This window comes from Pseudomonas sp. BF-B-15 (genome assembly GCF_019946675.1).
Lineage (GTDB): Bacteria > Pseudomonadota > Gammaproteobacteria > Pseudomonadales > Pseudomonadaceae > Aquipseudomonas > Aquipseudomonas migulae.
In genome coordinates this window covers 1-55461 of the sequence record NZ_JAGYFZ010000031.1, presented here as the reverse complement: position 1 = coordinate 55461, position 55461 = coordinate 1, and the positions used below count along the sequence as shown (strand labels likewise).

General features: G+C 60.1%; 56 protein-coding genes, 2 tRNA genes and 1 pseudogene (1 of these 59 only partly in view). 24 read left to right on the top strand and 35 right to left on the bottom strand.

The features are described 5' to 3' along the window. The 3 genes in view from mksF to mksB are tightly spaced (each overlapping or abutting the next) and all read right to left on the bottom strand, a layout consistent with a single transcriptional unit that may run on beyond the window. On the bottom strand, positions 1–2018 hold the 5' portion of the coding sequence (mksF, locus tag KGA97_RS12720; RefSeq protein WP_008037179.1) for an Mks condensin complex protein MksF. The gene continues 823 nt to the left of window position 1, outside the view; 2018 of the gene's 2841 nt are visible here — the first part of the coding sequence; its start codon is at positions 2016–2018; its stop codon lies beyond the left edge, outside the window. Further along, positions 2015–2716 (bottom strand): Mks condensin complex protein MksE, encoded by a 702-nt coding sequence (gene mksE, locus KGA97_RS12715; protein ID WP_008025812.1) that lies wholly within the window; start codon positions 2714–2716, stop codon positions 2015–2017. Before mksE ends, mksF begins: the two co-directional genes overlap by 4 nt. Next, a complete protein-coding gene (gene mksB, locus KGA97_RS12710) occupies positions 2706–3983 on the bottom strand; it encodes an Mks condensin complex protein MksB (protein ID WP_192419130.1) in 1278 nt (425 codons plus the stop codon). The genes mksE and mksB overlap by 11 nt, the downstream gene beginning before the upstream one ends. A 219-nt stretch (positions 3984–4202) precedes the next feature. Here mksB and KGA97_RS12705 point away from each other — a divergent pair, with 219 nt between their 5' ends. Together KGA97_RS12705 and rimI are read left to right on the top strand one after the other, a co-directional pair. Beyond that, a complete protein-coding gene (locus KGA97_RS12705) occupies positions 4203–4943 on the top strand; it encodes an energy transducer TonB (protein ID WP_223480880.1) in 741 nt (246 codons plus the stop codon). Next, complete coding sequence (rimI, locus tag KGA97_RS12700) at positions 4936–5388, top strand: ribosomal protein S18-alanine N-acetyltransferase (protein ID WP_008025817.1); 453 nt, start codon at positions 4936–4938, stop codon at positions 5386–5388. Before KGA97_RS12705 ends, rimI begins: the two co-directional genes overlap by 8 nt. Before the next feature lie 136 nt (positions 5389–5524). Here the strand turns inward: rimI and KGA97_RS12695 are convergent, their stop codons facing one another. Then, positions 5525–5929, bottom strand: a complete 405-nt coding sequence (locus KGA97_RS12695; RefSeq protein WP_223480877.1) for a serine kinase/phosphatase — start codon at positions 5927–5929, stop codon at positions 5525–5527. Between the two features lie 168 nt (positions 5930–6097). Between KGA97_RS12695 and can the strand changes: the two genes are divergently transcribed. After that, the gene (gene can / locus KGA97_RS12690; RefSeq protein WP_008025819.1) at positions 6098–6742 is read left to right on the top strand and encodes a carbonate dehydratase; all 645 of its coding nucleotides are present in this window, start codon (positions 6098–6100) and stop codon (positions 6740–6742) included. A 12-nt stretch (positions 6743–6754) separates the two neighbouring features. Here can and KGA97_RS12685 read toward each other — a convergent pair whose 3' ends face one another. From KGA97_RS12685 to KGA97_RS12675, 3 genes are all read right to left on the bottom strand, one after another. Beyond that, on the bottom strand, positions 6755–7267 hold the full coding sequence (locus KGA97_RS12685; protein ID WP_032832343.1) for an SET domain-containing protein-lysine N-methyltransferase: 513 nt from the start codon (positions 7265–7267) through the stop codon (positions 6755–6757). Between the two features lie 181 nt (positions 7268–7448). Further along, positions 7449–8621 carry a hypothetical protein gene (locus KGA97_RS12680; protein ID WP_032832344.1) on the bottom strand — a complete coding sequence of 391 codons (1173 nt, stop codon included), beginning with the start codon at positions 8619–8621 and terminating at the stop codon, positions 7449–7451. Positions 8622–8731: 110 nt separating this feature from the next. Further along, positions 8732–10150 (bottom strand): short-chain fatty acid transporter, encoded by a 1419-nt coding sequence (locus KGA97_RS12675; protein ID WP_008037184.1) that lies wholly within the window; start codon positions 10148–10150, stop codon positions 8732–8734. Positions 10151–10494: 344 nt separating this feature from the next. Here KGA97_RS12675 and KGA97_RS12670 point away from each other — a divergent pair, with 344 nt between their 5' ends. From KGA97_RS12670 to KGA97_RS12660, 4 genes and pseudogenes are all read left to right on the top strand, one after another. Beyond that, complete coding sequence (locus tag KGA97_RS12670) at positions 10495–11808, top strand: MFS transporter (RefSeq protein WP_008037185.1); 1314 nt, start codon at positions 10495–10497, stop codon at positions 11806–11808. Between the two features lie 93 nt (positions 11809–11901). Continuing rightward, positions 11902–12660, top strand: a pseudogene (locus KGA97_RS29590) (PAS domain-containing protein); the annotation flags it as partial. Next, positions 12646–13254 carry a methyl-accepting chemotaxis protein gene (locus KGA97_RS29585; RefSeq protein ID WP_411738522.1) on the top strand — a complete coding sequence of 203 codons (609 nt, stop codon included), beginning with the start codon at positions 12646–12648 and terminating at the stop codon, positions 13252–13254. The pseudogene KGA97_RS29590 and the gene KGA97_RS29585, both read left to right, overlap by 15 nt. A 57-nt stretch (positions 13255–13311) precedes the next feature. Next, the gene (locus KGA97_RS12660) at positions 13312–13911 is read left to right on the top strand and encodes a flavin reductase family protein (RefSeq protein WP_008025833.1); all 600 of its coding nucleotides are present in this window, start codon (positions 13312–13314) and stop codon (positions 13909–13911) included. A gap of 4 nt (positions 13912–13915) precedes the next feature. Here the strand turns inward: KGA97_RS12660 and KGA97_RS12655 are convergent, their stop codons facing one another. After that, a complete protein-coding gene (locus tag KGA97_RS12655) occupies positions 13916–14284 on the bottom strand; it encodes a cupin domain-containing protein (protein WP_207286082.1) in 369 nt (122 codons plus the stop codon). A 76-nt stretch (positions 14285–14360) separates the two neighbouring features. Further along, positions 14361–15170, bottom strand: a complete 810-nt coding sequence (locus tag KGA97_RS12650) for an AraC family transcriptional regulator (protein ID WP_032832348.1) — start codon at positions 15168–15170, stop codon at positions 14361–14363. A gap of 154 nt (positions 15171–15324) precedes the next feature. Here KGA97_RS12650 and KGA97_RS12645 point away from each other — a divergent pair, with 154 nt between their 5' ends. The 3 genes from KGA97_RS12645 to KGA97_RS12635 are packed head-to-tail and all read left to right on the top strand — an operon-like array spanning position 15325 to position 17530. Next, positions 15325–15966: a LysE family translocator gene (locus KGA97_RS12645; RefSeq protein WP_223480875.1), complete on the top strand. Its 642-nt coding sequence runs from the start codon at positions 15325–15327 to the stop codon at positions 15964–15966. Between the two features lie 10 nt (positions 15967–15976). Further along, on the top strand, positions 15977–17071 hold the full coding sequence (gene ddlA, locus KGA97_RS12640) for a D-alanine--D-alanine ligase (RefSeq protein WP_223480874.1): 1095 nt from the start codon (positions 15977–15979) through the stop codon (positions 17069–17071). Between the two features lie 30 nt (positions 17072–17101). Then, entirely contained in the window at positions 17102–17530 is a 429-nt protein-coding gene (locus KGA97_RS12635; RefSeq protein ID WP_223436728.1) for a molybdopterin-binding protein, read from the top strand. A gap of 7 nt (positions 17531–17537) precedes the next feature. Here KGA97_RS12635 and KGA97_RS12630 read toward each other — a convergent pair whose 3' ends face one another. Both KGA97_RS12630 and ggt read right to left on the bottom strand, forming a co-directional pair. Further along, positions 17538–18692 (bottom strand): Fic family protein, encoded by a 1155-nt coding sequence (locus KGA97_RS12630; protein WP_223480873.1) that lies wholly within the window; start codon positions 18690–18692, stop codon positions 17538–17540. Between the two features lie 189 nt (positions 18693–18881). Beyond that, the gene (ggt, locus tag KGA97_RS12625) at positions 18882–20714 is read right to left on the bottom strand and encodes a gamma-glutamyltransferase (RefSeq protein ID WP_223480872.1); all 1833 of its coding nucleotides are present in this window, start codon (positions 20712–20714) and stop codon (positions 18882–18884) included. A 152-nt stretch (positions 20715–20866) separates the two neighbouring features. Between ggt and KGA97_RS12620 the strand changes: the two genes are divergently transcribed. Next, positions 20867–21976 carry a DUF2817 domain-containing protein gene (locus KGA97_RS12620; protein WP_223480871.1) on the top strand — a complete coding sequence of 370 codons (1110 nt, stop codon included), beginning with the start codon at positions 20867–20869 and terminating at the stop codon, positions 21974–21976. Positions 21977–22257: 281 nt separating this feature from the next. Here KGA97_RS12620 and KGA97_RS12615 read toward each other — a convergent pair. Together KGA97_RS12615 and KGA97_RS12610 are read right to left on the bottom strand one after the other, a co-directional pair. Further along, positions 22258–22334 (bottom strand) — tRNA-Met (locus KGA97_RS12615). 116 nt (positions 22335–22450) lie between these two features. Continuing rightward, positions 22451–24508: a methyl-accepting chemotaxis protein gene (locus KGA97_RS12610; RefSeq protein WP_223480870.1), complete on the bottom strand. Its 2058-nt coding sequence runs from the start codon at positions 24506–24508 to the stop codon at positions 22451–22453. 323 nt (positions 24509–24831) lie between these two features. Between KGA97_RS12610 and KGA97_RS12605 the strand changes: the two genes are divergently transcribed. Beyond that, a complete protein-coding gene (locus KGA97_RS12605; RefSeq protein WP_008037203.1) occupies positions 24832–26049 on the top strand; it encodes an MFS transporter in 1218 nt (405 codons plus the stop codon). Between the two features lie 189 nt (positions 26050–26238). Here the strand turns inward: KGA97_RS12605 and ychF are convergent, their stop codons facing one another. The 8 genes from ychF to KGA97_RS12565 all read right to left on the bottom strand — a co-directional run bounded on the left by ychF (position 26239) and on the right by KGA97_RS12565 (position 33157). After that, complete coding sequence (ychF, locus tag KGA97_RS12600) at positions 26239–27339, bottom strand: redox-regulated ATPase YchF (RefSeq protein ID WP_207286086.1); 1101 nt, start codon at positions 27337–27339, stop codon at positions 26239–26241. Positions 27340–27362: 23 nt separating this feature from the next. Continuing rightward, the gene (gene pth, locus KGA97_RS12595; RefSeq protein ID WP_008037207.1) at positions 27363–27947 is read right to left on the bottom strand and encodes an aminoacyl-tRNA hydrolase; all 585 of its coding nucleotides are present in this window, start codon (positions 27945–27947) and stop codon (positions 27363–27365) included. Positions 27948–28117: 170 nt separating this feature from the next. Next, positions 28118–28717, bottom strand: a complete 600-nt coding sequence (locus KGA97_RS12590) for a 50S ribosomal protein L25/general stress protein Ctc (RefSeq protein WP_008025849.1) — start codon at positions 28715–28717, stop codon at positions 28118–28120. A gap of 141 nt (positions 28718–28858) precedes the next feature. Next, positions 28859–29800, bottom strand: coding sequence for a ribose-phosphate pyrophosphokinase (locus tag KGA97_RS12585; protein WP_003208392.1), 942 nt, complete (start codon positions 29798–29800; stop codon positions 28859–28861). 45 nt (positions 29801–29845) lie between these two features. Then, positions 29846–29920: transfer RNA gene (locus tag KGA97_RS12580), tRNA-Gln, on the bottom strand. 36 nt (positions 29921–29956) lie between these two features. Beyond that, positions 29957–30808, bottom strand: a complete 852-nt coding sequence (gene ispE, locus KGA97_RS12575; protein WP_032828609.1) for a 4-(cytidine 5'-diphospho)-2-C-methyl-D-erythritol kinase — start codon at positions 30806–30808, stop codon at positions 29957–29959. A 2-nt stretch (positions 30809–30810) separates the two neighbouring features. Beyond that, entirely contained in the window at positions 30811–31428 is a 618-nt protein-coding gene (gene lolB, locus KGA97_RS12570; protein WP_008025852.1) for a lipoprotein insertase outer membrane protein LolB, read from the bottom strand. A 4-nt stretch (positions 31429–31432) separates the two neighbouring features. After that, the gene (locus tag KGA97_RS12565) at positions 31433–33157 is read right to left on the bottom strand and encodes a tetratricopeptide repeat protein (RefSeq protein WP_008025853.1); all 1725 of its coding nucleotides are present in this window, start codon (positions 33155–33157) and stop codon (positions 31433–31435) included. A 360-nt stretch (positions 33158–33517) separates the two neighbouring features. Here KGA97_RS12565 and hemA point away from each other — a divergent pair, with 360 nt between their 5' ends. The 6 genes from hemA (at position 33518) to KGA97_RS12535 (ending at position 38873) form a co-directional block, all read left to right on the top strand. Beyond that, on the top strand, positions 33518–34807 hold the full coding sequence (gene hemA, locus KGA97_RS12560; protein ID WP_008025854.1) for a glutamyl-tRNA reductase: 1290 nt from the start codon (positions 33518–33520) through the stop codon (positions 34805–34807). Continuing rightward, positions 34804–35886 (top strand): peptide chain release factor 1, encoded by a 1083-nt coding sequence (gene prfA, locus KGA97_RS12555; RefSeq protein ID WP_223480869.1) that lies wholly within the window; start codon positions 34804–34806, stop codon positions 35884–35886. Before hemA ends, prfA begins: the two co-directional genes overlap by 4 nt. After that, on the top strand, positions 35887–36717 hold the full coding sequence (gene prmC, locus KGA97_RS12550) for a peptide chain release factor N(5)-glutamine methyltransferase (protein WP_223480868.1): 831 nt from the start codon (positions 35887–35889) through the stop codon (positions 36715–36717). Next, positions 36711–37466 (top strand): molybdopterin-synthase adenylyltransferase MoeB, encoded by a 756-nt coding sequence (locus tag KGA97_RS12545; protein WP_008025859.1) that lies wholly within the window; start codon positions 36711–36713, stop codon positions 37464–37466. The genes prmC and KGA97_RS12545 overlap by 7 nt, the downstream gene beginning before the upstream one ends. Next, positions 37459–38250, top strand: coding sequence for a glutamate racemase (gene murI / locus KGA97_RS12540; RefSeq protein WP_008037212.1), 792 nt, complete (start codon positions 37459–37461; stop codon positions 38248–38250). The genes KGA97_RS12545 and murI overlap by 8 nt, the downstream gene beginning before the upstream one ends. Before the next feature lie 104 nt (positions 38251–38354). Further along, positions 38355–38873, top strand: coding sequence for an acyloxyacyl hydrolase (locus KGA97_RS12535; protein ID WP_223480867.1), 519 nt, complete (start codon positions 38355–38357; stop codon positions 38871–38873). Positions 38874–39003: 130 nt separating this feature from the next. Here KGA97_RS12535 and KGA97_RS12530 read toward each other — a convergent pair whose 3' ends face one another. The 12 genes from KGA97_RS12530 to KGA97_RS12475 form a co-directional block, all read right to left on the bottom strand. Further along, positions 39004–39309 (bottom strand): YkgJ family cysteine cluster protein, encoded by a 306-nt coding sequence (locus KGA97_RS12530; RefSeq protein ID WP_008025864.1) that lies wholly within the window; start codon positions 39307–39309, stop codon positions 39004–39006. A gap of 53 nt (positions 39310–39362) precedes the next feature. Then, entirely contained in the window at positions 39363–39869 is a 507-nt protein-coding gene (locus tag KGA97_RS12525; RefSeq protein ID WP_223480866.1) for a DUF2878 domain-containing protein, read from the bottom strand. After that, complete coding sequence (locus tag KGA97_RS12520; RefSeq protein WP_223480865.1) at positions 39862–41133, bottom strand: SAM-dependent methyltransferase; 1272 nt, start codon at positions 41131–41133, stop codon at positions 39862–39864. Before KGA97_RS12520 ends, KGA97_RS12525 begins: the two co-directional genes overlap by 8 nt. Next, on the bottom strand, positions 41120–41935 hold the full coding sequence (locus KGA97_RS12515; protein ID WP_192228945.1) for a DUF1365 domain-containing protein: 816 nt from the start codon (positions 41933–41935) through the stop codon (positions 41120–41122). The genes KGA97_RS12520 and KGA97_RS12515 overlap by 14 nt, the downstream gene beginning before the upstream one ends. After that, the gene (locus KGA97_RS12510; protein ID WP_223480864.1) at positions 41932–43179 is read right to left on the bottom strand and encodes an NAD(P)/FAD-dependent oxidoreductase; all 1248 of its coding nucleotides are present in this window, start codon (positions 43177–43179) and stop codon (positions 41932–41934) included. Before KGA97_RS12510 ends, KGA97_RS12515 begins: the two co-directional genes overlap by 4 nt. Further along, positions 43176–43958 (bottom strand): SDR family NAD(P)-dependent oxidoreductase, encoded by a 783-nt coding sequence (locus tag KGA97_RS12505; RefSeq protein ID WP_008037218.1) that lies wholly within the window; start codon positions 43956–43958, stop codon positions 43176–43178. The genes KGA97_RS12510 and KGA97_RS12505 overlap by 4 nt, the downstream gene beginning before the upstream one ends. After that, positions 43955–44377 (bottom strand): nuclear transport factor 2 family protein, encoded by a 423-nt coding sequence (locus tag KGA97_RS12500; RefSeq protein ID WP_223480863.1) that lies wholly within the window; start codon positions 44375–44377, stop codon positions 43955–43957. The genes KGA97_RS12505 and KGA97_RS12500 overlap by 4 nt, the downstream gene beginning before the upstream one ends. Then, positions 44370–45815 (bottom strand): deoxyribodipyrimidine photo-lyase, encoded by a 1446-nt coding sequence (phrB, locus tag KGA97_RS12495; RefSeq protein WP_223480862.1) that lies wholly within the window; start codon positions 45813–45815, stop codon positions 44370–44372. Before phrB ends, KGA97_RS12500 begins: the two co-directional genes overlap by 8 nt. A 21-nt stretch (positions 45816–45836) precedes the next feature. After that, positions 45837–46778, bottom strand: a complete 942-nt coding sequence (locus KGA97_RS12490; protein ID WP_223480861.1) for a MerR family transcriptional regulator — start codon at positions 46776–46778, stop codon at positions 45837–45839. Continuing rightward, on the bottom strand, positions 46778–47737 hold the full coding sequence (locus KGA97_RS12485) for a YbgA family protein (RefSeq protein ID WP_223480860.1): 960 nt from the start codon (positions 47735–47737) through the stop codon (positions 46778–46780). The genes KGA97_RS12490 and KGA97_RS12485 overlap by 1 nt, the downstream gene beginning before the upstream one ends. A gap of 204 nt (positions 47738–47941) precedes the next feature. Further along, positions 47942–48157, bottom strand: coding sequence for a TIGR02450 family Trp-rich protein (locus tag KGA97_RS12480; RefSeq protein WP_192228951.1), 216 nt, complete (start codon positions 48155–48157; stop codon positions 47942–47944). Further along, positions 48154–49140 carry an NAD(P)/FAD-dependent oxidoreductase gene (locus KGA97_RS12475; RefSeq protein WP_008037229.1) on the bottom strand — a complete coding sequence of 329 codons (987 nt, stop codon included), beginning with the start codon at positions 49138–49140 and terminating at the stop codon, positions 48154–48156. Before KGA97_RS12475 ends, KGA97_RS12480 begins: the two co-directional genes overlap by 4 nt. Positions 49141–49336: 196 nt before the next feature. Here KGA97_RS12475 and KGA97_RS12470 point away from each other — a divergent pair, with 196 nt between their 5' ends. Together KGA97_RS12470 and hemH are read left to right on the top strand one after the other, a co-directional pair. Then, positions 49337–50239, top strand: a complete 903-nt coding sequence (locus KGA97_RS12470) for a TIGR01777 family oxidoreductase (RefSeq protein WP_223480859.1) — start codon at positions 49337–49339, stop codon at positions 50237–50239. 13 nt (positions 50240–50252) lie between these two features. Beyond that, positions 50253–51242 carry a ferrochelatase gene (hemH, locus tag KGA97_RS12465; RefSeq protein WP_223450263.1) on the top strand — a complete coding sequence of 330 codons (990 nt, stop codon included), beginning with the start codon at positions 50253–50255 and terminating at the stop codon, positions 51240–51242. An 8-nt stretch (positions 51243–51250) separates the two neighbouring features. Here the strand turns inward: hemH and KGA97_RS12460 are convergent, their stop codons facing one another. Together KGA97_RS12460 and upp are read right to left on the bottom strand one after the other, a co-directional pair. After that, complete coding sequence (locus KGA97_RS12460; RefSeq protein WP_008025891.1) at positions 51251–52525, bottom strand: uracil-xanthine permease family protein; 1275 nt, start codon at positions 52523–52525, stop codon at positions 51251–51253. A 2-nt stretch (positions 52526–52527) separates the two neighbouring features. Then, positions 52528–53166 carry a uracil phosphoribosyltransferase gene (upp, locus tag KGA97_RS12455; protein ID WP_008025893.1) on the bottom strand — a complete coding sequence of 213 codons (639 nt, stop codon included), beginning with the start codon at positions 53164–53166 and terminating at the stop codon, positions 52528–52530. Positions 53167–53329: 163 nt separating this feature from the next. Between upp and KGA97_RS12450 the strand changes: the two genes are divergently transcribed. The 4 genes from KGA97_RS12450 (at position 53330) to KGA97_RS12435 (ending at position 55361) form a co-directional block, all read left to right on the top strand. Next, positions 53330–53887 (top strand): hypoxanthine-guanine phosphoribosyltransferase, encoded by a 558-nt coding sequence (locus KGA97_RS12450; RefSeq protein ID WP_008025895.1) that lies wholly within the window; start codon positions 53330–53332, stop codon positions 53885–53887. Between the two features lie 4 nt (positions 53888–53891). Next, on the top strand, positions 53892–54365 hold the full coding sequence (locus KGA97_RS12445) for a WbuC family cupin fold metalloprotein (RefSeq protein WP_008037236.1): 474 nt from the start codon (positions 53892–53894) through the stop codon (positions 54363–54365). Positions 54366–54524: 159 nt separating this feature from the next. Next, positions 54525–55010 (top strand): hypothetical protein, encoded by a 486-nt coding sequence (locus tag KGA97_RS12440; protein WP_008025899.1) that lies wholly within the window; start codon positions 54525–54527, stop codon positions 55008–55010. A gap of 63 nt (positions 55011–55073) precedes the next feature. Then, complete coding sequence (locus tag KGA97_RS12435) at positions 55074–55361, top strand: PA4642 family protein (RefSeq protein ID WP_008037237.1); 288 nt, start codon at positions 55074–55076, stop codon at positions 55359–55361. Positions 55362–55461: the final 100 nt, after the last annotated feature.

The following is a 55461-nucleotide window of genomic DNA, read 5'->3' as shown; positions in this document are numbered from 1 at the left end:
TGCAGGCGACGCTCCATATCGTCTTCGCTGTCGAACTTGGCCACGCCTTTGAGGCGCACCTGAGCGTACAACGCGTCGATCTGGCCATCGCTGCGCAGCAAGCCCTGCCAGCTGTCCTGATAGTCGTTGAGCAGCGGCAACAGGTTGTCCATCGAATCGTCGATCGGGTCCATGAACGGCGTGCCGAACGGCAGGTCTGCCGGCAACAACTGACGGCGGCGCAGGGCGTCGTCGAGGGTGCGTTGCTTGGCTTCCATGTCGCCGATCTGCCGGCCGACCAGTTGCAGCTTGGCCGACAGTTGCTGGACGCGTTCGGTGAAGGCGTCGCTGGAACGCTTCAGTTCTTCCTGCGCCGCTTCCATCTGCGCCAGTTGCTCAAGCTTGTCGTCTTCCTCGGCGCTCAGGGTTTGCGCGCGACGGAAATCTTCCAGAGCTTTCTGCGCGTCCAGCACTTGCTGGTACAGCGCTTCGGTCTGGGTCTTGCTCGCTGCGCGGTCGGCGACCACGGCAGCCTGGGTTTTCAGTTGCTTGAGTTCTTTTTCCAGGCGGTCTTTCTGATCGCGCAACGCGGCGCGGTCCGCCAGGGCCTGCAACGCCGGAGGCTCAATGTGCGAGATGTCGATGGACAGGCCAGGCACTTCGAAGCGCTCGCCTTTGAAGCCGTCGAGGATCAGCTCCATGGATTTGACCCACTGACCGTCCTCGTCCAGCGTAATGCCATGCTCGCCCAACGGCAGGCTGAACAACGCGCTGTTGAACAAGCGCATCAGACGCTCGACATCCTGTTGCGAAAACTCTTCGCGCAGACGAGCGTAGCTGTTGTTGTCGGCGTGATCGAGTTGCTGTTTCACCGATTTCAGGCGTTTTTCCAGATCGCGCAGACGCTCTTCCAGGTCTTCGGCAGAGAACTGCCGCGACTGCGCCAGCGCACCGGCCAATTCATCGTGCGCGTCCTTGGCCGCGAGCAATTGCTGCTCCAGGACCTTGACGTCAGTCACCAACGCGAAGCGATGCTTGAGCACCGACAACTCGCCGAGCCAGCGCTGGATACCGGTGATTTCCCGCTCCAGACGCATCAGCTCCTGCGTGCCGCCGCGCTGATCGTTTTGCAGCGCGTCCTGTTCGTTGCGGTAGTGCTCGGCCTGAATCGTCAGTTCTTCCTTGCGCGCACTGGCATAGTCCGACCAGGTGCCGAGCAACGAGTCGAGCAGCGGCGAGATCCGGTGCAGCTTGCCGCGCAGAATATTGCGCTGGGCAACGCCTGCGGCCAGCGCTTCAACCAGCGGGCCGGCGGTGACCAGCGAGTTGTAGTCCTGCTCCATGCGTCGTACATCGCGGAAGGCTTCTTCGCACGCAGCGATGTAATCGACGCTGCCGGAACGCAGGCTGTGTTCGAAAGCATCGAGGAACAATTGCTTGAGCTTGGCCGCGGTGATTTCGCGCATGTGCAGCAGGTTGATGAACAGCGCGCGGAAGGTCTTCAGGCTCTGCTCGCTGGTGGAGCGCAGCGGAATCAGGGTCAGGTCCAGCGGAATCGAGGTGTGGCCGCCGACCAGCAAACGACGCAGTTCATCCGGCTTGAGTTCGTAGGCTTTCAGGCCTTCGCGCTCAAGGTTGGTGAACAGCTCTTTCTGACGCAGGCAGGTGTCGTTTTTCTGGTAGTGGGCCAGGTCGAGTTTGCCGGCGTAGGCAAAGAACTGGTGACCGAAACCACCGCCCGGGCCGCGACCGACCACGCCGATCACGTGCGGACCGTGGGGCAGCGAGACTTCCACCAGGATGTAACTGGTGTCCGAGGCGAAGTAGAAACGCCGGGATTGTTCCAGGCTGTACTTGCCGAAACTCATGTCCGACATGCGCGCCAGAATCGGGAACTGCAACGCGTTGATCGAGGCGGATTTACCGAGGTTGTTCGCGCCGTAGACCGACAACGGTTCTTCCAGCGGAAACAGGCCGAGGCTGTAACCGGCGGTGTTCAAAAGGGCAAAGCGGCGAATGCCGTAGCGTTCCTTGCTCATGCGTCGGTCTCCTGTTCTTCGGCAATGGCGCGGGCCAGGGCGTCTTCTTCGCTTTCTTCAGCGAAGTCACTGAGGTCCAGCGGATCATCGGTTTGCAGCAGTTTTTCGTCGCTGTCGTCGTCGATCAGTACCGGAACCGGCAGCGGCAGCACGCTGTGCAGGCTGGCGGCCAGGTCACGGTCCTGCTGAACCGACAGGCACACGTCGAGGAAACGGTGCATCGGCGGCAGGAAACGGTAGACGCCGTTTTCTTCGCCGGCGAACCCAAGCTGCGTCATGCGGCGCATGATTTTTTCTTCGAGTTCTTCGACGGTCTGCACTTCGGCCTGGATGAACAGGTCGCGGTACTTTTCCAGCAGCGACGGCAGTTCATCGCGACCGAGGCTGCCGCCGTCGAGCACGGCAATCGGGTCACGGCCCTGATCGGCCAGATGCTCGACGAGGATAAAGGTGAACAGCGCCAGACGCTGCGCGGTCTTGTTCACCGCCGCAGCGGCGAGGTCCGGCACAAAGTAGTAGAAACCGCGGGTGTCGCAAACGAGTTCAAAACCCAGTGCCTTGAACAGCGTGCGGTACTGGTCCTGGAAGTTCGACAGTTGCGCGTACAGCTCCGGATCGCGGCGGCTGACGTGGTAGCCCTTGAACAGCTCGCGAAAGATCGGCGCCAGCTGGGACAGTTCGGATAGATCAAGATGCATGTGGAGTGCTCGCAGAATTCTCGATGGCATCTGGGCCGGCCGAGAGCAGGGCGAAGGAGCGCAGGCTGACCTGGTGCTCGTGAGTGTGGTAATCGCGGCGTTCCAGACGCTCGCGTTTGAAGCGTTTTTCCCGCGACAGGCGCGAGAACCAGTACAGCAATTCGTCGGTGGCGCCGTTCGGTTCCTGCTCCAGCAGCCAGGTCATCAGGTCTGGCATTGGCAGCGCGTCTTCACAACGTTCAAGCATTTCGCGAACGGTACGTGGTGCGCGTGGCGCTTCGCCTTTCTGGGTCTTGTGGGCCTTGGGGAAACGCGCCGGTTTCGGCTCGAAACGGGCCAGCGCGTAGACGTAGGCTTCGACCTGACTGGCGCTGCCGAGGAAGGTGCTTTGCGGCCGGGTGAACATCGGCATCGCCGCTTGTGGCACCGCATCGATGCCTTTGCGACGGATGGCCGACAAGGCCAGCGCTGCGCCACGGGTTACGGCGTTGTGCCGACGGGCTTCTTCACGCAGCGGCAGCAGCAGTTCGCGAGCATGACGCAGCGTCAATTGAGCGCTGGTCTGCATTTCAAGGATGCGCGCGTGGGTGCGCAGCAGCATGTCGTCGTCGACCAGGTGGCCGAGGCGTTGCTGCTCGGTGAGCATCTTCAACAGGACATTTTCGACCTTGCGCACGCCTTGTTCGAAGGCGCCGTCGGCGTTCACCAACTGAATCATCGGCTCGACGTATTCGTCCCAGGTCGCCAGTACTTCGGCGTAACGCTGACGCAGCGGAATCTGTCGGTCGCTGGTCTTGGCGCGTTCGGCGACGGCCACCAGGGCCTGTTCGTCGTTGGCGAGTTTCTTCAGTACATCGCGCACACGCATGTCGAGCAGGCGCAATTGGCGCGCCAGGTCGTGGCCGTCGCGGATGTCGAAGGCGTCCTGAATGTAACCGGCCAGGCGTTCGAGGTGGCGCAAATAGGCTTCGATTTCCAGGCACAGGCCCAGACGGTGCTCACGGCGCAGGTAAGCGAGGAAGTCGTGGATCTGTGCGTTGAGCTCGAAACGGTTCGGGCTTTTCGCCACGGGAACCAGAATGTCGAGGCGGATCCACACGTCCAGCAGGCTGGTGATGTCCTGCGGCGTACTGTCGAGTTGCTGGGCGGCCAGTTGCGTGCGCAGTTCGTTGAGGCTCAGTGTGCCTTGGTCGAAGTGCTCGCACAGTGGCTCCAGAAGTGCCCAGTGTTCAGCGAGGGCGCGCAAGACGCGCTTGGGTTCGATCATCGGAATGGCCGGCTGGTTGGCGATTAAAAGCCGCGATTGTACTGCATCGGGACCGATGCGATTCACTCTCGGGACGGGCTGTAGCTGTTTCTAAGGGAAAGAGTATCGATCAAGCGCGGGCGATCTTGAGCGAAGGGCGGTAGAATCAGCGCACTTTAGTTATCCACAAGTGGCCGACCTTTGCTAATCGAGTCCCGTCGCCGCGCTTATTTGACCGCCATGCAGGTGGTCAACTGGCTGCCGCGCACCGAATTGCCCTTTGCCGCGCCTTCACGGCCCGAGCTACTGGAGATGCCCGAGCCGTTGGTCGTCGCCCCGGTGGCGCCGTTGCCCGTGGCCGATGCACCTGCGGAACCTGTGGTCAAAGCGGCCGAACGGGTAAAAATCGAGGTGCCGCGGCCATCGTTGGCCAGCACGCGCACCAACGCCAAGGTCGAAGAAGAAGAGGCACCGGTCGCGGTCAAGGCGCCGATCGTGCCTCCTCCGCGTTTCGCCCTGCAATTGCTGCGCGCCGGTCGTTGCCTGCTGCTGGTGGAGTTACCCACAGGCGAAACCTTCCAGACCCGCGATCCCGCCTATCTGCTGCTCAAGGACATGCTGCGTGCCGCCGGTCTGCCGGACAGCCCGCAAATTGTCGGCGAACCGGTGCGCTGGCCATTGTTGGTTCGCGGCACCATGGATCAAGGTCCGGAAGCGGCTCGTGACTTCGTACAAGGTTTTCTCTCGGCCCGGCTGGAAGACGCACCGTGCGTCTGCGTGTGGCTGATCGGCCTGCCGGCGGTGCGTTTTGCCGGCGAGGCCAACGCCGAATCCTTCAATCGTGAACTTCAGGTCGAAGGCCTGGGCGCGGTCTGGGCCCTGCCGGGCCTGGAATTATTAATGGAAGAGCCACAGCGTAAGGCTGATGTCTGGCAAGCCATGCGTCGGCTGATGGCGCGCTGGAAAGAATCGAATGAGTGACGCTGTATCGTTTCGCCCGATGACCGAGGCGGACCTGGACGCTGTCCTGAAAATTGAATTCGCGGCGTACAGCCATCCCTGGACCCGCGGGATTTTTCTCGATGGGCTGGGCAAGTACCAGATCTGGCTGATGTTCGAAGGTTCACAGCAGGTCGGGCACGGAGTGGTGCAGATCATTCTGGATGAAGCGCACCTGCTGAACATTACCGTCAAACCGGAAAATCAGGGCCGCGGCCTGGGTTTGACGCTGCTGGAGCACCTGATGTCGATTGCCTACAAGGCTGAGGCGCGGGAATGTTTTCTGGAAGTGCGCGACAGCAATCGCTCGGCGTTCCGGTTGTATGAGCGGTATGGGTTTAACGAGATTGGCCGGCGTCGGGATTATTATCCGGCGGTGGGTGGGCGCGAAGATGCGGTGGTCATGGCCTGCACCCTGGTGGATTGAGCCTTAAAAGCTTCGCGGGCAAGCCTCGCTCCTACAGGGGGCGGCGTTCACAAATGCAAGAACGCCACAAATCCTGTAGGAGCGAGCGGGCGGCGATCCGACTTGCCCGCGAAGGCGTTCTCATTGACACCCACGATCACCGATTCCCATCCAGCGGATCCAGCCGCGCCAGTTCTTCTTCATCCAACCCATTACCCCCACCGATGTCATCTTCATCGACGATGCTCAAATCCCAATCGGCCCGGTAATCGTCACCGGCCTCATGCGCATCCCGCGCACCGTCTTCACGGATCAACGTTTCCGGGCTCATGTCATCATCGGTGGGTTCATGATCAGCGGTCGAGGCGCCGGTCATGCCGGCTTCACGCACGCGCGCGTGCGGTATCAGTCGCTCGCGTTCCGTTTGCGTCAGTTCGTCGCCGATTTTCGCGCTGGGTTCTTCCTCCTCGAAATCCAGCTCCTGCAGCGAACCCATGCGGTCTTCGTTGTCGTCGATGGGCTCGGGTTGCGCCGCATCGTACGGACGTCGTGAATCATTCATGGTAATTCCTCATACTGTGAGCCTTACTACGGTAGACCCACTGGGCTGCCCGGAATTCCGCCGGCAGGGAACACCGGTAATATGCCTCATCGGCAATCTGCATCTTGCGCGTGACCCCGACGGACGGTTGTCTGTCAAAGCAGCGCATCATTCTCGAGGCTTCATTGCATGAACGACTTACAAGATCTGATTGATAACAACGAGCGCTGGGCTGACGCGATCACCAAAGAAGATCCTGATTTCTTCGCCAAACTGGCGCGTCAGCAAACGCCGGAATTCCTCTGGATCGGCTGCTCCGACGCCCGCGTACCGGCGAACGAGATTGTCGGCATGCTGCCCGGTGACCTGTTCGTCCACCGCAACGTGGCCAACGTGGTGCTGCACACTGACCTCAACTGCCTGTCGGTGATTCAGTACGCGGTGGACGTGCTCAAGGTCAAACACATCCTCGTTACCGGCCACTATGGCTGCGGCGGTGTGCGTGCTTCGATGCAGGATCGCCAGTTCGGCTTGATCGATGGCTGGCTGCGGTCGATTCGTGACCTTTACTACGAAAAGCGCGAAGAACTCTCCAAACTGCCAACCGAAGAAGAGCGGGTCGACCGCCTCTGCGAACTCAACGTGATCCAGCAAGTGGCCAACGTCGGGCACACCAGCATTGTGCAAAACGCCTGGCACCGCGGGCAGAAACTGTCGATTCACGGCTGCATCTACGGCATCAAGGACGGTCGGTGGAAGAGCCTGAATGCCACCATCAGTGGTTTCGAGCAGTTGCCGCCGCAGTACCGCCTGCGTCCATTCGAGCCGCTGTAAAAGCCCCCGGCGTCATCGGCGCCAATTCTGGAAGAACAACTGGCCATCGGCATTCGGCGATTCGTCGTAGCCGGTGATCCAGCCACGGCAGCAAGTACAACCACAGCGGCAGGCAAACTGCCGCTGCAGCCTGTCTTCCGTCGTGGCGAAATCCATCGTCAGCCGATCACCTTTTCTGATGTCCTTCAGCGCCCATAACCACAGTTCACTCATGTCGAGAAAGGCGTTGGGGTCGCAGGCGTGGTTAAGCAATCCGCAGAAGCGCGGGTCATAGACATGAATGCCCGGCGCCATTTGCCGAGTGCGTCGGCAGCGATAGGGCAGCAAATGCCCGGAAATACGGCAGATTCGGCTGAGCCGAGGGAATTCGCGCAAAGCGGCGACAGCGATCGGCTCTCCCTGAGCATTGTTGATGATTTGAAAGTCTTCCGTGGTAGGGAATCCCAGTCGAGGGGGCAATTCCATAAACGGATAGATGCCATTGAATGGCGGTGAGGTGATTCCTTGCTCAGCGTGGGGTTTCATCACAATCCTTGTCGGCGGGGCGCTGCGACCTCCGTCAGCTGACATCCTGTCAGCCCTGCAGCACATGGGTACGCCTCAAGACTCTCGCAAAAAAAACCACCGGTCTACTGTCATAACTGACAGAGGAAAAGCGCGCGTTCCCACGTCAGCCAAGGCTCACGCAGGAACGCCGTTCAGTTTTTTACAGATGCGTAGCAGGCACTGCGGTCGCAGGCGTGGGGACCTTGAGCTGTTTGAGTTGAGCCTTGATCGGCGTCGTCGCGCATTTGGCCGTGGCTTGCCCAGGTGTCAGGTTGCGGATCGAGGTGTAGAACAGTTCGCAGGTTTTAACTGCCTGGGCCACTTGCCAGGTCTGGGTGCAACTTCTCAGCTCAATGTCTGGATTGCTGTCGAGGTCGCGGCCCATGGCGGCCTGCCAGCATGCGGCACTCAAGTCCTGGCCCATGACTTTCAGGCCCGCCGCGTCGGCCTGGGCCTGGGCATCTTTACCGGTGTAGCTGTCCGGGTCGGCGGCGTACCAGATGTAGCTCGGGTGGTTGGAACCCAGCACCGGCACTTTCACCCCTTCTTTCGGACTGATGGTTGCCAGGCCCAGCACGTTTACGGTCGGCCCGTATTGCTGCTTGATCCAGTTACGCACCGGCGCACCGAACGCGACCATCGGCAACGCGGCACCGCTGGCGTTCTGGCTGACTTCCTTGACCATGGTGGTCTGGTAGTCCTTGAAGTAGTCGTAGACGCCTTCCAGATCCTTGCCGGCGTTGGACGGCGCGGCGATCGGCGCGATGTCGATGATGGTCTGGAAAGCCGGTGTCTGATCGGCAGGGATGCCGTTGATCGTCAGCAGCGTGGCCCAGCGATCGGTGGTCTTGGACTCCAGATAGTCCTGGGCCTGAGTCAGCGAGTAATCCGGCGGGAAGTGCAGCAGCTCGACACTTCTGCGGTTCTCCAGGGCCATGCCCAGCGGCAGGAACAAGTACCAGCTGTAAGCCCACTTGCCGTCGGCATTCAGCTTGCTGGCGCCGGTATAAGCCAGATCGCCGGCATCGAGCAGCGCTGCCAACGGCTTTTCATAGCCTTTGGGCACACCGGTGATTGCGGCATAGAGCTGATTGTTATCGGTTTTGACCTGCACCTTCGCATCGCTGTAACCATCACGCTGCACGCTCTGCGTCAGGTAATGCTCGACGGTTTGCTCCAGCGTCCAGTTGCGAAAGCAGATCACGTTGCAATTGTTGGGGTAAGCGAACAGCCGGGTGACGCGCTCGGTGCTGCCCAGCTTCAGATCGGCATCCGCCTGGGCGGCGGTGCTCAGGGTCAGGGCGGCAAGGGTGAGTGCTGCGAGTTTGAACATGCTCAGATCCTTTTCAGCGTGTGGGCCCTCGAGAACGGGCGAAGACATACTGAAACAGAAGAGGCCGAACGAGAAGTAGGGGCCGATAGAAATATCGGCCCCTTTTTGCATTACGGCATCACCGGCGCCGTATACGTCAGCGTCGTCCCCAGCGCCCACAGCAGAAACAGCACCAGCGGCGTGTGCACCAGCAGTTGCACGAACGAAAACCCGATCAAGTCCCGCGCCTTCAAACCCAGCACGCCCAGCAGCGGCAGCATGTAGAACGGGTTGATCAGGTTCGGCAGGGCTTCGGCGGCGTTGTAGATCTGCACGGCCCAGCCCAGGTGGTAGTTCAGGTCGGTGGCCACTTGCATCACGTACGGCGCTTCGATGATCCACTTGCCGCCGCCCGACGGGATGAAGAAGCCGAGGATCGCCGAGTACACGCCCATCAGCAGCGCGTAGGTGTCGTGGGACGCGATTTGTACGAAAAAGGTCGAGATGTGGTGCGCCAGGGTCTGCGCGTCAGTGCCTTTGACCGTGGTCATCAGCGCGGCGATCGAGCCGTACAACGGGAACTGGATCAGCACGCCGGTGGTAGTCGGCACCGCGCGGGACACCGCATCGAGGAAGCTGCGCGGGCGCCAGTGCAGCAAGGCTCCGAGCATGATGAACAGGAAGTTGTAGGTGTTCAGCCCGGAAATCGCACTGATCGCCGGTTTGGTCGAGAACTCGTGGAACAGCCACCCGGCCGCCAGCAGCACCAGCAGAATCGTCAGCAGCGGGCTGTGTTCCAGCCATTCGCCGGGGCGAGTACGCGGTTGCAGCGGTGGCAGGTTGAAGCTCGGGTCGATGCCGCAGGCTTTGGCATCGCGGGCCGAGTTCGGGCCCGGGGCGGTGGCGTAGGCAATGATCAGCGAGATCACGATCAGCGCCAGCAACATGACGCCGGACTGCCAGAGAAAGATGGTTTGCGTGAACGGAATCACCCCGGTGATCGACAGAATCGACGGCGGCAAACTGGCCGGGTTGGCCTGCAACTGCGCGGCGGACGACGACAGGCCCAGGGCCCACACCGCGCCAAGGCCCAGATACGCGGCAGCACCGGCGGCGCGATAATCCATTTTCAGGTCGACGCGGCGGGCGAGGGCGCGCACCAACAAGCCGCCGAACACCAGCGACAAGCCCCAGTTCAGCAGCGACGCGACCATGGAAATCAGCGCCACCCACGCCACGGCGGAACGGCCGTTCTTGGGGATGCGCGCCAGACGGTCGATCAGCTTGACGGCGGGCGGCGAGCTGGCGACTACATAGCCGCCGATCACCACGAACGCCATCTGCATGGTGAACGGGATCAGGCTCCAGAACCCGTCACCGAAGGCCATCGCGGCGTCGGTGGGTTTGGCGCCCATGAACAGGGTGGCCACGGCGACGATGATCACCGCCAGCGCAGCAAACACCCAGGAATCAGGAAACCAGCGTTCGGCAAAACTTGAACAGCGCAGGGCAAAACGGGCGGAGCGGGTATCTTCGATATCAGCGGCCACGGGAGTACCTCGAATTTTTATGATTGTTGTGGTCTTCAGGGCTGCAAAGGCCTAACGCCGTTTTTATTGTGGGAGCGAGCCTGCTCGCGATGGTCGTAAACGATGACGCGTGTTTACTGATTAAACGCGTCGTTCTCGAGTCCATCGCGAGCAGGCTCGCTCTTACAGTTTTTGATCGGCACTGGCTGCAACGCCCGTCTGGACAGGCGCCAACAGTAAATCAATCGGTCAGGATTTGTGACGAAGTTTTACCGATACGGGACTATGGTCTAACGGGTTGTCCGCTGGCGCGTTTGCGTAGACCATGGGCGCCTTGGTTTTTTGCCCATGCCAGAGTTCTTTTGATGACTGCCCTTAACGATTCGCGCCCGGCACCGTTCAGCCGTTCGGACTACAAGACCCTCGGCCTTGCGGCCCTCGGCGGCGCGCTGGAAATCTACGATTTCATCATCTTCGTGTTTTTCGCCCTGACCCTCAGTCAGCTGTTCTTCCCGCCGGAAATGCCTGAGTGGCTGCGCCTGCTGCAAAGTTTCGGGATTTTTGTCACCGGTTACCTGGCGCGGCCGTTGGGCGGGATTCTGATGGCGCATTTCGCCGACCGGCTGGGGCGCAAGAAAGTCTTCAGCCTGAGCATTCTGATGATGGCGCTGCCGTGCCTGCTGATCGGCATCATGCCGACCTACGCCCAGATCGGTTATTTCGCACCCTTGCTGCTGTTGGTCCTGCGGGTGTTGCAAGGCGCGGCGGTGGGCGGGGAGGTGCCGAGCGCCTGGGTGTTCGTCGCCGAGCACGCGCCGGCCGGGCATCGCGGTTATGCACTGGGTTTCCTTCAGGCCGGGTTGACCTTTGGCTACTTGATCGGCGCGCTGACAGCGACCTTTCTGGCGCAAGCATTCACCCCGGCGGAGATCCTCGATTTCGCATGGCGTTACCCGTTCCTGCTGGGCGGCGTATTTGGCGTGATAGGCGTCTGGCTACGCCGTTGGCTCAATGAGACCCCGGTGTTCATGGCGATGCAGGCGAAGCGTGATGCCGCCGTCGAACTGCCACTGCGCACGGTTCTGCGTGAGCATCGCCTGGCCATTTTGCCGGCGATGATCCTCACCTGCGTGCTGACTTCAGCCGTGGTGGTGTTTGTGGTCATCACCCCGACTATGATGCAGAAAACCTTCGGCATGACCGCCAGCCACACCTTTGGCCTGAGCGCATTGGGCATCGTGTTCCTGAACATCGGCTGTGTGCTCGCCGGTTTGCTCGTCGATCGTATCGGCGCCTGGCGCACCGTGATGCTGTACAGCCTGCTGCTGCCGCTGGGCATCGGCGTGCTTTATACCTGCCTGATCATCGGCGGCAACTGGATTGGTCTGGCGTATGCGATTGCCGGCCTGAGTTGTGGCGTGGTCGGCGCGGTGCCGTCGGTGATGGTCAGCTTGTTCCCGGCGCGGATTCGCGTCTCGGGGATTTCCTTCACGTACAACATTGCCTACGCCGCGTGGGCGAGTATCACGCCGCTGTTGCTGATCGGTCTGATGCCGTGGAGCCCTTGGATCTGCGTGATTTTCTGCGCGGTGATGGGCGCGGTGGGCGTGAGCAGCGCGCTGTATTTCGGCGCGCGTACGCCGAGCACAGGCAATTGCCCGGCGGCTGGCGCCATCTGATTGAAGGTGGCGCTGCGTCCAAGACAACTATTTTTGTAGGACAACCCTGAAACACTCTTCAGAAAACATCCCCAAGGCCGATGGCTAGGCTGCATGCCGCTTTCTATCTCTGTCCATCGGTGCTTTCCCATGTTCAACAAACGCTTGAAGCAAGAGTTGTCGGCTCTTCGCGAAGAACTCTCCAGCCTTCAGCAAGTGAAGGAAAGTCTGGAAAGCGAGATGCTGGTCCTGACCCTGGATCCCGACGGGCGGATTCAATCGGTCAATCAGAATTTTCTCAGCGAGATGCTCTACAAGAGCCACGACCTGATCGATCGTCCTATCGAAGACATCGTTCCGGTTCACGTGAAGTCCGACGAATTCCATCACCGCTTCAAGGCTGCGCTGACCCGAGGCGAGCACTTTGCCGGTGCGGTGCGCTTGTTGCGTGGCGATGGCCAAGAGGCCTGGTTGCGTTCGATTGTACAGCCGGTGCGCTCCGGGGACGGGCGGATCAAGCACTTCTCGATTTACTCCAGTGACCTGACCCGCACCATCGAGGCATCCCGTGAACACGAGAACCTGATCGGCGCGCTGGTGCGCTCGACGGCGGTGATCGAGTTCGACCTCGCTGGCAACGTGTTGTCGGCCAACGACCGCTTCCTCAACGGCATGGGTTACAGCCTCGCGCAGATCAAAGGCAAACATCACCGTCTCTTCTGTGAAGCGCAGGAGCACACCAGTGCCGAGTATCAGGACTTCTGGCGTCGCCTGAATTCCGGGGAATTCGTGGCCGGCCGCTTCAAGCGCATCGACAGCCACGGGCGTACGGTCTGGCTGGAGGCGTCCTACAACCCGGTGGTCGACGCCAATAACAAACTCTACAAAGTGGTGAAGTTCGCCACGGTGATTACCGATCAGGTCAATCAGGAGCTGGCCGTCGCTGAAGCGGCGAACATTGCCTACGGCACCTCGCAGCAAACCGATCAAAGCGCCCAGCGCGGCACGGCCGTAGTGACGCAAGCGGTGAACGTGATGCGCGACCTGGCCAAGCACATGCAAACGGCCGGCGAGGGCATCGAGGCCTTGAACGAGCAGTCACTGGTGATTGGCACCATCGTCAAAACCATCAGCGGCATCGCCGAACAGACCAACCTGCTGGCACTCAACGCGGCGATCGAAGCGGCCCGTGCCGGTGAGCAGGGTCGTGGTTTTGCCGTGGTCGCGGACGAGGTCCGGCAATTGGCTTCGCGCACCAGTCAGGCCACCGATGAAATTGTCGTGGTGGTGCGTCAGAACCAGGACATGGCGCGTAATGCGGTGTCGCTGATGACCGACGGCAAAACTCAGGCAGAGCAGGGGCTGGCGCTGGCGGCAGAGGCGGGTACGGTGATTGTCGAGATTCAGGACGGTGCGCAGAAAGTGGTGAACGCGGTCGGGCAGTTTGCCAACCAGCTAACGACTTGATGCCTGCGAACCGGGCGGATATCGCTACAATCGGCTCTTTTCCCAGGAGCAGATCCCATGAGCGCTTCCCACCGCCGTCCGGTTCCCTTGTCCAAGGCTTATCGCCTGCTCAACCACGGGCCGACCGTGCTGGTCAGCGCGGCCCATGACGGGCAGCGCAACATCATGGCGGCAGCCTGGGCCATGCCGCTGGATTTCGAACCGCCGAAAATTGCCGTGGTGCTGGACAAGTCCACCTGGACCCGGCACCTGCTGGAAGCGTCGGGCACATTCGTGTTGAACGTACCCTGCGCTGCCCAGGCCGATATCGCGCAAACCGTCGGCTCGACCTCGGGCCTGGAGCTGACTCAAGGCCAGGGCCGGGACAAGTTCCAGACCTATGGCTTGCAGACCTTCAGCGGCGAGTTGATCGACGCGCCGATGCTCGAAGGTTGCGTGGCCTGGCTGGAATGCCGGTTGCTGCCGGAACCGAACAACCACCAACAATACGATCTGTTCCTGGCCGAAGTGATTGCGGCCCAGGCGGACGAGCGGGTGTTCAGCGACGGACGCTGGCATTTCGAGGGGCACGATGCGTTACGCACCTTGCACCACGTGGCGGGCGGGCATTTCCTGACCATCGGTGATCCGGTAGACGGCAAAGCCTTGCAGCCGTAAGACTTCAGACCCAGAGGTCATTCTCCGCCGTGCGCTCGCCACCCTTGTCGCCGGTGTTCAACACGCCCCGGGGTTCGATCAGCAGGAGTTTCACCTCTTGCTCGGCGAACGGCTTGTGCTCGATGCCCTTGGACACCACGTACATTTCGCCGGCGTTCACCAGCACGTGGCCATCACGAAAATCGATGCGCAACTGGCCTTCGAGCACGATGAAGGCTTCGTCGGTATCGAGGTGGTCGTGCCAGATGAAATCCCCCAGCAGCTTCACCACCTTGAACTGGTAGTCGTTCATTTCGGCAATGACGCGCGGTGTCCAGTGCGAGTCGATTCGTGAGATTTTTTCGGCGAAGTTCAGGCTTTCGTAAGCTTTCATGAAGCAGCTCTCGTGGTTGATCGTAGAACCACGGTAACCAGCGCAACGGCGCGCTTCTTGTACGATTGTGCGTGGCTCAGCGCCGGTGCATTTTCATCCAGCGCGCCGGTGACAAGCCGTAGGTCTTGCTGAACTGGCGGGTCATGTGGCTCTGATCGGTGAAGCCGGCGATCAGCGCGGCACTGACCAGCGACTGGCCCTGAATCAGCAGCGAACGGACCAGGTCCAGGCGACGCATGGTCAGGTATCGATAAGGGCTGGTGCCGAACAACAGGCGAAAGTCCCGTGACAGGCTCCAGCGATCCCGACCGCTGTGGTGCGCCAGTTCCTCCAGGGTCACGGTGCGATCCAGGGCGCTGTGCATGTACTCCCGCGCGCGTTCCGCTGCCACATAGTCGAAGCTTGGGCGCGTGGTGGTCACTCCGCCCACAGTGTTCAAGGCTTGCGCCAGATCGAACAGCGCGTCCTGTTCTTCCAGCGGTTCGAGCGGGCAATCGAGACTGCGCAGCAGCACTTGGGTGGCGGCGAACAGGCGTGGGTCAGTCGACAACCCGTTCTTGATGAACGGCAGCGGCTGACCGCCGAGCATCTGCTGGATCAGTGCCGGTTCGATGTACATCATCCGGTAGTGGAAACCGCTCTCGGTCCCGGCCTCGCCATCGTGGACTTCGTCCGGGTGCAGCACCATCGTCCCGCCGGGCAGGCTGTGGCGCCAGGCGCCGCGGTACTGATAACTCTGCACGCCGGCCAGGGTGTGACCGATGGCGTAGGTGTCGTGGCGGTGCAAGTCGTAGCCGTGACCGGCAAAAAACGCTTCGAAACGCTGCAGGCCGGAAACGTCGGGTGCGCGGTGGAACCAGTCATTGCGAGGCGGGTGTCGGGCCATGGTGATCGTTATCTTGAGCTTGATGCAGAACACGTTAGCTCAGTGACCGGTCGTCTGTCTGCTGGCGGATGGAAGGTCTCGCGTGAGTAGAAAACCGAGGGCAAATGTTGCAATGTGTTGCGCATCCTCTGCAGCCAAGAAGGCGACCCCCATTATGGAAATATCCCACCTGAGCTATGCCGCTCCGTTGTTGTCGCTGGCGCTGTTGTGGACGGTTGCGGTGGTGACGCCGGGGCCGAACTTCTTCAACATCGCGCAATTGGCAGCCAGTCAATCCAAACGTCACGGCGTGGTGGCTGCGCTGGGCGTGGCCACCGGCACGGTGCTCTGGGGGCTGGCGGGCGGGTTGGGTATCAAGTCGCTGTTCAGCGCGGCGCCGACGCTTTACCTGAGTTTCAAGATTGCCGGTGGTTGTTACCTGATCTACCTCGGCTTGAAGCAGTTCAAGCGCAAACCGCCGGTTACTGCGGGCGACAGCAGCTTGATTGACGGCGCGGGGCGCACATTGTGGTCGGTGTATGGCCAGGGTTTTCTGGGCAACATGACCAACCCAAAATCCGCACTGTTCGTGGCGACGATCTTCGCGACCGCCATGCCCGCGACGGTGCCCCCGACATTGCTGGCGCTGGCCGTAATGACCATGGCGACGTTGTCGTTCAGTTGGTATTGCAGCGTGGCACTGGTTTTCTCCAGCCGTCGGATGGCGCGGGTGTATGACCGTTCGCGCCAATGGCTGGATCGCTTTGCCGGCAGTTGCTATCTGTTGTTCGGTGCGCATCTGGTGGCCAGTCGCTGAGGAGTTCTGAATGAGCAAACTGCGGGTAGGCATTATTTTTGGCGGCCGTTCGGCGGAGCACGAAGTGTCGCTGCAATCGGCGAAAAACATCGTCGACGCACTGGATCGTTCGCGCTTCGATCCGGTGTTGATCGGTATCGACAAGCAGGGTCATTGGCACTTGAACGACCCGTCGAATTTCCTGCTCAACCAGGAAAACCCGGCGCTGATCGCCCTCAACCAATCCAACCGTGAACTGGCCGTGGTGCCGGGCAAAACCCGTCAGCAATTGGTGGAGACTTCCAGTCAGGAGCTGTTGGGCCACGTTGATGTGATCTTCCCGATCGTCCACGGCACGCTGGGTGAAGACGGTTGCCTGCAAGGGTTGCTGCGCATGGCCGATCTGCCGTTTGTCGGCTCCGATGTGCTGGGCTCGGCGGTGTGCATGGACAAGGACATCAGCAAACGCCTGCTGCGCGATGCCGGGTTGGCGGTGACGCCGTTCGTGACCCTGACCCGCGCAACCGCCAAGCGCACCGGGTTCGCCGAGGTCCGGGGCAAACTCGGGCTGCCGCTGTTCGTCAAACCGGCGAATCAGGGCTCTTCGGTGGGTGTGAGCAAGGTCAACGATGAGGCCGAGTACACGGCAGCGGTCGAACTGGCCCTCGGTTTCGATGAGAAAGTGCTGGTCGAATCCGCCGTCAGCGGTCGCGAGATCGAATGCGCGGTGCTCGGCAACGAAGACGCTATTGCCAGTGGCTGTGGCGAAATCGTCGTGCGCAGCGGGTTTTATTCCTACGACAGCAAGTACATCGACGCACAGGCCGCGCAAGTGGTGGTTCCGGCTGACATCAGTACCGAAGCCAGCGAACGCATTCGGGCCCTGGCCGTCGAGGCGTTTCAGGTGCTCGGCTGCTCCGGGCTGGCGCGGGTCGATGTGTTCCTGACGGACAGCGGTGAAGTACTGATCAACGAGATCAACTCGCTGCCCGGTTTCACCCGCATCAGCATGTACCCCAAGCTGTGGCAGGCCACGGGCATGACGTACAGCGAGCTGGTCAGTCGTCTGATCGAGCTGGCGTTGGAGAAGCACAAGGCACGGCAGTCTTTGAAAGTCTCTCGCTAAGTAAAACTAACTATTTGAGGAGACAACACCATGAAGGTCAGCGCGCGTAACGTTTTCAAAGGCACCATCAGTCAATTGCAACCAGGCGCGGTCAACGCCGAGGTATCGCTGAAACTGGCGGGCGGCAATCAGTTGGTGGCGGTGGTCACCATGGAAAGCGTGAAAAGCCTCGGCCTGGCGGTCGGCAAGGAAGCCATCGCGCTGGTAAAAGCGCCGTGGGTCATGTTGATGACCGACTCCAGTGACATTCGCCTGTCGGCGCGCAACTGCCTCGAAGGCAAAGTCACCAGCGTCATCGATGGCGCGGTGAACGCCGAAGTGGTGATCCGGCTCGATGGCGGTGACGAAGTTTACTCGATCGTGACACGCCAGGCTGTTGCAGAACTGGGCCTGGCGCCGGGTGTGAGTGCGACGGCGGTGATCAAGGCGTCGCATATTATTTTGGGTGTGCCGGCGTGAGTTAACGTTAAGGGTTTTCCAGCGGAGCGGGGATAAACCCTTGCTCCCGAAGTCCCTTGATTACCCCTCGAATCAGGTAGTTGTTCGAGAACCCGATCGTGTACTGCCTCGCTCCTTCGTTGATAGGGAGGAGCATCCCTTGGCTGACCAGTTTTTTGATCAGGTAGGTGCGTTGGCCAGGTGACAAGCCCGGTAGTGCACTGGCGAGATCAGCAGACTTAACAATTCCCTCCGTGATTGCTTTGTTCAGCACTGCCTCTTCTGTCTTGGTAATCCACTCACGCAGACGAGCGAATGTAACGGCAGGGGTAAGAATTGAATGCTTGAGATAGGCGTAGTCGGTAAGTCGATCGACTTTGGCAATCTCATCTTTCACCCCTTCCAATACGTAGATGCACCACGTTTCGAGACCCGCTTTGTCACCGACGTCAGCGACACCCAGCATGGCGTAATAGCGTTCGCGATCATTGCAGAACACAGCAGTTGGATTCAGTACTCTTCCACCTGTGTTTACGTTGAACCCGTACTTCATCAAGAGTGCGTAAGTGAGTAGCCTTACTACGCGGCCATTGCCATTTCCAAATGGATGAATCCATCCGAATCTATGGTGTGCCAAGGCGACTTTCATCAGGTCGTATTTGGGCAGGTCGTCGTGGTTTATGAACGCCACCAGTTCTTGCATGTAGCCCGGTACCTGAACAGCTTCGGGCGGAAGATGTTCCGACTGTGCGATGCGTACCGGTGTTTGACGATAGGCGCCCGGAGTTCGATCGCCTTCGCGCTCCAGTTCCTGGACCGTCATAGCGTGAATTTCGCGAATGGTCTGTTCGGTAAGCGGTTTACCGGGCTGCATGACTTCTTCGATGTAGTTCATGGCTTTTTCGATGTTGGCGACTTCACGCAGTTGGTCGCTATCGGTTGCCTTACCTTCGATTTTGCTGTCCAGGTAATCGGCCAACGTTGTGTGGTTGCCTTCAATTCGTGCTGATCCCAAGCTTTCCAGCGTATGGAAAATTGCCTTGAGTTGGAAAAACACCGGGGTGGGAGTATCGCCTTCGAGGCGGAGTCGTCGCAGGTGTTCCAACTCACTCAAAACATCCACCAACGGAGAGTCGAACGTTGGATTCAGGAGCTGAAGTTCGTGGTGGGAAAATTCAGGCATATGGGATTTATCTCTAATTCCGTACGAGGTTATCTCTAATGAGGGCCTCAATAGTCCCTATTTATATGGCTATTTTCGAAGTGAGTGTAAAAATTATCTCTAATCTCTCTCTGCGTGAAGTTAAAAACTGCAACGGAATAAGTAAAAAGGGCCTACCTCCCGGTAAGCCCTTTCCATGCAGCGCAGAATTCAATCCCCCAACGCTTCCCCCTCACGCCTTGGATCTGCTCCACCCGCCAGAGACGCTTTCCCCTGTGCATCCCTGACCCGGACAATCGCCTGTGTCCCGCTGGTCATGTCGATCTCGCTCACGTTGTGCCCCTTGTCCTTCAGCGCCTGAATCAGCTCAGCGCTGAACTGCCCGCGTTCCAGTTCGGTCGGGCCGTTGCGGCTGCCGAAGTTGGGCAGGTTGATGGCGGTTTGCGGGTCGAGGTTCCAGTCGAGCAGGCCGAGGGTGGATTTGGCCACGTACTCGATGATTTGCGAGCCGCCGGGAGAGCCGATGGTGGCGAGGAATTCGCCGCTCTGGCGGTCGAAGATCAGGGTCGGCGCCATGGATGAGCGCGGGCGTTTGCCGGGTTCGACGCGGTTGGCGACCTTTTGCCCGTTTTCTTCGGGGATGAACGAGAAGTCGGTCATCTGGTTGTTGAGCAGAAAGCCCTGGACCATCAGGTGTGAGCCGAACGCGGATTCGACCGTGGTGGTCATCGATACCGCACCACCCAAGTCATCGACCGCCACCACCTGAGAGGTGGAAATGCGCAGTGGCGAGCGGTCCGGCGCGTAGGCGACCTGAATGCCCGGCGGGGTGCCGGGTTTGGCCATGCCCATGCTGCGATCACCGATCAGAGCGGCGCGGCTGGCCAGATAGGTCGGGTCCACCAGGCCTTTGACCGGGACGGGCACGAAGTCGCTGTCGGCGACGTACTGTGCACGGTCGGCGTAGGCGAGGCGCTCGGCTTCGGAGATCAGGTGCACGGCTTCAGGGGCCGGTTCGATGCCGGCGGGTTGGGGGCTTTTGACAGGCTTCAGTGGCGCCAGGGCATAACGCGGGTCGCGGGCTTCCAGCGCCTGCAAGGTGCCGAGAATCTGCGCCACGGCGATCCCGCCCGACGACGGTGGCGGCATGCCGCAAACCTGCCAGCGTTTGTAATCGGTGCACAGCGGCGCGCGTTCCTTGGCGGTGTAGCCGTTGAGGTCGTTCAGCGACAGCGTGCCGGGGTTGGCGTGGCCCTGAACCTTGGCGACGATTTCCTGCGCGATGGGGCCTTTGTACAGCGCATCGGGACCTTCCTTGGCGATGCGTTTGAATACGGAGGCCAGTGCCGGATTTTTCAGTGAGGTGCCGACGGCTTTCGGGCTGCCATCCGCGTTCAGGAAGTACGCCATCATGTCCGGCGAGCGCTGCATGGACGAATCCGAAGCAATCAACTGATGCAGGCGCGGCGAGATGGCGAAGCCTTGTTCCGCGAGTTTGATCGCCGGCTCGAACAGCTGCGCCCAGGGCAGGCGCCCGTGTTGTTGATGGGCCAGTTCCAGCGCCCGCAACACGCCCGGCGTGCCGACCGAGCGACCGCCAATCTGCGCCTGAGTGAACGGCATTGGTTTGCCATCGGCCTGCAGGAACAGCTTCTCGGTGGCACCTGCCGGTGCGGTTTCGCGACCGTCGTACGTGCGCACGGCTTTGCCATCCCACAACACAATCAACGCGCCACCACCGATACCCGACGATTGCGGCTCGACCAGCGTCAGCACTGCTTGCATGGCGATGGCGGCATCAATCGCCGAACCGCCCTGACGCAGCATCGCCCGTCCGGCTTCGGCGGCGAGTGGGTTGGCTGCTGCTGCCATGTGTTTCGAGGCGTGGCGGGTTTGCAGGTCGGTGCGATAGCCCGAGGCGGTTTCCGGTGCGACCGGTAAGGTCGAGGAGGGCGGGGCACTGCACGCCGCGAGGATTAATGCACTGGCAATCAGCGAAAGGGCTGACAGGCGATAGCGGCTCAAATGAAGGGTTGAGAACACGCGGGGCACTCCGTCCGTGGGAAAAGTTCAGGGGACTTTATCGGCCGACAGGAAGCGACGCAAACCACAGGACGTTTTGTCCTTCATCCATTGACGGATTTTCTGTAGGGTCGAGGGCAACAGGCAGGCCAGAAAACAAACAAGAGGCAGACATGCAGACCGACTTTCCCCCCCAGCCCGGTTATCGCACCCAGCGTGAACAGTTTCTGGCCGCAGCGACCACGGCCGGCGCGACGCTGACTGAGTACCCGCACCCGCTCAAAGGGCCGTTCGGTGAGCCGTTGAGCACCGATGTGGCGGTACTCGGTGATCCGGGCGCCAAGCGCTTGCTGGTCGCGTTGAGCGGCACTCACGGGGTCGAAGGTTTCTATGGCTCGGGCTGTCAGATCAAATGGATGCAGGAGTTGGGCAAGCGTTCACTGCCGGCCGATGTCGCCGTGGTGTTCGTTCATCTGATCAATCCCTGGGGCACGGCGTGGCTGCGCCGGGTCAACGAAGACAACATCGACCTGAACCGCAATCACCTGAACTTTGAACATCCACTGCCGGACAACCGGGCCTACGCCGCGCTACATGAAATCTATGCCTGCACTGAGTTGGCAGGCCCCGAGCGTGATCGCGCCGATGCGTTGCTCAACCAGCAGATCCACGATCACGGCTGGCCGGCGGTGATGTCGATTGTCGAGGGCGGCCAGCACAGTCATCCCGATGGTCTGTTTTATGGCGGGCGGGCACCGGCCTGGTCGAACCGTACGTTGCACCAGATCCTGCAAAAGCATGTCGCCCACGCCGAGGTCGCGATGTGCTTTGACCTGCACACCGGCGCCGGGGAGTACGGCCATCCGATGTTGCTGACCATAACCGAGTCGGCTTACCCGGCGTTGCCAGAGGCGCAGGCCATTTACGGGCCATGGCTCTACACGCTATTGACCGGCGCCGATACGCTGAGCGAAACCGGCGTGGCCGCGACGGCAACCGGCTACACCTCGCAGGCGCTGATTGATGCGTTGCCGCAGGTGCGCCTGATGCCTTTCGTGATTGAGTGCGGGACGTATCCGGGGGCCGAGGTTCATCGTTATCTGCGCGACGATCATTGGTTGCATCTGCACGGCAATCCCGGCGATGCCGTGGGGCGCGAGATCAAACTGAATCTGCTGGAACAGTTCTATCCTGCCGACAGCGACTGGCAGGCGATGGTCTGGTTGCGTACGTGGCAGATATGGGAGCGGGGGTTGTCGGCGCTGGCGGCGATGCGTTCCTGACAGGCGTTGTGGTCCGGTTCAGGTTTTGTGGAGCCTGTCAGGCCGCCATCGCCAGCAAGCCGGCTCCTACACGGACATGTGTCGTGCGCAAACTCTTCGGCCAACACAAAACCTGTAGGAGCTGGCTTGCCGGCGATGGCGTGCTCGCAGTCGATACAAGGCTCGAGGCCCTCATCGCCAGCAAGCCGGGCCCTACAGGTTTTGTGTTGGGCAAAGAACCCGTGCACTTTTCTCCGGGCATAAAAAAACGGCCTACCTTTCGGTAAGCCGTTTTTAGTACTTGGTGGCTACACAGGGACTTGAACCCCGGACCCCAGCATTATGAATGCTATGCTCTAACCAACTGAGCTATGTAGCCAAGTGGCGCGCATTATTCACCGGTAATGCAGATGCGTCAAGCGTAAATCTAAAATATTTCTCTACGCTTTCAACCGCTTATCCACTTTAGCCGAAAAACCGGACCGGGGGAGGGCGTCAACCGAGCTGGAATCTCCCGGTATTGGCACTCAGGGCCTTGCTGCCCTGGCTCAAGGTGTCCGCCGCCAGGTTCACCGCCCGCGCGCCTTCGAGCAAGCGGACAGCCGCCTGATCGACCTGCTGGATGTTGCCGCTGACTTCGTCGGCAGTGGTTGCTTGCTCGTCGACCGCCGTGGCAATTTGCGCCAACGTGTCGGTGACACTCTGCACGGCACTGGCGATTTCCCCCAGTCGTTCGCCGAGGCCAGTGACTGCTTGCGCATCGGATTGCGCCTGGCCACAGGCGGCTTCCATCAGGCTCACGGCTTCGTTCACCGTGTTGCGCAGGCTGTCGACGGTGCCGGCGATCTGCGCAGTGGACGATTGGGTGCGCTGCGAGAGGCTGCGCACTTCATCGGCCACCACCGCAAAGCCACGGCCCTGTTCACCGGCACGCGCGGCCTCGATAGCGGCGTTGAGCGCCAACAGGTTGGTCTGCTCGGCAACGCCGCGAATGGTGTCGACCACCAACTGAATCTGCTGCCCTTGTTCGCTGACCCGTCCGAGTGCGGCCGCCGTGTCGTTCAAACGCTGGTTGAGCTGCTGGATGCTCGCCGTTGTGCGCTGGCTGTCACGGCTACTGTCGGCAGCAATGCGCCGGGTATGCTGAGCGCTGCCGGAGGCCTGTTCGCAACTCTGGGCAACCCCTTGGGAAGTGGCGGCCAATTGCGTTGCCGCTGCCGCAATCTGGCTGATCTGCAATTGCTGCGCCTCGACCTCGCCCAAGGCGCCACTGGAATGGTGATTGAGCGTGCGCACCGCGTTACTCAGCTGCAAAGTTTCGTGATCGACCCCCAACAGACTATTGCGCAGTTGCACCACCGCAACGTTGAGCGCGGTGCTGATCGCCGCCAGTTCGTCGCGGCCTTCAACCGGCACTTGCAGGCTCAGATTGCCGTCGCGCAAGGCTTCGGCCAGCAGCGTGATGCCGCTGGCGCTGCGGCGGATCGAAGCCTGCAAGCAGATGAACAGGTACAGCGCGGCCAGCAGCAGGCAACCAAAGATCACGGCCACCAGAATGAACTGGCGGATCGCCGAGCCATGGTAGTAATCCAGACGCTGATCCAGCGAAACCAACGACTGCTGACGCAGCGAAGCGAGGTCGGTGAGCAGGCTGTCCAGGCTGCGTTCGAACTCCTCGGGTTTGAGTTTGATGCTGCCGCCAAACACGCCGTCATCGAGCACTTTCAGCTCGGCATCGAGGTGTTTGAGGTTGTCATGGTACTGCCCGGGCCACGCCTGCAAGGCACTGGGCAGGCGCGCTTCCAGCAGGCCAGCGGTTTTGACAAGCTGCTCGCGGGCGTCGCCGATGCGGCTACGCAGGTCGCGCAATTGCAGGCGGCTTTGCAGGGTGAATTGCCCGGACACCACCGACGCCTGGCCGACGCTGGCCAGACGGCCGACGCGCTCGATCAGGTCCGGCGCGTGTTGCGTCGAGATCTGCGTCAGCAGGTAGGTTTCCAGCCACGGTGCGAGGGTCAGGCGATTGTCCATGGCGATCTGCTCGCGCAGGGCCTGCAGGGCACTCAAGGCGTTGGTGAAACGGTCGTAACCGTCCGGCCACCAGCCGACGCTGCTCAGGCTTTTCGAATCGAGGCCGTTGAGCGCGGTTTGCAGCGCTTGGTAGCGAGTGAGGGTTTCGCCCTCGGCGCCTTCGGTTTGCAACGCGTTGCCAAGGTCCGCGGTGGCTTGCGCGACCGCCGGCTGAACGGCATCGAACGCCGCCATCGCGGCGAGGGTGGCCGGTGTCGGTTGGCGATTGGTCTCGGTGGCACGCCAGCGCGCGGCGCGGTCACGCTGGGCGGCGAGCAGGTTATCCAGCGCATCCAGCGCGAGCAGCTGCCTAACCCCGGCACGTTCGCCGGAAATCAGGTTCAGTTTGGCGCGATAGTCCTGGCCGATCATCAGCAGGCTACCCGCCAGTGGCAGGATAAACAGCAGAAACAACAACTGAAATTTACGGGCGAAGCCGAAACGCCCCAGCAACCCGATCCCCGGAGATAAAAAAGCCTGCATGCCCCATGACTCCTCTGGACACCACGCACCAATGGCGTGCGTCGAGGTCGTTGCGACCGCGACTCGTGTCCTTTTTAAAGGCCTCGAAAGTTCACCCTCGCCAGCTCTGTAGGCCGACTCTGTAGCGAAACTTCCCATTCTCGGCGCCCTTTGTAAGGGCGCCGCGTTGAAGCGGATAACAAGGCAAGATTCAGACCATGGCGTTGCGCTATTACTTGCGGAAATTAGTTCGTTAGCTGGCTAAGGGGATGGCGCTGCTGCACTGAAAAATGGCACATTGACGCACCTGCCCGTGTGCACCCATCTGTTGTACGGAAACTCCCATGGCTATCAGCAATGCCCAGACCGGCGCGACGCCGGCATCCGCGACGTCACAAAGCAGCCCTCTGGTCATGCGCATCATCGGTGCCGTGGCGCTGGCGCATTTGATCAACGACCTGATTCAGTCGGTGCTGCCGTCGATCTACCCGATGCTCAAGGCCAACTACGGCCTGACCTTCACCCAGGTCGGCCTGATCACCCTGACCTTTCAACTGACGGCCTCGCTGTTACAACCGTGGGTCGGTTACCACACCGATCGTCATCCCAAACCCTGGCTGCTTCCGGCCGGTACGGTGTGTACGTTGATTGGTATTTTGATGATGTCGGTGGTCGGCAGCTTTCCGATGATCCTGCTGGCGGCAGGGCTGATCGGTATTGGTTCCTCGACCTTTCACCCGGAAGCCTCCCGTGTGGCGCGACTGGCTTCGGGCGGGCGCTTCGGTCTGGCGCAATCGACGTTCCAGGTGGGCGGTAACGCGGGTTCGGCCTTTGGCCCATTGCTGGCGGCGGCGATCATCATTCCGTTCGGCCAGGGCCATGTGGCGTGGTTCGGCTTGTTCGCGTTGTTTGCGCTGTTCGTGCTCTACCGGATCAGCCGTTGGTACGCCAATCACTTGAACCTGTTCAAGCTCAAGCAAGGTCAGGCGGCCACTCATGGCTTGTCGAAGGGCAGAGTCACCAGTGCGCTGGTGGTGCTTGGGCTGCTGGTGTTCTCCAAGTATTTCTACATGGCCAGTCTGACCAGTTACTTCACCTTTTACCTGATCGAGAAATTCGACCTCTCGGTGGCCAGTTCGCAGCTGCATTTGTTCCTGTTTCTGGGGGCGGTGGCGGCGGGGACTTTCTTCGGCGGGCCGATTGGCGACAAGATCGGGCGTAAGGCGGTGATCTGGTTTTCGATCCTTGGGGTTGCGCCGTTCACCCTGATCCTGCCGCATGTTGATTTGTTCTGGACCAGCATTCTGAGCGTGGTGATTGGCTTCATCCTGGCCTCGGCATTCTCGGCCATTGTGGTTTATGCACAGGAATTGGTGCCGGGTAATGTCGGGATGATTGCCGGGGTGTTCTTCGGACTGATGTTCGGTTTCGGCGGGATTGGCGCGGCGTTGCTGGGGCATCTGGCGGACGTGCACGGCATCGAATACGTGTACTTCCTGTGCTCGTTCCTGCCGTTGTTGGGTGTGTTGGCGATCTTCCTGCCAAGAACCAAAAAGGCCTGATCTACACATTTCTTCTGTAGGAGCCGGCTTGCTGGCGATGAACGATCACGCGGACTGGCTGGTTAGCCGCGGTGTCTGGATCGTCGGAACGCCGCCCGCAGCAAGCCGGCTCCTACAGGATTGCGGTGAACGGGATTTCAGGCACAAAAAAGCCGCGTATCAAACGCGGCTTTTTCTTGGGCTGCTGTCTTACACGTTAAAACGGAAGTGCATCACGTCGCCGTCTTTAACGATGTAGTCCTTGCCTTCCAGACGCCATTTACCGGCTTCTTTGGTGCCGGCTTCGCCCTTGTACTGGATGAAGTCGTCGTAGGCGATGACTTCAGCGCGGATGAAGCCTTTTTCGAAGTCGGTGTGGATCACGCCAGCGGCTTGCGGTGCGGTGGCACCAACGCGGACGGTCCAGGCGCGGACTTCTTCGACACCGGCGGTGAAGTAGGTCTGCAGGTGCAGCATTTCGTAGCCGGCGCGGATCACGCGGTTCAGGCCAGGCTCTTCGAGGCCAAGGGCTTCGAGGAACATGTCTTTCTCTTCGCCGTCATCCAGCTCGGCGATTTCCGCTTCGATCTTGTTGCACACCGGAACAACCACGGCGCCTTCTTCTTCGGCGATGGCGCGGACCACGTCCAGGTGCGGGTTGTTTTCGAAACCGTCTTCAGCGACGTTAGCGATGTACATGACCGGTTTGGTGGTCAGCAGGTGGAAGCCCTTGATCACCGCTTTCTCGTCGGTGCCCATGCTCTTCATCAGGCTGCGCGCTGGCTTGCCTTCGGTGAAGTGAGCGATCAGTTGCTCCAGCAGGCCTTTCTGGACCACTGCGTCCTTGTCACCGCCCTTGGCGTTGCGTGCGACTTTCTGCAGTTGCTTCTCGCAGCTGTCGAGGTCGGCGAAGATCAGTTCCAGGTCGATGATTTCGATGTCGCGTTTCGGGTCGACGCTGTTGGAAACGTGAATCACGTTCTCGTCTTCGAAGCAGCGGACCACGTGGGCGATGGCATCGGTTTCACGGATGTTGGCCAGGAACTTGTTGCCCAGGCCTTCACCTTTCGAGGCGCCGGCAACGAGGCCCGCGATGTCGACGAATTCCATGGTGGTCGGCAGGATGCGCTTTGGTTTGACGATGGCCGCCAAGGCGTCCAGACGCGGATCCGGCATCGGCACGATACCGCTGTTCGGCTCGATGGTGCAGAAGGGGAAGTTCTCGGCCGCAATCCCGGATTTGGTCAGGGCGTTGAACAGGGTGGACTTACCGACGTTAGGCAGGCCGACGATGCCGCAATTGAATCCCATGGTGTTTTCCCCGAGGAGTAGAGTCAGGCCTTCTGGCTGTGCAGGTTTTTCATCGCGCGGTTCCATTCCCCGGCGAGGATATCCGGCAGCACGCCGAGGGCAAAGTCGATGCTGGCATCGAGTTTTTCCTGTTCGGCGCGTGGCGCACGACCCAGGACGAAATTTGAAACCATACTGGCTACGCCCGGATGGCCAATGCCAAGCCGCAAGCGGTAGAAGGTATTCTGATTGCCCAGCTGCGCGATGATGTCGCGCAACCCGTTGTGACCGCCATGGCCGCCGCCCTGTTTGAGTTTGGCAACGCCCGGTGGCAGGTCGAGTTCGTCATGCGCCACGAGGATTTCTTCAGGCTTGATGCGGAAGAATCCTGCGAGTGCCGCCACGGCCTGGCCGCTGCGGTTCATGTACGTGGTGGGAATCAGCAGACGAACATCCTGACCCTGGTGCGAATAACGCCCGGTCAGGCCGAAATATTTGCGGTCCGCCACAAGGTTGACGCCTTGTGCGTTCGCGATGCGCTCAACAAAAAGGGCCCCTGCGTTATGCCGGGTCTGTTCGTATTCAGCGCCTGGATTTCCCAGGCCAACGATCAGTTTGATGGCAGTCACGATAGGGGCCCTTCTTTGGAGTGGTGGATAACATCGCCGCAATCCGGGTGTGCGGCGAAAGTGGACGACAAGTGCTCATTTACCATTATGTAAACTCCGCGTTCTCGCCCGCTTTCTCGCTACGTTCCAGTCCGCGATGTTACCGGGTCACTCCGGCATCACAGAGTGAATTACTCTGCAGCGCCTTCAGCAGCTTCTGGAGCAACACGTGGAGCGTGGACGTTGGCAACAGCCTTGTCATCGCCGTGTGCCAGAGCAACAAACTCAACGCCTTTAGGGGCTTTGAGGTCGGACAGGTGAATGATCGAACCGATTTCGGCGTTAGCCAGGTCGACTTCGATGAATTCAGGCAGGTCTTTTGGCAGGCAGGTCACTTCGATTTCAGCAACAACGTGCGAAATCTCGCCGCCTTTCTTCGCTGGTGCTTCTTCGTTGATGAAGTGCACTGGAACGATAGCGGTCAGCTTTTGGCCGGCAACTACGCGTACGAAGTCAGCGTGCATCACGTGGCCTTTGGCCGGGTGACGCTGCAGAGCTTTGATGATTACGTTTTGCTTGGTGCCACCAACGTTCAGCTCGATGATGTGGCTGTAAGCCGCTTCGTTTTCGAGCAGTTTGGCAACTTCTTTAGCCAGCATGCTGATGGATTCAGGGGCTTTTTCGCCACCGTAAACTACAGCTGGTACCAGGCTTGCGAGACGACGCAGGCGGCGGCTCGCACCTTTCCCCAGGTCGGAACGCACTTCAGCATTCAGAGTAAAATCGTTCATGTTGTATCTCCAAAATAACCACATTCGCCCCAGCGTTTGCGACCAGCGCTAAAGGCGATATGGGCAAAAAAGCCCCGCCCCGACAGGAATGCCGGGGCGGGGCGCTTTTCGTCAACGAGCTGTTCGAGAAGGGCAGGGCCCTTAACGGAACATCGCGCTGATCGATTCTTCATTGCTGATGCGGCGGACCGCTTCAGCAACAACCGGCGCGATATCCAGTTGACGGATACGCGAGCAGGCTTGAGCAGCAGCGGACAACGGGATGGTGTTAGTCACCACCAGTTCGTCCAGCATGGAATTTTCAATGTTTTCGATCGCCCGACCGGACAGCACAGGGTGTGTGCAGTAGGCGAAAACCTTGGCAGCGCCATGCTCTTTCAAAGCCTTTGCCGCGTGGCACAGAGTGCCGGCGGTATCGACCATGTCATCGACCAGAATACAGGTACGCCCTTCGACATCACCGATGATATGCATCACTTCAGAGTGATTGGCTTTCTCACGGCGTTTGTCGATGATCCCGAGATCCACGCCCAGGGATTTGGCAACAGCACGTGCACGCACGACGCCGCCAATGTCCGGGGACACGATCATCAGGTTTTCGAAGCGCTGATCTTCAATGTCATCCACCAGAACGGGGGAGCCGTAGATGTTATCTACCGGAATATCGAAGAAACCCTGGATTTGGTCAGCATGCAGATCAACCGTGAGAACACGGTCGATGCCGACTACGGTAAGCATGTCAGCAACGACTTTCGCGCTGATAGCCACACGTGCGGAACGCGGACGGCGATCCTGACGGGCATAACCAAAGTAAGGAATAACAGCAGTAATACGAGTAGCCGAGGAGCGGCGGAAGGCATCAGCCATCACTACCAGTTCCATCAGGTTATCGTTGGTCGGAGCGCAAGTCGGCTGAATAATGAAGACATCTTTACCGCGGACGTTTTCATTGATCTCGGCTGTAATCTCGCCGTCGGAAAACTTACCGACAGAGATGTCACCGAGAGGGATATGCAGCTGACGTACGACACGCCGAGCCAGATCGGGGTTAGCATTCCCCGTAAAGACCATCATCTTGGACACGCGCAGTACCTAGAGGCTGAGGGTAACCTGGATGAGTATAGAAAATGGCAGGGGCGGCTGGATTCGAACCAACGCATGGCAGGATCAAAACCTGCTGCCTTACCGCTTGGCGACGCCCCTGTATCTGTTGCAACGATTACCCAGTAATCGGTTCCTTTAGAGCAGACTTTGCAGCTTGCGATGCAACATCGAAACGTTGCTTCCCTTTGCTACAAACCCTGTAAGGGTCTCTGTAAGAAGGGCCGAGACTTTATCAGCTTCAGCTTTGCTTGGGAAGCCCCCAAACACACAACTTCCAGTTCCGGTGAGTTTTGCTTCGGTAAAATTACCTAACAAATTCAATGCGTTACGTACATCTGGATAACGCCTTGCTACCACCGGTAAGCAGTCATTTCGACTGTTTCCCTTGGGAACGGGGCGCACTTTAATGGGAGAAGAGTTACGTGTCAACAACGGATCTGAAAAAATTTCTGCTGTACTTACAGATACTTGCGGCACAAGCACGAGATACCACGGTTCTTCGGGGTCTACAGGGGTGAGTTTCTCTCCCACACCCTCGGCGAAAGCCGCGTGGCCACGCACGAAAACCGGGACGTCGGCGCCCAGCGTCAAGCCCAGTGCGGCCAGTCGATCCTCATCCCAACCCAGTTGCCAGAGGTGATTGAGCCCAAGCAAAGTCGTCGCGGCATTTGAACTGCCGCCACCGATGCCGCCGCCCATGGGCAGAATTTTTTCGATCCAGATGTCGATGCCGAGCGAACAACCGGATTGCTCCTGAAGTTTTTTTGCCGCTCGAACAATCAGATTGCTGTCGTGCGGTACGCCATCGAATTCGGTGTGCAGTTGAATCACGCCGTCGTCGCGCACGGCGAATGTAATTTCATCGCCGTAGTCGAGAAACTGAAAAATCGTCTGCAACTCGTGGTAACCGTCTTCACGGCGACCGAGGATGTGCAGCATCAGATTGAGTTTGGCCGGGGAGGGCAGTGTCAAGCGTGGGGTCGTCATGTTCATTGCCCCAGTTTGCGCGGTTGCCATTCCTTGATCACCAGCGTGACATCAAGGTCGGTGCCATGCAGTTTGATCCGCTCGGGCAGCCAAAAGCCGTTTTGCTCGGCGTAACTCAGGTATTCGACTTGCCAGCCATCCTGTTCCAGATTGGCCAGGCGGCTATCGGTGTCCAGGGTCAGGCGGCTCTTGCTGTCCGGCGCCGGGAGTCCGCGGACCCACCATGCCAGATGGGACACCGGCAACTTCCAGCCGAGCTGTTCTTCGAGCAGCACTTCCGGCGTCGGCGCTTCATAGCGCCCCTGATTGGCGACTTCCAGCGAAACCTTTCCGGGGTGTCCGGTCAGGCGTGCGGCGCCGCGACCCAGAGGGCCCGAAAGGCGAATGTCGTAATAGGACTGGCGCTGCAACCAGAACAGCGTGCCGCTGCCCGAGTCTTTTGGCGCGCGAATGCCGATCTTGCCGTTGATCTGCCAGCCGTCGAGGCCGGTCAGTTGTTCTTTGTGAACGCGCCAGAGGCCGGCGTCGCCCTGACCCTGTACCGATTCGCGGGCACCGAAGCCCGCGCAACCGGCGAGCAGGGCGATGAAACTGAAAACGATGAAGTGGCGCAAAAACATAAGCTTAAAGAGTCTCTGATCCGGTCAGGCGCTTGATGGTGCCGCGCAGGATTGGGCTGTCGGGTTGTTCCTTGAGGAACTTGCCCCAGATTTGTTTGGCTTCGCGTTGTTTGCCATTGGCCCACAGGACTTCGCCGAGGTGAGCGGCCACTTCCTGGTCGGGAAAACGATCCAGTGCCTTGCGCAGCAGTTTTTCCGCTTCGTCGAGATTGCCCATGCGGAAATTCACCCAGCCGAGGCTGTCGAGTACCGCCGGGTCTTCCGGATTGATCTGGTGTGCCTGTTCGATCAGGGCCTTGGCTTCGGCATAACGCGTCGTGCGGTCGGACAAGGTGTAGCCGAGGGCGTTCAGCGCCATGGCGTTGTCCGGGTCGCGCTTGATGATCAGCCGCAGGTCTTTTTCCATCTGCGCCAGGTCATTGCGTTTTTCCGCCTGCATGGCGCGGGTGTACAGCAGATTCAGATCGTCCGGGTATTGCTGCAAGGCTTTATGCAGAACATTCCAGGCCTTGTCCCCCTGTTTATTGGCGGACAGGGTTTCGGCTTCGATCAGATAGAGCTGAATCGCGTAATCGGGTTGTTCGTCACGCTCGGCCGCCAGGCGGCTTTGCGCTTCGGCGGTCTTGCCGTTGTTCATCAGGATATCGGCCTGACGCAACTGTGCCGGCAGGTAGTCGTTGCCCGGGCCGACCTTGGCGTATTCGATCAGTGCGCCCTGGGGATCGTTGCGCTCTTCAGCGATACGGCCGAGGTTCAGGTGTGCCGAGTCAACGTGGCTTTCACGGGCGATCAGGTCTTCCAGGTAGCCCTTGGCCTCGTCCCAGGCCTTGGCTTCCAGGCACACCAGCGCCAGGGAGTAACGCAATTCATCGTCTTCGGGGTACTGCTGAACCAGGCTCGAAAACTCGACTTTGGCGTCGTCCATCCGGTCCTGTTCGACCAGCATGCGGGCATACGTCAGGCGCAGGCGTTTGTCGTCCGGGTATTTCTTGATGCTTTTTTGCAGCAGCGGCAACGCTTCATCACCACGATTGAGCGTTTGCAGCAGGCGTGCGCGCAGCAGAATCGGGGCTATTTCGCCGTCATCCGGCGGGTTGTCTTCCAGCAGCGTCAGTGCGCCTTTGCTGTCGCCGTCCTGTTGCATCAACAAGGCCTTGCCGAAAATCAGCTGGCTGTTGTTGGGGTGACGCTGCAACAAACGGTCAAAACTTTTCATCAGGCCGTTGCGGGTTTCCTGATCGGTATCGGCCGCAGACAGGGCCAGAAAATCGAAATGCGTGTCGCCCTTGCCTTGCAGGACTTTCTCCATATAGGCCATGGAGTCGTCATAACGCCCGGCGCGCGCCAGTTGCACGGCCGCGGCCCGTTGCGCCTCGAGGTCGTCCGGGGCGTTTTTCGCCCAGATCAGTGCAGTGTCCAGGGCGGCCTGATCGGCGCCCAGGTACTCGGCGATGCGAAACGCCCGTTCGGAGATGCCCGGATCCTGGGTGTTGATGGCCTGGGTCACGTAGTTGTCCAGCGCAATGTCGAAACGATTGCGTTGGCCAGCCAGTTCGGCGCTCAACAGGCTGAAGATGGTTTCTTCGCTGAATGAGCTGTAGACCTTGGGCTTTTCAGGGGCCGGAGTGCTGTCTTCGACCGGCGACGTACCGTCCGACGAAACGGGTGCCAAGGCCTGGCAGCCGCTGAGGAAGACAAAAGCGAGGAGCAACGCGGAAGATCTATTCATATAGGAAGAGGACGACTAACCTGCGGTCAGATCATCATGACACAAGCCTTCGGCCAAACATAACCGGCCGGGCAATTTACCCTTGCACGTACGGAACGTGTCGGACACCCCCCCTGTAGGAGCCGGCTTGCCGGCGATGGTCGTTAACGATGACGCGTTTTTACCGGAAAAGCGCGGCGCCTGTCAGTTCATCGCCGGCAAGCCGGCTCCTACAGGGTGGTGCGTGGATCAAAAGTTGTGTAAACGAGAACCGCTCGCAAGCCCGGGCATCGGCTACCAGGTCAATAGAGATCGAGTAGTTGTTCTGAATCTGTCGAAGTAGGACAATTGCCGGCTTCACGTCACCATCAGCGACCTTGAATGGCCTTCCTTGCACTCGGTATTAACCACAAGACTGCTTCAGTAGACGTCCGCGAGCGCGTGGCCTTTACCCCTGAGCAGCTGGTGGAGGCCTTGCAGCAGCTCTGCCGACTCACCGACAGCCGCGAAGCTGCGATCCTCTCCACCTGCAATCGCAGTGAACTCTATATAGAACAGGATCACCTTTCGGCGGACATCGTGCTGCGCTGGCTGGCCGATTATCACCATCTGAGCCTCGACGAGCTGCGCGCGAGCGCTTATGTGCACGAAGATGATGCGGCAGTTCGTCACATGATGCGGGTCGCCTCCGGGCTCGATTCGCTGGTGCTGGGCGAACCGCAGATCCTCGGCCAGATGAAATCCTGCTACGCCGTGGCCCGCGAGGCCGGCACCATCGGTCCGCTGCTCGGGCGTTTGTTCCAGGCCACGTTCAATGCGGCCAAACAAGTGCGCACCGACACCGCCATCGGCGAGAACCCGGTGTCCGTGGCGTTTGCCGCGGTCAGCCTGGCGAAACAGATTTTCAGCGACCTGCAACGCAGCCAGGCCTTGCTGATCGGCGCCGGCGAGACCATCACCCTGGTCGCCCGCCATCTGCACGAGCTGGGGGTAAAACGCATCGTCGTCGCCAACCGCACCCTGGAGCGCGCAAGCATTCTGGCCGAGCAGTTTGGCGCCCATGCCGTGTTGCTCTCGGACATCCCGGCCGAACTGGTGCGCAGCGACATCGTCATCAGTTCCACCGCCAGCCAGTTGCCGATCCTCGGTAAAGGTGCGGTGGAAAGTGCCTTGAAACTGCGCAAGCACAAACCGATCTTCATGGTGGACATCGCCGTCCCGCGCGATATCGAGCCTGAAGTCGGCGAGTTGGACGACGTTTACCTTTATAGCGTCGACGATCTCCACGAAGTGGTCGCCGAAAACCTCAAGAGCCGTCAAGGCGCTGCGCAAGCGGCGGAAGAGATGGTTTCGGTCGGCGCCGAAGATTTCATGATCCGTCTGCGCGAACTGGCAGCGGTGGATGTACTCAAGGCCTATCGCCAACAAAGCGAGCGCCTGCGTGACGAAGAATTGCAGAAGGCCCAACGCATGCTGGCCAACGGCAGCAGCGCCGAAGACGTGCTGGTGCAACTGGCGCGTGGCTTGACCAACAAACTCTTGCACGCCCCGAGCGTGCAGTTGAAAAAGCTCTCAGCCGAAGGTCGCCTCGACGCACTGGCCATGGCCCAGGAACTCTTTGCCCTCGGTGAGGGCTCATCGGATAGCTTTTCGGATAAAAAACCGCAATGAAAGCGTCACTGCTCAATAAGCTGGACATCCTCCAGGACCGTTTCGAGGAATTGACCGCCTTGCTTGGCGACGGCGAGGTCATTTCCGACCAGACCAAATTCCGCGCCTATTCCAAGGAATACGCGGAAGTCGAGCCGATTGTCGAAGCCTATAAACAGTTGCTCAAAGTACAGAGCGACCTTGAAGGCGCCCAGGCACTGCTCAAGGACAACGACCCGGACATGCGTGAAATGGCCGTGGAAGAAGTCCGCGAAGCCAAAGAGCAATTGATCGAGATCGAAGCCAGCCTGCAACGCATGCTGCTGCCCAAGGACCCGAACGACGGGCGCAACGTGTTCCTTGAAATCCGCGCCGGCACTGGCGGTGACGAGGCGGCGATCTTCTCCGGCGACCTGTTCCGCATGTATTCGCGTTACGCCGAGCGTCGCGGCTGGCGTGTGGAAATCCTCTCGGAAAACGAGGGCGAACATGGCGGCTATAAAGAAGTCATCGCCCGCGTCGAAGGCGACAACGTCTACGGCAAGCTGAAGTTCGAATCCGGCGCGCACCGCGTGCAACGGGTTCCGGCCACTGAATCCCAAGGCCGTATCCACACTTCGGCGTGCACCGTGGCGGTATTGCCCGAGCCGGACGAGCAGGAAGCGATCGAGATCAATCCGGCGGACCTGCGGATTGATACCTACCGTTCTTCCGGTGCCGGTGGCCAGCACGTCAACAAGACGGACTCGGCGATCCGCATCACGCACTTGCCGTCCGGTATCGTCGTCGAGTGCCAGGAAGAACGTTCCCAGCACAAGAACCGCGCCCGGGCGATGTCCTGGCTGTCGGCCAAGCTCAATGACCAGCAGACCAGCGCTGCGGCGAATGCCATCGCCAGCGAGCGTAAGTTGCTGGTCGGTTCGGGTGATCGCTCCGAGCGCATCCGCACCTACAACTTTGCCCAGGGCCGGGTCACCGACCACCGGGTCAACCTGACGCTGTATTCCCTCGACGAAATTCTCGCGGGCGGTGTCGATGCGGTGATCGAACCGTTGCTGGCCGAATACCAGGCCGACCAATTGGCAGCGATAGGTGACTAAATGACGATCATTGCCAGTTTGTTGCGCGCCGCTGATTTACCCGACTCGCCGACGGCGCGTCTTGATGCCGAATTGCTGCTGGCGGCGGCGTTGGGCAAGTCCCGCAGTTTTCTGCACACCTGGCCGGAGCGCATCGTTCCGAGCGACGCCGCGCTGAAGTTTGCCGAGTACCTGCAACGCCGTCGTGGTGGTGAGCCGGTGGCTTACATTCTGGGCCTGCAAGGTTTCTGGAAGCTGGATCTGGAAGTTGCGCCACACACCTTGATCCCGCGCCCGGACACCGAATTGCTGGTGGAGGCCGCGCTGGAATTGTTGCCCGCCACGCCCGCGAAGGTACTCGATCTCGGCACCGGCAGCGGCGCCATTGCGTTGGCCCTGGCCAGCGAGCGTCCGGCGTGGAGCGTCACCGCTGTGGATCGTGTACTCGAAGCCGTGGCTTTGGCCGAGCGCAATCGTCAGCGATTGCACCTGAACAACGCCACCGTGCTGAGCAGTCATTGGTTCAGCGCCCTGGAAGGTCAGCGTTTTCAACTGATCATCAGCAACCCGCCGTACATTGCATCCGCCGATCCGCATCTGGTGGAAGGCGATGTGCGCTTCGAACCGGCCAGTGCCTTGGTGGCTGGAGTCGACGGGCTCGACGATCTGCGTTTGATCGTCGCCCAGGCCCCGGATTATCTGGAAGCGAGCGGCTGGCTGATGCTCGAACACGGTTATGATCAAGCCGAAGCCGTGCGCGATTTGTTGCAGACACGCGGCTTTGAAGAAGTCCACAGCCGCACCGATCTGGGCGGTCACCAACGGATCAGCCTGGGGCGCCTGCCGTGCTGAATGATCAGGAATTGTTGCGTTACAGTCGGCAGATTCTGTTGCAGCACGTCGACATCGACGGCCAGTTGCGATTGAAAGAAAGCCGCGTGTTGATCATCGGTCTCGGCGGCCTCGGTTCGCCGGTTGCGCTGTATCTCGCCGCCGCGGGCGTCGGTGAGCTGCATCTGGCGGACTTCGACACCGTCGACCTGACCAACCTGCAACGCCAGATCATTCACGACACCGACAGCGTCGGCCAGACCAAGGTCGATTCGGCGATCCGCCGCCTGAGCGCGATCAACCCCGAGATCAAGCTGGTCGCCCATCGTGCCGCGCTGGACGAAGATTCCCTGGCCGCTGTGGTGGCCACAGTGGACCTGGTCCTCGACTGTTCCGACAATTTTTCCACCCGCGAAGCGGTCAACGCTGCGTGCGTGGCGGCCGGCAAGCCGTTGGTCAGCGGCGCAGCGATTCGACTTGAAGGGCAATTGTCGGTGTTCGACCCGCGCCGTCCGGACAGTCCGTGCTACCACTGCTTATACGGGCACGGCAGCGAAGCTGAATTGACGTGCAGTGAAGCGGGCGTCGTCGGTCCTTTGGTGGGACTGGTCGGCAGCCTTCAGGCACTGGAAGCCATGAAACTGTTGGCCGGTTTCGGCGAACCGCTGGTAGGACGCCTGTTGTTGATCGATGCCTTGGGTTCGCGCTTCCGTGAATTGCGCGTCAAGCGCGATCCGGGCTGCAGCGTCTGTGGGCCGAAACATGCGTGAAGCGCCCATTGGCGTGTTCGACTCCGGGGTCGGTGGGCTGTCGGTGCTGGCCGAGGTCCAGCGTTTGCTGCCCAACGAGTCTCTGCTGTACGTCGCCGATTGCGGCAATATTCCCTACGGCGAGAAAACCCCGGAATTCATTCGCCATCGTTGCAGCGTTATGGCCGAATTTTTTCAGCAGCAAGGCGCCAAGGCCCTGGTGCTGGCCTGCAACACGGCGACGGTAGCCGGTGTTGCCGATTTGCGGCGCGACTTCCCCGAGTGGCCCATCGTCGGCATGGAGCCTGCGGTCAAACCGGCCGCCGCCGCGACCCGCAGCGGCGTGGTCGGTGTCCTCGCCACCACGGGCACCTTGCAGAGCGCCAAGTTCGCTGCGTTGCTCGACCGTTTCGCCACCGATGTGCAGGTGATCACCCAACCGTGCCCGGGGCTGGTGGAGCTGATTGAAAACGGCGATCTGCACAGTCCCGCCCTGCGTGAGTTGCTGGCCCGCTATGTCGGGCCGCTGCTCGCCGCAGGCTGCGACACGATAATTCTCGGCTGCACGCATTACCCCTTCCTAAAGCCGTTGCTTAAGCAGATGATCCCCGAGGACATCAGCCTGATCGATACCGGCGCCGCCGTCGCGCGACAACTTCAGCGGCTGTTGGCCGAGCGTGAATTGCTAGCTGAAGGTCCAGTTCGCGCAGCGCAATTCTGGACGAGTGCCGATCCGGAACATTTCAGAAATATCTTGCCGATACTGTGGAATACCGCTGGCGTTGTGCAAAGCTTCAATAGGTAGTTTGGGGAAACGGGTAATTGGGGTGAACTTCTGATTAAGCGTCGGCTTCTATTGCGGTAAGCAACAAAAAAACCATACGAAATCGTACGGAAAAGGATGTTTCTATGAAGCGACTATTCTGCTTGGCCGCGATTGCGGCCGCATTGATGGGGCATAGTTTTACCGCACAGGCGGCAGGCGTGGAGTTCGGGGTCGGCCAGACCAGCGATTCGACCATGACCTATCGATTGGGCATGCAATTCGATTGGGACAAGAGCTGGTTGCAAAGTGACGTCGGTCGTTTGACCGGTTACTGGAGTGGTGCCTACACCTATTGGGAAGGCGACAAGACTTCCAGCAACCACAGCCTGTCTTTCTCGCCGGTGTTTGTTTATGAGTTTGCCGGTCAGAACGTCAAACCTTATCTAGAGCTCGGGGTTGGCGTGGCGGCGTTCTCGAATACCGAACTTGAAGGCAACGAACTGGGCAGTGCCTTTCAGTTCGAAGACCGTTTTGGCTTTGGTCTGCGTTTTGCGGGTGGGCATGAAGTCGGGATTCGTGCGACGCACTATTCCAATGCGGGGCTCAGCAGCCCGAACGATGGTGTAGAAAGTTACGCGCTGCACTACACGATGCCGTTGTAAGACTAAAAGCTTCGCGGGCAAGCCTCGCTCCTACAGGTTTCATGTCGTATTCACCGTTACGACATATCGCAAAACCTGTAGGAGCGAGGCTTGCCCGCGAAGGCGTCAGATCAGGCAACACATTTCTAAATCATCGATACGCTGTGCTAATCCCCTGGCGCTCTTCGATGCACTCCGGTGCGCCCATCTCGAACTCCCGGCAGATCAGCGGGCGTTTTTCGTAGATCGTGCACATCATCGTGTTGCGATCCAGCGCAGCGCACCAGCCGTCGTCCAGGCGCAGCATGACTTCCCCGCCCCAATCATCGGTATCGATAAAACGTTCGGGCACGCCCGTGTCGGTGATCAGCATCACTTCGAGCTGGCAGCAGCAGGCCGCGCAGGTCGAGCACGTGACCGCAGGCTCGGTGATTTGCGTGTGGGGAATGGTTTTCATGGCACGCAGTGTAAGTCAGTCGGTCGGTGCTGTGTGAAAGGCCGGACGGACGCTCAGTCGTGGGTGTCGGACGACGCCAGGCGCCGGGCCATGAAATGCAGCGTGGGAAACAGCAGCGCCCAGAGTAATCCGATGCCGATCAGCGTCGGTAATTGGCCGTAAGGGAATTGCACCCCGGCCAGTTGTCCTCCCGCGTAATACGACAACGGCCCACCCACGGCGCCCAGCAAGCAGCCCAGCCACCAGGGCGTTGCGCTCCATTGCAGGCAATGGCGCAACGTCGTGGCCAGCAACGCCCACAACAGCATCAGCCATAGGGGAATCAGCGGTGCGACATCGTTGAAATCGAACACCCCCAGCCAGCGCAATGAGCTGTCGACGGTCGTGCCCAGCAGCACAACGCTGAGAATCAGCCGGCCTTCGTCCGCCCAACGACTTATCCACAGCAGATGAATCACCAAAGCGCCCAGCGCCACCAATAACCACAGACTGTTGCCGCCGATCACGCAGGCAAGCCAGCCGAGCTGGAACAGCACGGCGTTGGCCAGGCGTTCAAGCATCAAAACGGCCGAGCAGCGGCGCGGTGATCGCCGAAGGTTTGGCCAGCAGCAACTGTGCGGTGCCGATGGTGCGCTCCAGGAAACCACCTTCGCAGTAGCACAGGTAAAACTCCCACAGCCGCAGGAAATAATCGTCGTAGCCCAATTCGCTCAAGCGGCCTTGGGCGCGGCGAAAATTCTCATGCCACAGGCGCAAGGTTCGCGCGTAGTGCAGGCCAAAATCCTCCATGTGCAGCAGGTTCATGTCGGTGTCGCGGCTGACGATCTCGAGCATTTTCTGCACGCAGGGCAGGGCGCCGCCGGGGAAGATGTAGCGCTGAATGAAGTCGACACTGCCCTTGGCCTGCTCGTAGCGCTGTTCGCGGATGGTGATCGCCTGCAACAGCATCAAGCCATTGCTCTTGAGCAAGTGCGCGCACTGCTTGAAGTAGGTCGGCAGAAAGCGATGGCCTACAGCTTCGATCATCTCGATCGACACCAGTTTGTCGTACTGCCCGGTGAGGTCGCGGTAATCCTTGAGCAACAACGTGACCTGGTCTTGTAGTCCGAGGGTTTCGATCCGTTGCGCGGTAAACGCGTACTGCTCCCTGGACAGCGTGGTGGTGGTGACTTTGCAGCCATAATTCTGCGCCGCGTACAGCGCCATGCTGCCCCAACCGGTGCCGATTTCCAGCAGGTGATCGCTGGGTTTGAGGTCGAGTTTCTGGCAGATCCGCTCCAGTTTGTTCAGCTGCGCCTGTTCCAGACTGTCCTCGGGACTTAGAAATTGTGCGGCCGAATACATCATGGTCGGGTCGAGAAACTGTTCGAACAGGTCGTTGCCCAGGTCATAGTGAGCAGCGATGTTTTTCTGCGAACCCTTGCGTGTATTGCGATTGAGCCAGTGCAGGCCTTGAACGAAGGGCCGGCCGAGTTTCGCCAGGCCACCTTCCAGCGAATCAAGTACTTCAAGGTTACTGACGAACACGCGAACCACCGTCGTCAGGTCCGGCGAGCTCCAGTAACCGTGGATAAATGCCTCGCCCGCGCCGATCGAACCGTTACTCGCCACCAGCCCCCACGCTGCTGCGTCGAGGATGTGGATTTCCCCCTGCAAATGACTGCCAGCGGTGCCGAAGACCTGCCGCTCGCCATCCTCGATCACCACCAGTTGCCCGTGCTTGAGGTGCGCCAGTTGCCGCAGCACACCGCGACGCAGCAACGTCCCGGTCAAGCCGTTAGTGCCGAGTAGAGTGGCTTTGGCCGAGACGCTAGAGGATTTCATGGCGGCGATCCTTGGGCGGAACGGTGGCGGTTTGAAAGCTGCCGTCGGCAGCTTGATGAGCAAATATCGGCGCGCGTTTGAACAGCAGGCGCAGGGCTTGCCAATAAATCGCCAGGCAGGTTTTTGCGGTCATCCACGGAAAGCGCCGCAGGTATCGGTGCAGGCTGGCGCGACTCAGGGCTTCGCGTTTCAGGTTGAGCGTGGCGTCGAACAGCTTCAGTTCGCCCTGCCAGTCGGCCATGTGCACGCCGAGTTTTTTCGCGACAGGGCTGAAGCTCATACGGTGTTCGAGATCGCGTGGCAGAAACGGCGACACATGAAAGGCCTTGGCCACGGCGAAATGCTGATGGAAATCGCGCAGGTCATCCGGTGTCCTGGCCGGCAACACGTAGTGATAACGCTCGCGCCACGGGGTATTGGTGACTTCGGCAACGATTGCCGCCAGTTGGCCGTCGGCTTCGTAACAATAAAAAAAGCTCACCGGGTTGAACGCCAGGCCCCAACTGCGGGGCTGGGTCAGCAGGCAGACTGAACCTTGTGGCGCATGACCAATGGCCTGGCGGACCTGTTCGCGCACCGCATCGATCAGGCGCATGCCGTTGCCGGTGAAGGCTTTGAGGTAGTCGCTTTCGCGAAACGAAAACGGCGAGAAACGGCGGTTGCCCGACAGCGGCGATAACCCGAGTACGGCGTCCTGTTCATCGAGATCGAGGTACAGCAGGCCGATCCGGTAGCGGAATTCATGGCGCCTTGGGGCAAACCGCCGATGGGCGATCCAGCCGTTGTAGAGCGCGCTGTTCACAGCACTTCCCCGAACGAGCGGGCCACGCGCAACGCGCTGACCACGCCATCTTCATGGAAACCGTTGGCCCAGTAGGCGCCGCAATAAAAGCTGTGTTGCGCGCCATTCAATTCTTCCCAGCGCTCCTGCGCTGCCACCGCCGCCAGGCTGTATTGAGGATGGGCGTAGGTGAATCGGCCGAGCACCATGGCCGGGCTGATGCCGGCGCTCTGGTTGAGGCTGACGCAAAACGTGGTGTCGCTCTGGATGCCTTGCAGGATGTTCATGTCGTAGGTGACCGCCGCCAGCGTATGGCCGGCGCCACCGAGGCGGTAATTCCAGCTGGCCCGGGCGAGTGTGCGCGACGGCAGCAGGCGCGTGTCGGTGTGCAGCACCACTTCGTTGTCGGCGTAGGGCAGGGCACCGAGGATCGACTGTTCGGCATCGCTCGGTTTGGCCAGCAGTTTCAGCGCCTGATCGCTGTGGCAGGCGAACACCACTTTGTCGAAGCGTTCGCTGCCGGCGCGGCTGTGGATCACGACGCCATCGGCATCGCGCTCGACCTGCATCACGGGGCAGTTGAGGCGGATTTTCCGGTTAAAGGGTGCGGTCAAGGGTGCGATGTAAGCACTCGAGCCGCCCTCGATCACACGCCATTGCGGGCGATTGTTGACCGACAGCAAACCGTGATTCTTGAAAAATCGCACAAAGAATTGCAGCGGAAAATTCAGCATTTCGGCCATCGGCATCGACCAGATCGCCGCGCCCATCGGCACGATGTAATGCAGGATGAACCGCTCGCCGTAACCGCCGGCCTTGAGGTATTCGTCGAGCGTGGTGTGCGCCGCGATCCGGCCCTCGGACAGGTCGAACCGGGCGCGTTTGTTGAAGCGCACAATGTCGCGCAGCATGCCCCAGAACCCCGGCGACAGCAGGTTGCGGCGCTGGGCGAACAGGCTGTTGAGGTTGTTGCCGTTGTACTCCAGGCCGCTGTCCGGATCGGTGACCGAGAAACTCATCTCGGTCGCTTTGAAACCCACGCCGATCTGACCCAGCAAGCGAATGAAGTTCGGGTAGGTCCAGTCGTTGAACACGATGAAACCGGTGTCCACGGCATGACGCTCGCCATCGACCTTCACGTCCACGGTGTGGGTGTGGCCGCCGACTCGGTCATCGGCCTCGAACAGGGTGATCTCGTGGCGGCGATTCAGCAGGTAAGCACTGGTCAGCCCCGAGATGCCGCTGCCGATGATGGCGATGTTCACGGCACGTCCTTGATCGGCGGACTGCTGCGGACCATGCGTTTGCCGATGGCGAGCTTCACCCGGTTGGGCATTTTCGACAGCGGCCAGAGCGCCGCCATGAACAGCGCCGGGAACGCGATCTCCAGTGGCCGATGCTTCAGTTTTTCGAAGATGTGCCGCGCCGCTTTGCCCACCGGCCAACTGAGCGGCATCGGGAAATCGTTCTTCGCCGTCAGCGGAGTCTCGACGAACCCCGGGCTGACTACGGTGACTTCGATGCCTTCGGGCGCCAGGTCAATGCGCAACGATTCGAACAGATAACGCAGCCCGGCCTTCGACGCGCCATACGCCTCCGCCCGTGGCAGCGGCAGGTAAGTCACCGAACTGGCGACGCCCACCAGATGTGGCGCGAGGCCTTTGCGCAACAGCGGCAGGGCGGCTTCGATGCAGTAACTGCTGGCCAGCAGATTGGTGCGCACCACGTGCTCGACGAGCGACGAATCGAACTGCTGAACGTCGACGTATTCGCAGGTGCCAGCATTGAGAATCACCGTATCCAGCGAGCCCCAGTCATGCGCGATCTGCTCGCCGATTTCGCGTACGGTCTGGCTGTTGGTCAGGTCTCCCGCCACCACCAGCACTTGCCCGGGATAGCGTTGCGACAAGACTTTCATCGGCGCCAGCGAACGTGAACTGACCGCCAGATGGGCGCCGGTTTTCAGAATCTCCTCGGCCAGCGCGGCGCCAATGCCACTGCTTGCGCCAGTCAGCCAATATCGTCGTGGAGGTGTAAGGCTCATCCCATTCTCCTTTTCAACCAGGCGATAGCCCGGCCCAATACGGGTACATGTTCGTAAAGCAGCGCCCCGGCATCGAAGTAATCCCGGTGGCGATAAACCTTGTCGCTCCAGAGCAGGTGCGAGCAGCCTTCCACCCGAATCAAGCGCCCGCCGGCCAGGTGCGGATGGCGGTAGCTCATGACCCAGCGCAGATAACCTTCGCCTTCGCCGATCTGGTCGAAGCCGTGAAAATCGAAACGCAGCTCGCTGACGTTGGCGTAGAGCTCGCTGAAATAACTGCGCAAATGCGCGAGGCCCTGTACTTCGTGCAGCGGATCGGTGAAGTGCACGTCGTCGGCGTACAGCTCATTCAGGCGCTGCAGGTTGTCTTTGTTCAGCTCGGCAAACTGCCAGGCGAAGCGGCGCAGGAAATCACTCATAACCGCCTCCCGCGTTCTGTCGCGACGGCAGGTTTTTGAACGCCGCCAGTGCGCGTGCACGGGATGTACTTAGATTGACGATCGGCGACGGATAACCTGCCACGCCAAACAACCCGCCGAGGTTCGCCGGGTTGTGCACGTCTTTCTTGTTCAGTCCGGCCAGCTCCGGCAACCAGTGCTTGATGAACAGGCCTTCGCTGTCGAATTTTTCCGATTGGCTGAGCGGGTTGAAAATCCGGAAGTAGGGCGCCGAATCGGTGCCGGTGGATGAGCTCCATTGCCAGCCGCCGTTATTCGCCGCGAGATCGCCATCGATCAGGTGCCGCATGAAAAAACGTTCGCCTTCACGCCAGTCGATCAGCAGGTTTTTGGTGAGGAACATCGCCACCACCATGCGCAAGCGGTTGTGCATCCAGCCGGTTTCAAGCAGTTGGCGCATCGCTGCGTCAATGATCGGCAGACCGGTGCGCGCTTCTTGCCAGGCTGCCAGTTCGTCGGGGGCATCGCGCCAGGCCAGGGCTTCGGTTTCCGGGCGGAAGGCGCGGTGACGGGAGACGCGCGGGTAGCCCACCAGAATGTGTTTGTAGAACTCGCGCCACAGCAATTCGTTGATCCAGGTGACGGCGCCGACTTTGCCGCTTTCGAACTCGCCCTGATTGCTTTGCAGGGCAGCATGCAAGCACTGGCGCGGGGAAATGACGCCGGCCGCCAGGTAAGCCGAGAGCTGACTGGTGCCGGGTTTGGCCGGGAAGTCACGCTCACTTTTGTAGTAGTCGATCTGCGCATCGGCGAAGGTGTCCAGACGGCGTCGGGCTTCGGTTTCACCGGCGGGCCAGAGCGCGCGCAAGGTGTCGCTGGGCGTGTCGAAGCCTGCAACGCTTGAAGGGGTTTCATCGCTGTCGATGTTCAGCTTCGATTGCACCGCTGGCGCCCTGACGAGACTCGGCAATGAACGGTGCAGACGGTCGTAGCAGACTTTGCGGAACTGACTGAAGACCTGGAAATAGGTGCCGGTCTTGGTCAGTACGGTGCCGGGGCTGAACAGCAACTGATCGAGGTAGCTATAAAAGTCGACGCCTTTGGTTTTCAGTGCTTCTGCCACCGCTGCATCACGACGGCTTTCGTGAATGCCGTATTCCTCGTTGACGTGCACCGCGTCGATCTTCAATTGCTGGCACAGGTCGAGCAGAACCTTCGGCGCTTCATCCCAGCGAGAGGCCGTGCGAATCAGCAACGGGATGTTCAACTCGCCAAGTGCACGGTTCAGTTCACGGAGGTTGCGCAGCCAGAAATCCACTTTGCACGGCGCGTCGTCATGCTCGCGCCATTGTTCCGGGCTCAACAGGTACACCGCCACGCTCGGCCCCCGGGAAGCGGCGGCCGAGAGGGCGGTGTTGTCATGTAGACGCAAGTCGCTGCGCAGCCAGATCAATTGCATGGTGGTGTCCGTACGATTCATTTAAATAAGCCCGCGCTGTACCAGGTCCTGATGCGCCGATAACGGATCTTCGGCCAGGAACAATTCAGCAATCTCTGTGGTTTTTACGGACAACTCGGCGTGGTGGATGCATACCGTTGGTCCGGCAATCATTTTTGGGCAACTGACACCGTTGAAAAGTTTCGGCAGCTGCGCAAGGTTCATGGCTTTGCTGGAATACAGCAGTACGCCACGGGCTTGCAGGTGATCGACTGCCAGTGCGAGCTCGCCCGCCGGCAACGGCCAGTCGAACACTTCCACCGGGCAATCGGCGCTGCTGATCAACCACGCGGTGAGCCACAGATACGGTTCCAGCGGCAGGTCGGAGTGATTGATCAACAGCAGCGGTGCGGTGCGCAGTTGACGGTTGTTATGGTAGATGCGCGCGCCGAATTTGCTGCGTAACCAGGAGTAAAAAAACACGCGCTCCATCTGCGAGCCAAACTGGCCTTGCCAGCGTTGTTCAAGTTCGGCCAGCAACGGCATCAACAGTTGTTCGCACAAAGTCCGCGGCGGGTACAACGCGATCGCCTGGTTGACTGTGTCATCCAGGGTGCGTTCGTTGAGCCGAGTGACTGCTTGCAGCAGCGTGTTGCACATCACCTGCCAATCATTTTCGACCGATTCGCCAAAGGCTTGCGGGGTGTCGAGCAGTTGCTTGACCTGGCTGACGGCCACGCCGCGATTGAGCCAGGTGAGGATTGTCAGGATGCGTTGTACGTGTTCGGCGCTGAACAGCCGATGCCCTTTGGGCGTGCGTTGCGGCACGATCAAACCGTAACGCCGTTCCCAGGCGCGCAAGGTGACGGCGTTGACGCCGGTCTGCCGGGCCACTTCACGAATTGGCAGCCAACCCTCATCGAGGGCTTTCTTGAAGTCGGCGCCGAGGTCTTCGCGGGCACTGGTGTCGAGTGGGATTTTCATCAGATCGCGTTTCGCAGGCTGAGGTTTTCCGGGTGCGGTTGCAGGTAAACCTGTTGCGCAATGTACGGATCCGGGTGTTGGCGAAAGTGATGTTTGAGCAGTGTCAGCGGCACCACCAGCGGCACGATGCCGTGGCGGTACTGGCCGATGACGTGTTGCACTTCCTGTTTGTCTTCAGCGGTGATGACCTGCTTGAGGTAACCACTGATGTGTTGCAGGACGTTGGTGTGGGTGCGGCGCGTGGCGCACTTTTTCAAGGCCGCCATCAGTTCGCTGAAATAACGTGGGCCGAGTTCTTTCGGGTCGATCTGGCCCATGTTGCCCAGCAGATTGCCCAGGGTTTTGTACTGCACCGGGTTGTGGGCCATCAGCAGGTATTTGTAGCGCGAGTGAAATTCGGTCAATCCGCGACGAGTCAGCCCTGCTTGCAGCAACTGTTGCCAGGCGCTGTAGGCGAACACGCGGGTGAGAAAGTTTTCCCGCAGCACCGGGTCGTTGAGCCGGCCGTCTTCTTCCACCGGCAGGTCCGGGTGCAGCGCACAGAAAGCCTGGGCATAGATGCCACGGCCACCGCCGTCTACCGGTGCACCGTTGGCGTGGTAGACCTTGACCCGATCCAGTCCACACGACGGTGATTTCTGCATGAAGATGTAGCCGCAGACATCGTCCAGTTCGGCGGCCATCTTCCGGGCGTAATCGGACAGCGGCCGGGTGACATTCAGTTCGGGGTGAACAGTGCCGATGGCTTCGGGGCGTTCAGCATCACCGACCAGTCGAATGGGCTGGCGAGGAATGCCCAGGCCGATGGCGACTTCCGGGCACACCGGGACGAAATCGAAATACTCGGTGAGGGTGCGGCTGCACAGCCGCGATTCCTTGTGCCCGCCATTGAAACGCACCTCGGCGCCCATCAGGCAGGCGCTGATGGCGATTTTCGGTTTCGCGCTGGCGTGGAGCATCGGAGCACCTCGAATCCAAACCTGTACAGGATTTAATTTCTGTACAACATGTGTTTCATCATAGATTCAAAGGTGTACAAGTCAAATTGTTTGTATAAGTATTTGGCGTGCTGTAGGAGCCGGCTTGCCGGCGATCAACGATGACGCGGTATTCCTGAATGATCGCGGCGTTTGGATCGCCAGCAAGCCGGCTCCTACAGGGATCTAGTTCCAGCCCGAGATCCAGGCGTCGCTGTTTTTCAGGGTTTGCCAGCTCAGGCGTTGATTGCGCTTGGTCAGCACCGCCTGCAATTCGACGTCCAGCACCGTGCCTTCCTCGTCGCGGAACAGCTCGATGACCAGAAAATGTTTTTCGCGGTTTTGCGGGTGGGCTGCTGTCCATTTCGACAGCAGCAATTTGCTCGGGTTGATGCGGTTCACTGCAGGTGTTCGTGCAGGCGGCGGGCGGCTTCCTGACCGCTGAGCCAGGCACCTTCGACACGACCGGACAGGCACCAGTCGCCACACGCGTAAAGACCCAGGTCGGCATCGGCCAGCGTGCCCCATTCATGGCTGCTGGCGGGGCGGGCGTAGAGCCAGCGGTGCGCGAGGCTGAAGCTCGGCGCAGGCATGGCGCTGTGGAGCAGTTCGGCGAACGCGCCGTGCAGTTGCTCGATCACGGCTTCCTTGGACAGGTCGATATGTTGCCGGCTCCAGGTGCTGGTCGCGTGCAATACCCAGGTGTCCTTGGTGTTGTCGCGCCCCGGTTTGCTGCGGTTGCGCGCCAGCCAGTCGAGTGGGCTGTCTTGCACGAAGCAGCCTTCCATGGGTGTATCCAGCGGAGTATCGAAGGCCAGTGCGACGGCCCAGGTCGGGTCCATTTTGACCCCGGCGGCGGCGCCTGCGAGTTTCGGCGCGGAGGCCAGCAAGGCGGTCGCTTGCGGTGCTGGCGTGGCGACGATCACGTGACTGAACGGGCCATGAGTGAAACCTTCGGCATCCTGCAGATGCCAGTGTTCTTCACCGCGATAGACCTCGGTAATGCGGCAGGCAAAATGCACTTCCAGATCGCCAATCAGGCCACGGGTGATGGCGCTCATGCGTGGCGTGCCGACCCAGCGCGTCTGCTCGTCCGGCGACAGGTTGAGCTGGCCACCGTGGTAGGTATAAAGCTGCGGCGCCCATTCGGCGACCCAGCCTTTGGCTTGCCAACGCTGGACTTCAGTGACAAAGCGGCGATCACGCGCAGTGAAATATTGCGCGCCCATGTCCAGCGCACCCGCATCGCTGCGCTTGCTCGACATGCGCCCGCCACTGCCGCGGCTTTTATCGAAAAGTTGAACGACATGCCCTGCGTCCGTAAGGGCTTGGGCGGCTGAGAGTCCGGCAATGCCGGTGCCGATGATTGCGATAGGTACAGTCATAGGGGCCTCGTTTACCTTTCTGTACAGACTACGCCGTGGTTGAAACCTGTACAATATTGTTTTTCGGTATAACTTTTAGCGTTCTCGTTCTGACAGCTTGGCCTATTGTTAAACACAGACCCTGCCCGATATCAAAGATCCCTGCTTATAAAAATAGACTAGTGATCAGGGTAAAACGCCACGCGAGGAAGAAGTCATGCACATATTGCTGACCGGCGGTACTGGTTTGATAGGACGTCAGCTCTGCCGCCACTGGTTGAGTCAGGGACATAGTCTGACCGTCTGGAGCCGGACGCCGGCCAAAGTCGCGAAAGTCTGTGGCGCCCAGGTGCGCGCGGTGGCCCGACTCGAGGACCTCGGTCAGGAACCGGTGGATGCGATTATCAACCTCGCGGGTGCGCCGATTGCCGACCGGCTCTGGACCCACCGACGTAAAGCCTTGCTGTGGAGCAGCCGCATCACCCTGACGGAAACCTTGCTGGCGTGGCTCGAAAACCGTGAACAGAAACCGCAGGTGTTGATTTCGGGCTCTGCCATTGGCTGGTATGGCGACGGGGGCGAACGGGAGTTGACTGAACATTCCCCTCCGGTGATCGATGATTTTGCCAGTCAGTTGTGCATTGCCTGGGAAGAAACCGCTCAGCGTGCCGAAGCCTTGGGCATTCGCGTGATCTTCGTTCGCACCGGCTTGGTGCTGTCGGCCGAGGGCGGCTTTTTGTCGCGGCTGTTGCTGCCATTCAAACTGGGGCTGGGCGGGCCTTTGGGCACTGGTCGGCAGTGGATGCCGTGGATCCATATCAATGATCAAATCGCCCTGATTGATTTTCTTCTGCATCAGAAAAACGCCAGCGGTCCTTATAATGCCTGCGCGCCCAAACCGGTGCGCAATCGCGAATTTGCCAAGACGCTGGGCAGCGTGCTGCATCGCCCGGCGTTCATGCCCATGCCGGCCCTGGCCTTGAAGGTGGGCCTGGGCGAGTTGTCATTGCTGTTGCTGGGTGGCCAGAAGGCTGTTCCGGCGCGCTTGCTGGAAGCGGGCTTCACCTTCCAGTTCACTGACCTGCGTGCGGCTCTGGACGACTTGTCCAGCCGCCTCTGAAATAGGACGTTGCATGACCGATCACGCGTTGCTTCTGGTCAACCTGGGTTCACCTGCCTCCACCTCGGTGGCGGATGTGCGCAGCTACCTCAATCAATTTCTGATGGACCCGTATGTGATCGACCTGCCATGGCCGGTGCGCCGTTTGCTGGTCTCGCTGATTCTGATCAGACGCCCGGAGCAGTCGGCCCACGCCTACGCCTCGATCTGGTGGGAGGAGGGCTCGCCACTGGTGGTGCTCAGCCGCCGCTTGCAACAGGCCATGAGCGCACAGTGGAGCCACGGGCCGGTGGAACTGGCGATGCGTTATGGCGAGCCGTCGATTGAGTCGAAACTGCTGCAACTCGCCGCCCAGGGCCACAAGCGAATTACCCTCGCGCCGCTTTATCCGCAGTTCGCCGACAGCACCGTGACCACGGTGATCGAGGAAGCCAAGCGGGTGGTGAGCGAGCACAAACTCAATGTGCAGTTCTCGATACTCGAGCCGTTCTACGATCAGCCGGAATACATCGATGCCCTGGTGGCCAGCGCCAAGCCGCATCTGGAGCAGGATTTCGATCATCTGTTGCTGAGCTTCCATGGCTTGCCGGAGCGGCATCTGAAGAAGCTCAACCCGGGGCACAGTTTCGAAGGTGGCGGCGATTGCTGCGCCGGTGCGCCACCGGAAGTCGTCGCGACCTGTTACCGCGGCCAGTGCCTGCGCACCGCAGCGGAATTCGCCAAGCGCATGGGCCTGCCGGACGGCAAATGGTCGGTGTCGTTTCAGTCGCGGCTGGGTCGGGCGAAATGGATCGAACCCTACACCGAAGCGCGCCTTGATGAGTTGGCGGGAATGGGCGTGAGGAAGGTGCTGGTGATGTGCCCGGCGTTCGTTGCCGATTGCATCGAGACGCTGGAAGAAATCGGTGATCGCGGGAAAGAACAATTCCGCGAAGCGGGGGGGGAGGAGTTGGTGCTGGTGCCGTGCCTCAACGATGATCCGCAGTGGGCGAAGGCGATCTAAAGGCTGGTTTACAACAAAGGCTCATCCGCCTTCTTGTGCTTCCAGCTGTCATTCCCCGGCAGCAACAGGTTCAGCGCAATCGCCACCACCGCGCACAGCGCGATGCCTTTGAGGCCGAAGTCGTCCGGGCCGGTGCCGGTGCCGACCAGCACGCCGCCAATCCCGAACACCAGCGTTACCGAAACGATCACCAGGTTGCGCGCCTCGCCCAGGTCGATCTTGTGGCGAATCAGCGTGTTCATCCCCACCGCCGCAATCGAACCGAACAACAGGCACAGAATCCCGCCCATCACCGGCACCGGAATGCTTTGCAGCAACGCACCGAACTTGCCGATGAACGCCAGGCTGATGGCGAAGATCGCCGCCCAGGTCATGATTTTCGGGTTGTAGTTCTTGGTCAGCATCACCGCGCCGGTCACTTCGGCGTACGTGGTGTTGGGCGGGCCGCCGAACAGGCCGGCAGCGGTGGTGGCAATGCCGTCGCCGAGCAGCGTGCGGTGCAGGCCTGGCTTCTTCAGGTAGTCACGGCCGGTCACGCTGCCCACGGCGATCACGCCGCCGATGTGCTCGATGGCCGGGGCCAATGCCACCGGAACGATGAAGAGAATCGCTTGCCAGTTGAATTCCGGCGCAGTGAAGTTCGGGATCGCGAACCACGGTGCAGCGGCAATCTTCGCGGTATCAACCACGCCGAAATAGAACGCCATCGCAAAACCGACCAGCACGCCGGATATGATCGGTACCAGGCGGAAAATGCCTTTGCCGAACACCGCAACGATCAGCGTGGTCAGCAGCGCCGGCATCGAGATCAGCATGGCTGTCTGGTAATGAATCAGTTCGGAGCCGTCGCCAGCCTTACCCATCGCCATGTTGGCGGCGATTGGCGCCATGGCCAGGCCGATGGAAATGATCACCGGACCAATCACCACCGGTGGCAGCAAACGGTCGATGAAACCGGTGCCTTTGATCTTCACGGCGAGGCCGAGGAAGGTGTAGACAAAACCCGCCGCCATCACACCGCCCATGGTCGCCGCGAGGCCGAACTGGCCTTTGGCGAGAATGATCGGGGTGATGAAGGCGAAGCTCGATGCCAGGAATACCGGCACCTGACGCCCGGTGACGATCTGGAACAGAATCGTCCCCAAACCGGCGGTGAACAGCGCCACGTTCGGGTCGAGGCCGGTAATCAGCGGCATCAATACCAGCGCGCCAAAGGCCACGAACAGCATCTGCGCACCCGACAGCACCGTGCGCCAGAGCGGATCGTTGAACTCTTGCTGCATGCTCAAGCGTCCTTCTGCTTGGTGCCGAAGATCTTGTCGCCGGCATCGCCCAGGCCCGGGATGATGTAACCGTGTTCGTTGAGTTTCTCGTCAATGGAAGCGGTGTAGATGGTCACGTCCGGGTGAGCCTTCTCCACAGCGGCGATGCCTTCCGGCGCGGCGACCAGCACCATGGCGCGGATGTCGCGGCAACCGGCTTTTTTCAACAGGTCGATGGTGGCAACCATGGAACTGCCGGTGGCGAGCATCGGGTCGATGATCATTGCCAGGCGTTCGTTGATTTCCGGAACCAGTTTTTCCAGATACGTGTGGGCTTGCAGCGTCTGTTCGTTGCGGGCCACGCCCACGGCGCTGACTTTGGCGCCCGGGATCAGGCTCAGCACGCCTTCGAGCATGCCGATGCCGGCGCGCAGGATCGGCACTACGGTGATTTTCTTGCCGGCGATTTTCTCGACCGACACGGTGCCGCACCAGCCTTCGATGTCGTAGGATTCCAGCGGCAGGTCTTTGGTGGCTTCATAGGTCAAAAGGGCACCGACTTCCTGAGCGAGCTCGCGGAAATTCTTGGTGCTGATGTCTGCGCGGCGCATCAGGCCGAGTTTGTGACGGATCAGCGGATGGCGGATCTCGAGGATGGGCATGGGAAAGGCTCCGGCGGCGGGCAAAAAAACCGGCCTAGATTAATCTATCCGAGGGTGTTGTCCTATAGACAATAGAGTACGTTAGTCCACAAACGCTTGATCTGGCCGTGCGGGATGCGTACCTTTGCCCGCTTTTCCTGAATGCCACCCCTTGGAGAGCGCCATGTCCGCTGATCTCGAGCATATCCGTCAAATCATGCGAGAGGCTGACTGCCTGTACACCGAAGCTGAAGTCGAGGCGGCCATCGCCCGCGTTGGTGCACATATCAATGAACAAATGGCTGACACTAACCCGGTGGTGTTCTGCGTGATGAACGGCGGCCTGATCTTCGCCGGCAAGCTGCTCACCCATCTGCAATTCCCGCTGGAAGCGTCCTACCTGCACGCCACCCGTTATCGCAACGAAACCAGCGGCGGCGACCTGTTCTGGAAAGCCAAGCCTGAAGTGTCGTTTATCGACCGTGACGTGCTGATCATCGACGACATCCTCGATGAAGGTCACACCCTGGGCGCGATCATCGACTTCTGCAAACACGCCGGCGCGCGCAAAGTGCACACCGCCGTGCTGATCGACAAGGACCACGACCGCAAGGCTCGTCCGGACCTGAAAGCCGATTTCGTCGGTTTGCCGTGCATCGACCGCTACATCTTCGGTTACGGCATGGACTACAAAGGCTACTGGCGTAACGCCAACGGGATTTTTGCCGTTAAAGGAATGTAAGCACATGGCCGCGCCGAGCTTTCTTGATCAAACCCTGTTCACTGAGTTGGCCGAGAAAGCAGCGGCCAATCCGCGTGGACGCCAGCACCACAACTTTCATCAGATGGAAGACGCTTGCCATCGCATGGCGGTGGGTTTGCAGCCGGGCACGTACATCCCGCCTCATCGGCATCTGGGGGAGAACAAGGCTGAAACCTTGCTGGTCCTCAAGGGACGGCTTGGCGTGTTGATCTTCGACGAGTCCGGCGCGGTGGTGCGCAAGCAAGTGCTGCAGGCCGCTGGCGACTGCGTCGGCGTGGACCTGCCAACCGGTGTGTTTCATGGCCTGGTGGTGCTGGAAGCCGACAGCCTGATGTTCGAGTGCAAGGCCGGTCCTTATCGTCCTGTGGGCGAAGGTGAACTGGCTGATTGGGCGCCGCGTGAAGGCGAGCCGGGCGTGGCCGAGTATCAGGCCTGGATGCGCGCGCAGTTCGATTGATACGCACCACCCCACTGTAGGAGCGAGGCTTGCCCGCGAAGGCGGTGTGTCAGTCGATAACTAAGGGACTGACACACCGCCTTCGCGGGCAAGCCACGCTCCTACAGGGACGGTGTGCAGCCATGATAGAGTGCCCGGCCCCGCCTTTCGGAGCCCGTCATGAGCCTTTTGATCCGCAGCTGCGCCGCCCTGTTGCTGACCCTCAGCCTGCCGCTGGCCGCCGCGCCGGCGCTGATGCACGGGCAGTTTCTGCCGCCTGACGACCTGACGCTGCGTGATGCCGAACCGGAGCAGCAACAATTGCTGCAGGTCACCGAGTATTCGGTGGTGGTCGGCAGCCAACGGCAGTCCACCCAACAGCCGATCCCGGTAACGTCTCCGCTGCTGATCCGCCTCAAGGGCAAATCCTTGAACAAGGGCGCGACCATCAATCAGGTGCTGGTCAACTTCGATGGCGAAAGCAAAAGCCTGAAAAAGCCGATCTACGACGACAAGAGCAAAACCCTGACGCTGTTTTACCCGATGGCGCAATACCGCGTGGTGATCGACTTGCTGCGCAATGACACGGTGTATTGCCAGTTCCTCAGCTACGCCAACGGTCATGTCTGGGCCGATCTGCACACCGGGGCCGTTCGTCCGCGTTGAGCCCGGCGGCCAGTGAGGGGTAAACTGCCCGCCCCGTGAAATGTCTGCGAGCTGGAGTCGGCAATGCGTAAAGATAAGAAACAAGTGATTGGTGACGAGATCGGCGACGAGCAGATCAAGTTGTTTCTCGATTTCGAACCGGTCGACGCCACTTCGCCGTCCCTGCACAAACTGATCAAGGCCTACCGTGGCCTGCGTATCGACGACTTCGAGCGTTTTCTGACGTTCTTCGTCGAGGCCGGTTTTGATCTGGACGGCAAGGACGAGCACGGCAATGACTTCGTTGCCCTGATCAAGGATCAGCGCAACGCGCCGGACTACATCGAACTGATCGAAAAAGCCCGCGGCTGAAACCTGTTTCCCTGGCGCCCCCCACTTCTGTAGGAGCCGGCTTGCTGGCGATGGCATCCCCTCGGTCTGTCAGATCCACCGAGGTGATGCCATCGCCAGC

Bases quoted from the DNA above. Each gene is read 5' to 3' on its own strand.
- mksE (WP_008025812.1), bottom strand. From the start codon at position 2,716: ATGCATCTTGATCTATCCGAACTGTCCCAGCTGGCGCCGATCTTTCGC.
- mksB (WP_192419130.1), bottom strand. From the start codon at position 3,983: ATGATCGAACCCAAGCGCGTCTTGCGCGCCCTCGCTGAACACTGGGCA.
- KGA97_RS12705 (WP_223480880.1), top strand. From the start codon at position 4,203: ATGCAGGTGGTCAACTGGCTGCCGCGCACCGAATTGCCCTTTGCCGCG.
- rimI (WP_008025817.1), top strand. From the start codon at position 4,936: ATGAGTGACGCTGTATCGTTTCGCCCGATGACCGAGGCGGACCTGGAC.
- KGA97_RS12695 (WP_223480877.1), bottom strand. From the start codon at position 5,929: ATGAATGATTCACGACGTCCGTACGATGCGGCGCAACCCGAGCCCATC.
- can (WP_008025819.1), top strand. From the start codon at position 6,098: ATGAACGACTTACAAGATCTGATTGATAACAACGAGCGCTGGGCTGAC.
- KGA97_RS12685 (WP_032832343.1), bottom strand. From the start codon at position 7,267: ATGAAACCCCACGCTGAGCAAGGAATCACCTCACCGCCATTCAATGGC.
- KGA97_RS12680 (WP_032832344.1), bottom strand. From the start codon at position 8,621: ATGTTCAAACTCGCAGCACTCACCCTTGCCGCCCTGACCCTGAGCACC.
- KGA97_RS12670 (WP_008037185.1), top strand. From the start codon at position 10,495: ATGACTGCCCTTAACGATTCGCGCCCGGCACCGTTCAGCCGTTCGGAC.
- KGA97_RS12660 (WP_008025833.1), top strand. From the start codon at position 13,312: ATGAGCGCTTCCCACCGCCGTCCGGTTCCCTTGTCCAAGGCTTATCGC.
- KGA97_RS12655 (WP_207286082.1), bottom strand. From the start codon at position 14,284: ATGAAAGCTTACGAAAGCCTGAACTTCGCCGAAAAAATCTCACGAATC.
- KGA97_RS12650 (WP_032832348.1), bottom strand. From the start codon at position 15,170: ATGGCCCGACACCCGCCTCGCAATGACTGGTTCCACCGCGCACCCGAC.
- KGA97_RS12645 (WP_223480875.1), top strand. From the start codon at position 15,325: ATGGAAATATCCCACCTGAGCTATGCCGCTCCGTTGTTGTCGCTGGCG.
- ddlA (WP_223480874.1), top strand. From the start codon at position 15,977: ATGAGCAAACTGCGGGTAGGCATTATTTTTGGCGGCCGTTCGGCGGAG.
- KGA97_RS12635 (WP_223436728.1), top strand. From the start codon at position 17,102: ATGAAGGTCAGCGCGCGTAACGTTTTCAAAGGCACCATCAGTCAATTG.
- KGA97_RS12630 (WP_223480873.1), bottom strand. From the start codon at position 18,692: ATGCCTGAATTTTCCCACCACGAACTTCAGCTCCTGAATCCAACGTTC.
- KGA97_RS12620 (WP_223480871.1), top strand. From the start codon at position 20,867: ATGCAGACCGACTTTCCCCCCCAGCCCGGTTATCGCACCCAGCGTGAA.
- KGA97_RS12610 (WP_223480870.1), bottom strand. From the start codon at position 24,508: ATGCAGGCTTTTTTATCTCCGGGGATCGGGTTGCTGGGGCGTTTCGGC.
- KGA97_RS12605 (WP_008037203.1), top strand. From the start codon at position 24,832: ATGGCTATCAGCAATGCCCAGACCGGCGCGACGCCGGCATCCGCGACG.
- ychF (WP_207286086.1), bottom strand. From the start codon at position 27,339: ATGGGATTCAATTGCGGCATCGTCGGCCTGCCTAACGTCGGTAAGTCC.
- KGA97_RS12590 (WP_008025849.1), bottom strand. From the start codon at position 28,717: ATGAACGATTTTACTCTGAATGCTGAAGTGCGTTCCGACCTGGGGAAA.
- ispE (WP_032828609.1), bottom strand. From the start codon at position 30,808: ATGACGACCCCACGCTTGACACTGCCCTCCCCGGCCAAACTCAATCTG.
- lolB (WP_008025852.1), bottom strand. From the start codon at position 31,428: ATGTTTTTGCGCCACTTCATCGTTTTCAGTTTCATCGCCCTGCTCGCC.
- KGA97_RS12565 (WP_008025853.1), bottom strand. From the start codon at position 33,157: ATGAATAGATCTTCCGCGTTGCTCCTCGCTTTTGTCTTCCTCAGCGGC.
- hemA (WP_008025854.1), top strand. From the start codon at position 33,518: ATGGCCTTCCTTGCACTCGGTATTAACCACAAGACTGCTTCAGTAGAC.
- prfA (WP_223480869.1), top strand. From the start codon at position 34,804: ATGAAAGCGTCACTGCTCAATAAGCTGGACATCCTCCAGGACCGTTTC.
- prmC (WP_223480868.1), top strand. From the start codon at position 35,887: ATGACGATCATTGCCAGTTTGTTGCGCGCCGCTGATTTACCCGACTCG.
- murI (WP_008037212.1), top strand. From the start codon at position 37,459: ATGCGTGAAGCGCCCATTGGCGTGTTCGACTCCGGGGTCGGTGGGCTG.
- KGA97_RS12535 (WP_223480867.1), top strand. From the start codon at position 38,355: ATGAAGCGACTATTCTGCTTGGCCGCGATTGCGGCCGCATTGATGGGG.
- KGA97_RS12530 (WP_008025864.1), bottom strand. From the start codon at position 39,309: ATGAAAACCATTCCCCACACGCAAATCACCGAGCCTGCGGTCACGTGC.
- KGA97_RS12525 (WP_223480866.1), bottom strand. From the start codon at position 39,869: ATGCTTGAACGCCTGGCCAACGCCGTGCTGTTCCAGCTCGGCTGGCTT.
- KGA97_RS12520 (WP_223480865.1), bottom strand. From the start codon at position 41,133: ATGAAATCCTCTAGCGTCTCGGCCAAAGCCACTCTACTCGGCACTAAC.
- KGA97_RS12505 (WP_008037218.1), bottom strand. From the start codon at position 43,958: ATGAGCCTTACACCTCCACGACGATATTGGCTGACTGGCGCAAGCAGT.
- KGA97_RS12500 (WP_223480863.1), bottom strand. From the start codon at position 44,377: ATGAGTGATTTCCTGCGCCGCTTCGCCTGGCAGTTTGCCGAGCTGAAC.
- phrB (WP_223480862.1), bottom strand. From the start codon at position 45,815: ATGCAATTGATCTGGCTGCGCAGCGACTTGCGTCTACATGACAACACC.
- KGA97_RS12490 (WP_223480861.1), bottom strand. From the start codon at position 46,778: ATGAAAATCCCACTCGACACCAGTGCCCGCGAAGACCTCGGCGCCGAC.
- KGA97_RS12485 (WP_223480860.1), bottom strand. From the start codon at position 47,737: ATGCTCCACGCCAGCGCGAAACCGAAAATCGCCATCAGCGCCTGCCTG.
- KGA97_RS12475 (WP_008037229.1), bottom strand. From the start codon at position 49,140: ATGACTGTACCTATCGCAATCATCGGCACCGGCATTGCCGGACTCTCA.
- KGA97_RS12470 (WP_223480859.1), top strand. From the start codon at position 49,337: ATGCACATATTGCTGACCGGCGGTACTGGTTTGATAGGACGTCAGCTC.
- hemH (WP_223450263.1), top strand. From the start codon at position 50,253: ATGACCGATCACGCGTTGCTTCTGGTCAACCTGGGTTCACCTGCCTCC.
- KGA97_RS12460 (WP_008025891.1), bottom strand. From the start codon at position 52,525: ATGCAGCAAGAGTTCAACGATCCGCTCTGGCGCACGGTGCTGTCGGGT.
- upp (WP_008025893.1), bottom strand. From the start codon at position 53,166: ATGCCCATCCTCGAGATCCGCCATCCGCTGATCCGTCACAAACTCGGC.
- KGA97_RS12450 (WP_008025895.1), top strand. From the start codon at position 53,330: ATGTCCGCTGATCTCGAGCATATCCGTCAAATCATGCGAGAGGCTGAC.
- KGA97_RS12445 (WP_008037236.1), top strand. From the start codon at position 53,892: ATGGCCGCGCCGAGCTTTCTTGATCAAACCCTGTTCACTGAGTTGGCC.
- KGA97_RS12440 (WP_008025899.1), top strand. From the start codon at position 54,525: ATGAGCCTTTTGATCCGCAGCTGCGCCGCCCTGTTGCTGACCCTCAGC.
- KGA97_RS12435 (WP_008037237.1), top strand. From the start codon at position 55,074: ATGCGTAAAGATAAGAAACAAGTGATTGGTGACGAGATCGGCGACGAG.